Annotated in this window: 48 protein-coding genes and 1 tRNA gene; 22 read left to right on the forward strand and 27 right to left on the reverse strand. The window is 65.2% G+C overall.

The genetic code is table 11. The features are described 5' to 3' along the window. Positions 1-101: 101 nt before the first annotated feature. Positions 102-1628 (forward strand): DHA2 family efflux MFS transporter permease subunit, encoded by a 1527-nt coding sequence (locus ACP5MM_RS02540; RefSeq protein ID WP_427932966.1) that lies wholly within the window; start codon positions 102-104, stop codon positions 1626-1628. 218 nt (positions 1629-1846) lie between these two features. Here the strand turns inward: ACP5MM_RS02540 and ACP5MM_RS02545 are convergent, their stop codons facing one another. Together ACP5MM_RS02545 and ACP5MM_RS02550 are read right to left on the reverse strand one after the other, a co-directional pair. Next, on the reverse strand, positions 1847-2824 hold the full coding sequence (locus ACP5MM_RS02545; RefSeq protein WP_427932964.1) for a D-alanyl-D-alanine carboxypeptidase family protein: 978 nt from the start codon (positions 2822-2824) through the stop codon (positions 1847-1849). 13 nt (positions 2825-2837) lie between these two features. Then, positions 2838-3185, reverse strand: a complete 348-nt coding sequence (locus ACP5MM_RS02550) for a YMGG-like glycine zipper-containing protein (RefSeq protein WP_427932962.1) — start codon at positions 3183-3185, stop codon at positions 2838-2840. Positions 3186-3484: 299 nt separating this feature from the next. Between ACP5MM_RS02550 and ACP5MM_RS02555 the strand changes: the two genes are divergently transcribed. The 8 genes from ACP5MM_RS02555 to ACP5MM_RS02590 all read left to right on the forward strand — a co-directional run bounded on the left by ACP5MM_RS02555 (position 3485) and on the right by ACP5MM_RS02590 (position 12273). Continuing rightward, positions 3485-4246, forward strand: coding sequence for a sulfite exporter TauE/SafE family protein (locus ACP5MM_RS02555; protein WP_427932961.1), 762 nt, complete (start codon positions 3485-3487; stop codon positions 4244-4246). Between the two features lie 10 nt (positions 4247-4256). Then, entirely contained in the window at positions 4257-5264 is a 1008-nt protein-coding gene (locus ACP5MM_RS02560) for a class I SAM-dependent methyltransferase (RefSeq protein ID WP_427934063.1), read from the forward strand. A 231-nt stretch (positions 5265-5495) separates the two neighbouring features. Continuing rightward, positions 5496-6836, forward strand: a complete 1341-nt coding sequence (locus tag ACP5MM_RS02565; RefSeq protein WP_427932958.1) for a TolC family outer membrane protein — start codon at positions 5496-5498, stop codon at positions 6834-6836. A gap of 32 nt (positions 6837-6868) precedes the next feature. Beyond that, entirely contained in the window at positions 6869-7903 is a 1035-nt protein-coding gene (locus tag ACP5MM_RS02570) for an efflux RND transporter periplasmic adaptor subunit (RefSeq protein ID WP_427932956.1), read from the forward strand. Positions 7904-7907: 4 nt separating this feature from the next. Further along, entirely contained in the window at positions 7908-9644 is a 1737-nt protein-coding gene (locus tag ACP5MM_RS02575; RefSeq protein ID WP_427934064.1) for an ATP-binding cassette domain-containing protein, read from the forward strand. Beyond that, positions 9641-10756: an ABC transporter permease gene (locus tag ACP5MM_RS02580; RefSeq protein WP_427932952.1), complete on the forward strand. Its 1116-nt coding sequence runs from the start codon at positions 9641-9643 to the stop codon at positions 10754-10756. The genes ACP5MM_RS02575 and ACP5MM_RS02580 overlap by 4 nt, the downstream gene beginning before the upstream one ends. A gap of 1 nt (position 10757) precedes the next feature. Continuing rightward, positions 10758-11867: an ABC transporter permease gene (locus ACP5MM_RS02585; protein WP_427934065.1), complete on the forward strand. Its 1110-nt coding sequence runs from the start codon at positions 10758-10760 to the stop codon at positions 11865-11867. 73 nt (positions 11868-11940) lie between these two features. Beyond that, positions 11941-12273, forward strand: coding sequence for a hypothetical protein (locus ACP5MM_RS02590; protein WP_427932949.1), 333 nt, complete (start codon positions 11941-11943; stop codon positions 12271-12273). Positions 12274-12472: 199 nt separating this feature from the next. Here the strand turns inward: ACP5MM_RS02590 and ACP5MM_RS02595 are convergent, their stop codons facing one another. Continuing rightward, entirely contained in the window at positions 12473-12754 is a 282-nt protein-coding gene (locus tag ACP5MM_RS02595) for a hypothetical protein (RefSeq protein WP_427934066.1), read from the reverse strand. Positions 12755-12851: 97 nt separating this feature from the next. On the opposite strand from ACP5MM_RS02595, the gene ACP5MM_RS02600 reads away from it, so the two are divergent. From ACP5MM_RS02600 to hemG, 5 genes are all read left to right on the forward strand, one after another. Then, complete coding sequence (locus ACP5MM_RS02600) at positions 12852-13817, forward strand: hypothetical protein (RefSeq protein WP_427931932.1); 966 nt, start codon at positions 12852-12854, stop codon at positions 13815-13817. Between the two features lie 48 nt (positions 13818-13865). After that, the gene (locus ACP5MM_RS02605) at positions 13866-14240 is read left to right on the forward strand and encodes a carboxymuconolactone decarboxylase family protein (RefSeq protein ID WP_427931930.1); all 375 of its coding nucleotides are present in this window, start codon (positions 13866-13868) and stop codon (positions 14238-14240) included. A gap of 133 nt (positions 14241-14373) precedes the next feature. Beyond that, positions 14374-14802 (forward strand): hypothetical protein, encoded by a 429-nt coding sequence (locus ACP5MM_RS02610; protein ID WP_427931928.1) that lies wholly within the window; start codon positions 14374-14376, stop codon positions 14800-14802. 62 nt (positions 14803-14864) lie between these two features. Then, positions 14865-15929, forward strand: a complete 1065-nt coding sequence (locus tag ACP5MM_RS02615; RefSeq protein ID WP_427934067.1) for an AI-2E family transporter — start codon at positions 14865-14867, stop codon at positions 15927-15929. A 74-nt stretch (positions 15930-16003) separates the two neighbouring features. Next, positions 16004-17350 carry a protoporphyrinogen oxidase gene (gene hemG / locus ACP5MM_RS02620; RefSeq protein WP_427934068.1) on the forward strand — a complete coding sequence of 449 codons (1347 nt, stop codon included), beginning with the start codon at positions 16004-16006 and terminating at the stop codon, positions 17348-17350. A gap of 17 nt (positions 17351-17367) precedes the next feature. Here the strand turns inward: hemG and ACP5MM_RS02625 are convergent, their stop codons facing one another. From ACP5MM_RS02625 to ACP5MM_RS02660, 8 genes are all read right to left on the reverse strand, one after another. Next, a complete protein-coding gene (locus ACP5MM_RS02625; protein ID WP_427931924.1) occupies positions 17368-18174 on the reverse strand; it encodes a L,D-transpeptidase family protein in 807 nt (268 codons plus the stop codon). Between the two features lie 180 nt (positions 18175-18354). Beyond that, positions 18355-20424, reverse strand: coding sequence for an ATP-dependent DNA helicase RecG (gene recG / locus ACP5MM_RS02630; RefSeq protein ID WP_427934069.1), 2070 nt, complete (start codon positions 20422-20424; stop codon positions 18355-18357). 27 nt (positions 20425-20451) lie between these two features. Further along, the gene (locus ACP5MM_RS02635; protein WP_427931921.1) at positions 20452-20661 is read right to left on the reverse strand and encodes a DUF1858 domain-containing protein; all 210 of its coding nucleotides are present in this window, start codon (positions 20659-20661) and stop codon (positions 20452-20454) included. Positions 20662-20664: 3 nt separating this feature from the next. Beyond that, on the reverse strand, positions 20665-21054 hold the full coding sequence (locus ACP5MM_RS02640; protein ID WP_427931919.1) for a Rid family detoxifying hydrolase: 390 nt from the start codon (positions 21052-21054) through the stop codon (positions 20665-20667). A 36-nt stretch (positions 21055-21090) separates the two neighbouring features. Further along, positions 21091-23355, reverse strand: coding sequence for a RelA/SpoT family protein (locus ACP5MM_RS02645; protein ID WP_427931936.1), 2265 nt, complete (start codon positions 23353-23355; stop codon positions 21091-21093). 10 nt (positions 23356-23365) lie between these two features. Beyond that, entirely contained in the window at positions 23366-23641 is a 276-nt protein-coding gene (gene rpoZ / locus ACP5MM_RS02650; protein ID WP_427931917.1) for a DNA-directed RNA polymerase subunit omega, read from the reverse strand. Positions 23642-23721: 80 nt separating this feature from the next. Continuing rightward, on the reverse strand, positions 23722-24354 hold the full coding sequence (gene gmk / locus ACP5MM_RS02655; protein ID WP_427931915.1) for a guanylate kinase: 633 nt from the start codon (positions 24352-24354) through the stop codon (positions 23722-23724). 6 nt (positions 24355-24360) lie between these two features. Beyond that, positions 24361-25224 (reverse strand): YicC/YloC family endoribonuclease, encoded by an 864-nt coding sequence (locus tag ACP5MM_RS02660; RefSeq protein ID WP_427931914.1) that lies wholly within the window; start codon positions 25222-25224, stop codon positions 24361-24363. Positions 25225-25470: 246 nt separating this feature from the next. On the opposite strand from ACP5MM_RS02660, the gene ACP5MM_RS02665 reads away from it, so the two are divergent. After that, on the forward strand, positions 25471-25812 hold the full coding sequence (locus tag ACP5MM_RS02665; protein ID WP_427931912.1) for a hypothetical protein: 342 nt from the start codon (positions 25471-25473) through the stop codon (positions 25810-25812). A 124-nt stretch (positions 25813-25936) separates the two neighbouring features. Here ACP5MM_RS02665 and ACP5MM_RS02670 read toward each other — a convergent pair whose 3' ends face one another. The 5 genes from ACP5MM_RS02670 to ACP5MM_RS02690 form a co-directional block, all read right to left on the reverse strand. Next, positions 25937-26467: a TlpA family protein disulfide reductase gene (locus ACP5MM_RS02670; protein WP_427931911.1), complete on the reverse strand. Its 531-nt coding sequence runs from the start codon at positions 26465-26467 to the stop codon at positions 25937-25939. 1 nt (position 26468) lies between these two features. Continuing rightward, on the reverse strand, positions 26469-28787 hold the full coding sequence (locus tag ACP5MM_RS02675) for a nitric oxide reductase activation protein NorD (RefSeq protein WP_427931909.1): 2319 nt from the start codon (positions 28785-28787) through the stop codon (positions 26469-26471). A 91-nt stretch (positions 28788-28878) separates the two neighbouring features. After that, positions 28879-29682, reverse strand: coding sequence for a CbbQ/NirQ/NorQ/GpvN family protein (locus ACP5MM_RS02680; RefSeq protein WP_427931906.1), 804 nt, complete (start codon positions 29680-29682; stop codon positions 28879-28881). A gap of 76 nt (positions 29683-29758) precedes the next feature. After that, positions 29759-30115: a ribulose bisphosphate carboxylase small subunit gene (locus tag ACP5MM_RS02685; RefSeq protein WP_427931904.1), complete on the reverse strand. Its 357-nt coding sequence runs from the start codon at positions 30113-30115 to the stop codon at positions 29759-29761. Between the two features lie 91 nt (positions 30116-30206). Further along, complete coding sequence (locus tag ACP5MM_RS02690) at positions 30207-31628, reverse strand: form I ribulose bisphosphate carboxylase large subunit (RefSeq protein ID WP_427931903.1); 1422 nt, start codon at positions 31626-31628, stop codon at positions 30207-30209. A 177-nt stretch (positions 31629-31805) separates the two neighbouring features. Between ACP5MM_RS02690 and ACP5MM_RS02695 the strand changes: the two genes are divergently transcribed. Next, positions 31806-32708 (forward strand): LysR family transcriptional regulator, encoded by a 903-nt coding sequence (locus ACP5MM_RS02695; RefSeq protein ID WP_427934070.1) that lies wholly within the window; start codon positions 31806-31808, stop codon positions 32706-32708. Here the strand turns inward: ACP5MM_RS02695 and ACP5MM_RS02700 are convergent. Genes ACP5MM_RS02700 through ACP5MM_RS02730 form a run of 7 tightly spaced genes read right to left on the reverse strand, consistent with a single transcriptional unit; the run spans position 32662 to position 40388 of the window. After that, complete coding sequence (locus ACP5MM_RS02700) at positions 32662-33174, reverse strand: NADH-quinone oxidoreductase subunit B family protein (RefSeq protein ID WP_427931899.1); 513 nt, start codon at positions 33172-33174, stop codon at positions 32662-32664. The genes ACP5MM_RS02695 and ACP5MM_RS02700 overlap by 47 nt on opposite strands. Before the next feature lie 47 nt (positions 33175-33221). Continuing rightward, positions 33222-34772: an NADH-quinone oxidoreductase subunit C gene (locus tag ACP5MM_RS02705; protein WP_427931898.1), complete on the reverse strand. Its 1551-nt coding sequence runs from the start codon at positions 34770-34772 to the stop codon at positions 33222-33224. A gap of 14 nt (positions 34773-34786) precedes the next feature. Further along, positions 34787-36241, reverse strand: coding sequence for a hydrogenase 4 subunit F (locus ACP5MM_RS02710; protein ID WP_427931896.1), 1455 nt, complete (start codon positions 36239-36241; stop codon positions 34787-34789). Further along, complete coding sequence (locus ACP5MM_RS02715; RefSeq protein ID WP_427931894.1) at positions 36238-36915, reverse strand: formate hydrogenlyase; 678 nt, start codon at positions 36913-36915, stop codon at positions 36238-36240. The genes ACP5MM_RS02710 and ACP5MM_RS02715 overlap by 4 nt, the downstream gene beginning before the upstream one ends. Before the next feature lies 1 nt (position 36916). Continuing rightward, on the reverse strand, positions 36917-37861 hold the full coding sequence (locus ACP5MM_RS02720) for a respiratory chain complex I subunit 1 family protein (protein ID WP_427931892.1): 945 nt from the start codon (positions 37859-37861) through the stop codon (positions 36917-36919). After that, entirely contained in the window at positions 37858-39846 is a 1989-nt protein-coding gene (gene hyfB, locus ACP5MM_RS02725; protein ID WP_427934071.1) for a hydrogenase 4 subunit B, read from the reverse strand. Before hyfB ends, ACP5MM_RS02720 begins: the two co-directional genes overlap by 4 nt. Further along, the gene (locus ACP5MM_RS02730; protein ID WP_427934072.1) at positions 39843-40388 is read right to left on the reverse strand and encodes a helix-turn-helix domain-containing protein; all 546 of its coding nucleotides are present in this window, start codon (positions 40386-40388) and stop codon (positions 39843-39845) included. The genes hyfB and ACP5MM_RS02730 overlap by 4 nt, the downstream gene beginning before the upstream one ends. Positions 40389-40565: 177 nt before the next feature. Here ACP5MM_RS02730 and murJ point away from each other — a divergent pair, with 177 nt between their 5' ends. The 4 genes from murJ to ACP5MM_RS02750 all read left to right on the forward strand — a co-directional run bounded on the left by murJ (position 40566) and on the right by ACP5MM_RS02750 (position 43773). Next, positions 40566-42119, forward strand: a complete 1554-nt coding sequence (gene murJ / locus ACP5MM_RS02735; protein WP_427934073.1) for a murein biosynthesis integral membrane protein MurJ — start codon at positions 40566-40568, stop codon at positions 42117-42119. After that, a complete protein-coding gene (locus tag ACP5MM_RS02740; RefSeq protein ID WP_427931887.1) occupies positions 42109-42555 on the forward strand; it encodes a DUF2203 domain-containing protein in 447 nt (148 codons plus the stop codon). Before murJ ends, ACP5MM_RS02740 begins: the two co-directional genes overlap by 11 nt. A gap of 95 nt (positions 42556-42650) precedes the next feature. Next, entirely contained in the window at positions 42651-43652 is a 1002-nt protein-coding gene (locus tag ACP5MM_RS02745) for a sodium:calcium antiporter (RefSeq protein WP_427934074.1), read from the forward strand. Positions 43653-43697: 45 nt separating this feature from the next. After that, positions 43698-43773: transfer RNA gene (locus tag ACP5MM_RS02750), tRNA-Arg, on the forward strand. 110 nt (positions 43774-43883) lie between these two features. On the opposite strand, the gene vapC is transcribed toward ACP5MM_RS02750, so the two are convergent. Both vapC and vapB read right to left on the reverse strand, forming a co-directional pair. Further along, positions 43884-44285 carry a type II toxin-antitoxin system tRNA(fMet)-specific endonuclease VapC gene (gene vapC / locus ACP5MM_RS02755; RefSeq protein ID WP_427931884.1) on the reverse strand — a complete coding sequence of 134 codons (402 nt, stop codon included), beginning with the start codon at positions 44283-44285 and terminating at the stop codon, positions 43884-43886. Beyond that, positions 44282-44512 carry a type II toxin-antitoxin system VapB family antitoxin gene (gene vapB, locus ACP5MM_RS02760; protein WP_427931882.1) on the reverse strand — a complete coding sequence of 77 codons (231 nt, stop codon included), beginning with the start codon at positions 44510-44512 and terminating at the stop codon, positions 44282-44284. Before vapB ends, vapC begins: the two co-directional genes overlap by 4 nt. Positions 44513-44696: 184 nt before the next feature. Here vapB and ACP5MM_RS02765 point away from each other — a divergent pair, with 184 nt between their 5' ends. Beyond that, positions 44697-46118: a cryptochrome/photolyase family protein gene (locus tag ACP5MM_RS02765; RefSeq protein WP_427931880.1), complete on the forward strand. Its 1422-nt coding sequence runs from the start codon at positions 44697-44699 to the stop codon at positions 46116-46118. 552 nt (positions 46119-46670) lie between these two features. Next, positions 46671-47258: a cytochrome P460 family protein gene (locus ACP5MM_RS02770; RefSeq protein WP_427934075.1), complete on the forward strand. Its 588-nt coding sequence runs from the start codon at positions 46671-46673 to the stop codon at positions 47256-47258. Between the two features lie 192 nt (positions 47259-47450). On the opposite strand, the gene ACP5MM_RS02775 is transcribed toward ACP5MM_RS02770, so the two are convergent. Both ACP5MM_RS02775 and ACP5MM_RS02780 read right to left on the reverse strand, forming a co-directional pair. Further along, positions 47451-48032 (reverse strand): phosphate-starvation-inducible PsiE family protein, encoded by a 582-nt coding sequence (locus tag ACP5MM_RS02775; RefSeq protein WP_427933506.1) that lies wholly within the window; start codon positions 48030-48032, stop codon positions 47451-47453. Between the two features lie 364 nt (positions 48033-48396). Next, a partial coding sequence (locus ACP5MM_RS02780) for a zinc ribbon domain-containing protein (protein WP_427934076.1) occupies positions 48397-48774 on the reverse strand: 378 nt, incomplete at its 5' end.

The following is a 48774-nucleotide window of genomic DNA, read 5'->3' on the forward strand; positions in this document are numbered from 1 at the left end:
CCATCTCCCGGCCAATGCGTATACTGACCGGACGGTCAGTATAGATTCATTGAGAGTTCCGCCCTCCGGGAGTCCTGCGCCGTTGTCCAAGGAGATTGTCCGTGCCCCCTGAGAACACCGCCTCCCGGGCGCTCATTACCGCAGCGGTCATGCTTGCCGTGGTCATGCAGGTGCTGGATCTCACCATCGTCAATGTGGCCCTGCCGCACATGATGGGCTCCCTGCATGCCAACAGCGATCAGATCACCTGGGCTCTGACCAGCTATATGGTGGCCAATGTCATCATCCTGCCGCTCACCGGGCTGCTCGTCGAGCGCTATGGGCAACGCAAGCTCATGTTGTGGAGCGTGGTGGGCTTTGTCATCGCCTCGGCCCTGTGCGGCCAATCCCACACCCTTGCCGAAATCGTGCTCTGGCGCTTCATCCAGGGCATCTTCGGGGCAGCCCTGGCCCCCGTGGGGCAGACCATCATGCTCGGGGCCTACCCGCCGGAAAAGCGTGGTCAGGCCATGGCCATCCTGGGCATCGGCATCATGCTCGGCCCCATCCTGGGGCCCACCCTGGGCGGCTATCTCACCGACACCCTGAGCTGGCGCTGGGTCTTCTATGTCAACATTCCTTTCGGAATCATGGCGTTCCTGCTCATGCAGATGGTGCCGGACAGCGGCAAGAGCGCCCATCCCCGCCCGGTAGACTGGCTGGGCTTCACCCTCATGGCGGTGGGATTCGGCGCCCTCACAGCGGTCCTGAGCCTGGGGGATCAGGAGGACTGGTTCAGCTCCCGGACCATCATCATCCTCAGCTTGCTGACCTTCCTCGGACTTTTCTTTTTTGTCTGGCGATCCCTGACCGTAGCCCATCCGGTGGTGGATCTGCGCCTCCTGCGCGACCGCAATCTCAGCATCGGCAGCCTGGGCATCGGCATCTTCGGCCTCGCCCTCTTCGGCACCATGGTCATCCTGCCCATCATGCTGGAAAATCTGATCCACTACGAAGCCTTCACCGCCGGGCTGGTCATGGCGCCCCAGGGCTTCGGCGCCATGCTCGCCATGATGTTGGCCGGCCGTCTGCTCGGCAGGGGCGTCAATCCCCGCAACATCGTCATCGCCGGGATCGTCCTTGGCGCTTATGGCTCCTGGCTCACCACCCAGTACAACCTCGATATCAGTCCTGGATGGGTCATCTGGCCGGGCTTCATCCGCGGAATCGGTTTTGGCCTCATCACCATTCCGCTCTTTACCCTGGCCTTTTCCACCCTGAGCAAGGCACAGCAGGCCGAGGGCTCGGGGATCTTCAACCTCATGCGCACCTTGGGGGGATCCATCGGCATCGCGGTGGTCTCCACGGTCATGACGCAGGAAACCCAGGTGGGCTGGAGTCAAATGGGGGGGCACATCAATGCCTTCAACCCGAACCTGCAAAATTACCTCGATGCCGCCGGCCTGACCCCCAACGCCACCACCTGGCAGATCATGGGCAACCTCCTGCTCAACAGCCAAGCCAGCATGCGCGGCATCCTCGATGCCTTCATGCTGGTGCTGTGGGGTTTCCTGGCCATGCTGCCCCTGATCCTGCTCCTCAAAAAGCCCCAGCCCGTGCTCGCGCCGGACGGTGCCCCGGGCCACTGAAATCCGGAAGCGCGGCCGTTGGCGCGGGTGTTTCTTGCTCCGGCGGTCCTTGCCTGTTGTTCTACGGCTCATCCCGCTGACAGGCGAAAACTCGCCCTGCGGGCTCAAACAGTTCGCCTGTCGGGCGCGGGCTTTCACCTAGAACGACGACGGCGCGGACCGAAGTCGCGGCGGAACACCCCCGCCAACGGCCGCGCAAACAGGTTGAACGAGAAGGATCAGTGGGCGGCGGTGCGCTCCAGTTCCGGCATGGCCGGCAGCCACAGGGTCTTGGCAAAACCCCAGTCCAGCAACTTCAGGCTTTGCCAGGAGGCCTTCCAGAAACCCCGGCCTTCATCGCGAAAGGACGGCACACCGAGGACCACGGCGATGAGGCTCACGCCGTTCTGGGTACCCGTGGCCACCAGGCAGTGGCCGGCGGCATCGGTATAGCCGCTCTTCATGCCGGTGATGAACGGCACGCGGCCCACCAGGAGGTTGGGGTTGGGACTGGTAATGCCGGCGTAGGTGAAATGCTCATGATCGAAAAAAGGCATGAATTGCGGGAACTGGGTCATGATGGCGCGGCTGAGGATGGCGATGTCATAGGGGCTGGCGGTATTGTTGGGATGGGGCAGGCCGTCGGGATCGTAAAAGGTGGTGGAGAGCATGCCCAATTGCCGGGCCGTCTGGTTCATTTCCTGCACGAAGCGCGGCACGCTGCCCGCCACCAGTCCAGCCGCTTCCACTGCCGCATCATTGCCCGAAGGCACCGTCATCCCCAGGATCATCTGTTCCACGCTGAAAGCCAAACCGGGGTGCATGAACATGCTGGAGCCGCCGGTGTGCAAGGCCGTAAAGCTCGGCCGAAAGCGCTGCTGCAATTGCAGATGTCCGGACTGGATCGCCTGGAAGAGCAGATAGAGGGTCATGAGCTTGGTGATGCTGGCGATGGGATAGGGACTGTAGGCGTTTTTGGCGGCGATGATCTCGCCGGTGTTGGCATTCATGAGGATGTAGGCCCGGGCGTCGATGGGGGGCAGGCCCGATGATTGGGCCAGGGCCGGCGGGGCCAGCAGCGCCGCCAGGAGGAGACCGAGAAGGAGCAGCAGACCCTGCGCCCATGCCCCATGGCCGGCCCGGCCATGGCTTGGCCCGCCGCCCCCCTGCATCCGGCAAAGGCCATTCTGCTCCGTATCGTTGCTGAGCGTCGTCATGATCTGGTCAACCTCACTGGGCATTGGGGACGCAGGTGTAACCCGCCGGACAGGCAGGCGCGGGCGTACTGGGATAACAGGTGTAACCGGGCGGGCAGGAGGGTGGATAAGGAGCACTGGGCGGGCCAGGAGGGGCCAGGGCGGCTCCCGCCACGCCGCCGATACCGGCGCCGATGGCCGCGCCGGCCAAGGGGCTGCCCGTCTGGTTGCCGATGACCGCCCCCGCCAGCCCACCAAGGAGTGCGCCGCCGGCGGTACTGGTGGCCGTACTCGAGGAAATGCCCGAGGGAGAACTGGCGCAGCCATTCAGGCAGGCCAGACAAGCAAACAGCAGGATGCCGAATCTTCCCCGATGGATCATGGTATTCACCTGCGATGATCGTGAATGAGCAATGCCCACAGTAACCCTCCCAAACCGGCGACCGAAGCCAGCAGCGCTGGGCCGGCGGCTGCCGAGCCTCCCCCATAACTGGAAACGGGGCTTGGGATCCCGCCGCGCGCCTTGGCCAAGGGCAAAGCGAGCCATCCCCATGGGACGGCGGTTTTGCCGGAATACCCATGCTGGATATTAGGTGATTTTTCCTTTTTGTGCATGCCTTCATCGTTTATCCTTTGCCCTTCGCCTGGAAAGCCCTTCCTAAAACATATAGACTGGTCGGTATGGTCCCATCTCCCTCCTTGTCCCTCACCGCCCTGCTGGAGCATCCGTTCCTGCTCCTGCTGGCCATGGTTATCGTCTTTGCCGCATTTTATGTGCGCGCCACCATCGGCTTTGGTTCCGGTCTGATCGCGGTGGCCCTGCTCACCCTGCTCTTTCCCATCAAGGAAGTCGTGCCCGTGGTCCTGCTGCTGGACCTCCTCGGATCGGTACTGCTCGGCGCCTACGACTTCCATGAAATTCGCTGGCCGGAATTGCGTTGGCTGGTGCCCGGCAGCATGGCAGGCCTGGCCATCGGCTCCTTCATCCTCGCCGCTACGGACGCCCAGAACCTCACCCGTTTTCTCGGCGTCTTCATCCTCGCCTATGTGGTCTATGCGCTGAGCTTGAAGCCCGAAGGCCTGCCCCGGGTCTCCTTGCCCTGGGGCGTGCCGCTGGGGGTCTTCGGCGGCATTGTCGGCAGCCTCTACGGCGGCGGCGGACCGCCCATTGTCGCTTATCTGCAGATGCGCCACCTCGACAAGCGGGCCTTTCGCGCCACCTTCCAGGGAATAGCCCTGACGGACAACGTCCTGCGCGTCTTTATGTATATTGGCCTGGCGTTGCTCACGGTGCCCCTGGCGCTGGGTTTTCTCCTGCTGGTGCCGCCGCTCCTCCTGGGGCTCTGGGCCGGCAACCATCTGCACATGCGCATCAATCAGCGCGTCTTCCTCTATGGGACCTTGCTCGTACTCGCCCTGGTCGGATGCAAATATTTACTCTAAGGAGACTCCCATGACGGTAACCCCGCAAACATTCCGCCAACAGGCGCAAGGCGCCCTTTCCCTCAACATTGCCTTCATTGGCGTGGTCAATGGTCTTTTTACGGCCTTGCATGAGTTGGGCGAAGCCAGCACCACGGCTCTCGCCGCCGCCAGCAAGATGGATGCGGGCTATCTGCAGCGCTGGTGCGAGGCGGCCTTTGCCTTTGCCTGGCTGGACGAGCGCGACGGCCGCTGGTCCCTGACGGAAAGCGGTGCCGCCATGCGCCCGGAGGCTCCCGACACCCTCATGGCGCTGGCGGTGGGCTCGGTACTCTCGGCCCACATGGCCGAGCGGGCGGCGGGTCTCATGCGCAGCGGCGAGCGTCCCGGCGAAAAGGTCCTGGGGGAACGGGAGACCATCCTCCCCTGGTTCGGTGCCATGCTGGAGGCCAATTTCCGCAAGACCTTCGAGGAAACGATCTGCCCGGCCGTACCCATCTTTGCCGAGGTGGATGCCCGTGGCGGGCTGGCCGTGGACCTGGGCTGCGGCAATGGCTGGTACCTGCGCGCCCTGACCCAGCGCTGCAGCCACCTGCGCGGCCTGGGTCTGGACGGCTTTGACGAAAACGTCACCCAGGCGCGGGCCAAGGCCGCAGCGGCGGGTCTGGGCGAGCGCCTGCGCTTTGCCCAGGGCGACATCAAGACCTTCCACCTCGACGAAGCCGCCGACCTCATCGCCATGAACCGTGCCCTGCACCACGTCTGGGACGAAAAGGAAACGGTATTCCGCATCCTGCACGATCAGCTCAAGCCGGGCGGCGCCGCGGTCATCTGGGAGCCCGCCTGGCCCGACGATGTCCACACCCTGCGCGACCCCGCCCTGCGCGGCATGGCCTTCCAGAATCTCACGGAATACGTCCAGGGCAATCATTTCCTCAAGCCGGAGGAGATTGCCGCACAGTTTGCGGCGGCAGGCATGGGCAGCGAGATTTACCGCTTTGGCAATGACGCCGTCATCGTCGGGCGGCGTCCGGTCTGACGCCTGCGCCATTCTGAGGGACATTTTTTTGGCTACACTGAAAATGCTGCACAAAATGGCGGGGAGGCTGTTGTGATGGGAAAGCGCTGGGACGGCCGTCCTTAGATGATGCGGGGCAGTGAGTTTCAGCAGGCGCGAAGTCGCGCAAGCATGAGGTCCGGGCCGCTCCCTCATTGACGCCCGACCAATCGGTCGATACTATATTCATCATTCGTTATATAGGAAGCAAGCATGCCTGCCCCATCATTGCGCCGCTCCTGCCATCGCCTTTGCCTGCTCTTGCCCCTGGCCGCCCTCCTCGCCGGCCCGGCCATGGCAGACAATCTGCTCGAAGCCTATCAGCAGGCCTTCGCCACCGATCCCGCCCTGGCCCAGGCGCGGGCCCAGTTGCAGGCCGAAATGCAGGGCAAGCCCCTGGCGCGCTCCGCCTTGCTGCCCCATCTCGGTGCGGCCGCCAGCGTGGGCGACAACACGGCGCGCATCACCGGCTTCGGCGCACCCATTTCCACCGGCTATCTCTCCAACAGCTATAGCGTCAGCCTCACCCAGGCGGTCTTCAACGGCCAGGCCTTCACCGCCCTCAAGCAAGCCGACAGCCGCATCCAGGCCAGCGAGGCGGCCCTGGCCTATACCGAACAGCAGCTCGCCCTCCAGGTGACCACCGCCTATTTCAACGTCCTCCAGGCCCAGGCCCAGGATCGGGTGGCGGAAAAGCAGGAAAAACTCCTGGACAGCATTTACCGGCAGACGCAGGCCAACCTCCAGGTCGGCACCGGCGACATCATCGCCGTGCGCGAGGCCCAGGCCCGCCTGGATGCCGCCAAGGCGGATGTCATCAAGGCCCGCAATGCCGTGGCCGTGGCCCAACGCAGCCTGCAGCGCCTCACCCATCACCCGGTCGGCATCCTGGAGGATCTCGGCCGTTTCGAGGCCATGGGCCCCCAGCCGGACCAGACCCAGCCTTGGGTGGACATGGCCCTCAAGAGCCAGCCCCTGCTCCATCAGGCCGAGGCGCAACTGCGTACCGCCCAGGAGCAGGTGGAATACAACCGCCGGGAGCGTTGGCCCAAGATCAACCTGCAAGGCATCGCCAGCCATACCCTGGGATCCCCCTTCCCCGGGGTCGATTTCAATCAGATCGGCGCCAGCCTCAATCTCTCCATGCCCCTCTATGAGGGCGGCAGCATCTCCGCTGCGGTGCAGCAATCCCAGGCCCAGGCCCAGGCCAGCGTGGATAATCTCGCCAACCTGCGCGACGAGGTCACCCTCAATACCCAGACCGCCTTTCTGAACCTCCAGGACAGCGTCGCCCAGCTCCATGCCGCCAAGGAAACGGTGGCCTCGGCCAAGGTCTCCCTGGAAGGCACCCGCAAGGGCTACGAAGTGGGCACGCGCTCCATCATCGACCTCCTCAACACGGCCACGGACTATATCCGCGCCGAGCAGGACTACAACGTCGCCCTATACAACCAGGTGGTGGCCCGGGTGCAGCTCAAGGCCGCAGCGGGCGTGCTGACGGCGGCGGATCTGGAGTCCATCAATGCCTTGCTGAGCAAGGACGGGCGATCCTGAAAGCCCCGCCATATCCATCGGAGAGCAGAGACATGGCCATTTCCAAGAAAAAACGCGCGGCGGCGGCGGTCCTGGTGCTGGCCATCGGCGCCGGGGCTGCCTACTGGTTCACCCGGCCGCACGCCCCCAGCAATGTCGTCACCATCTATGGCAATATCGACATCCGCCAGGTGCAGGCCGCCTTTGACGACAACGGCCGCATCCTGGACCTCAAGGTGCAGGAGGGCGACCGGGTGAAAAAGGGCCAGCTCCTGGCCGAACTGGATCCCGTACGCTTCCAGGACGCCGTGGCCAAGGACCAGGGGCAGGTGGCGGCCCAGGAGCAGGTCCTGGCCCGCCTGCTGGCGGGTTCCCGCCCCGAGGAGATCGCCGAGGCCCGGGCCGAGGCCGCGGCCGCCCAGGCCACCTTGGCCAATGCCGAGATCACCTGGCAACGCCAGCAGTCCCTGGCCGCCGAGCAATACGTGCCCAAGCAGAGCCTCGACAACGCCGCCGCCGCCCTGAAGACCGCCCGCGCCAATCTCGATCACGCCCAGCAGGCCCTCATCCTGGCCATCAAGGGGCCGCGCAAGGAAGACATCGCCGCCGCCCGCCATCAACTGCAGGCCGACCAAGCGGCCCTCTCCCTGGCCCAGCGGGAGCTCGTCGACAGCAAGCTCTACGCCCCCGAAGAGGGCGTCGTGCAGGACCGCATCCTCGAACCGGGCGACATGGTCAACCCGCAAACCCCCGTTTTCACCCTGGCCTTGGATAACCCGGTCTGGGTACGCGCCTATCTGCCGGAAAAGGCCCTGGGACAGGTGCGCCTGGGGATGAAGGCCTGGATCGAGAGCGATTCCTTTCCGGGCAAGCGCTTCCCGGGCTGGGTGGGCTTCATCTCGCCCACCGCAGAATTCACCCCCAAGACCGTGGAAACCACGGAACTGCGTACGGAACTGAGCTATCGCGTGCGGGTCTACGCCTGCAATCCCGAGCATCGCCTGCGCCTGGGGATGCCCGTCACCGTAGAGATCCCGTTACGGGACAACATGCCCCAATCCCTTCCCGCCCATCCCTGCGCTCAATGATGCCATGAGCGACGCCGCCCTGGTCCTGGAGGACGTGCACAAGGGCTTCCGCCGGGGTGACACGACGGTCCAGGCCCTGCAAGGGGTCAGCCTCCGGGTGCAGGCCGGCCGGATCACCGGCCTCCTGGGCCCCGACGGCGCCGGCAAGACCACCCTCATGCGCCTGGCCGCCGCGCTCTTGCTCCCCGATGCCGGCCGGGTCCTGGTCCTGGGGGAAGACACCCGCCGCGCCGCCGCCCGGATTCAGGAGAGCATCGGCTACATGCCCCAGCGCTTCGGCCTCTACGAGGACCTGACGGTTCAGGAAAACCTCGATCTTTACGGCGACCTCCAAGGCCTGTCGGCGGCGGACAAGACCGCCCGCCATGAGGAACTCCTGCGTCTGACGGCCCTCGGCCCCTTCGGCAGACGGCGGGCCGGGGATCTCTCCGGCGGGATGAAACAAAAACTCGGGCTGGCCTGCGCCCTGCTGCGCGCCCCCCGGGTCCTGCTCCTGGACGAGCCCACCGTCGGCGTGGACCCCATCTCCCGCCGGGAACTCTGGAGCATCATCCAGGGCTTGCGGGAAAAGGGGACGAGCATCCTCATCAGCACCGCCTACCTGGACGAGGCGGAGCGCTGCGATGACATCCTGCTCTTCCATGAGGGTAAGCTCCTGGCGCAAAAGAGTCCGGCGGATTTCCATGCCCCCATGGCGGGGCACTGCTACCTCGTCCAGCACGAGGGCCTCACCCGCCGCCAGCTCCAGGCCCGCCTGGCGCAACGGCCGGGGGTCGTGGATGCCACCATCCAGGCCGAGGGGGTACGGGTGGTCTGCCGGGAGAGCGCGGCCCTCTCCGCGGATGGGGAACATTGGCAAGGGGTGCCTCCCCGCTTTGAAGACGCCTTCGTTACCCTCCTGCGCTCCGGCTCCGCGGCGGCGCCCACGCCGGCCGGCGATCATCTGGAGGCTACGGCGGACGCCCAGGATCCGGATGGGGAGAGCGTTATCGAGGTGCGCGAACTGCGCCGTTTCTTCGGCCGTTTCGAGGCCGTCAAGGGCATCAGCTTCACCGTCAAGGCCGGTGAAATCTTCGGCCTCCTCGGCGCCAACGGCGCCGGCAAGACCACCACCTTCCGCATGCTCTGCGGCCTGTTGCCCGCCTCCTCCGGGACCTTGCGGGTGGCTGGCGCAGACCTGCTCCGGGCCGGCGCCGCCGCCCGCGCCCGCATCGGCTACGTCGCCCAGAAATTCGCCCTCTACGGCAATCTCAGCGTGAGCCAGAACCTGCGTTTTTTCGCCAGCGCCTATGGCCTGCGCGGCGCGCAATGGCGGCGGCGCATCGACTGGGCCATGGCGGAATTCGACCTCTCTGCCTACACCGACGTCAACGGCGACGATCTGCCCCTGGGTTTCAAACAGCGTCTGGCCCTGGCCTGCGCCCTCATGCACGAACCCCCCATCCTCTTCCTCGATGAGCCCACCTCCGGCGTCGACCCTCTGGCGCGGCGGGAATTCTGGAGCCGCATCAATACGCTGGCCGAGGGAGGGGTGACCGTGATGATCACCACCCATTTCATGGACGAAGCCGAATACTGCGACCACCTGGTGCTCATGTCCCTGGGGGAGATCCTGGCCCTGGGCAGCCCCCAGGAGATACGCGCCCAGGCCCGCCGTCCCGATCTGCCGAATCCAACGATGGAGGATGCCTTCGTGGAACTCATCCAGAACCACGAGGCCGGGATCCGGAGGGCCTCGTGAACGCCCAACGCCTGCGCGGCCTGATCCGCAAGGAGTTTCTGCAGATCCTGCGGGATCCATCGGCCATCGCCATCGCCTTCGTCATGCCGGTGCTGTTGCTCTTTCTTTTCGGCTACGGGGTCTCCCTGGATGCCCGCCATGTCCCCGTCGCCGTCGTCGTCGATCAGCCCACCGGGGAAACCAGCGCCTTCATCGGCGGTCTGCAGCAATCCCCCTACTTCACCCCCACCCTCTATCCCGACATCGCCGCCGCCCGCCGCGCCGTCATGGCCCGGCAGGCCGACGGCATCCTCTGGCTGCGCAGCGATTTCAGCCGGCAGATCCTCAATGAGCAAACGGCCTCCGCCGGCGTCCTGGTCAACGGGGTGGACGCCAACAACGCCCGCATCCTGGAGGGTTATCTCCAGGGAGTTTGGCAGACCTGGCTGCAGTTGCGCGCCCAGGAGGCAGGCACGGCGCTGGTCATCCCGGTCATCCCCCAGGATCGCATCTGGTTCAACCCCGCCCTGCGCAGCCGCGATTATCTGGTGCCTGGGCTCATCGCCGTCATCATGACCCTCATCGGGGCCCTGCTCACCGCCCTGGTGGTGGCCCGGGAATGGGAGCGGGGCACCATGGAGGCCCTCATGGCCAGCCCCGTGACCATGGGCGAGATCCTCCTGGGCAAGCTCATTCCTTATTTCCTCATGGGCATGGGCGGCATGGCCCTGTCGGTGGCCATGGCGGTCTGGCTCTTCGCCGTACCGCTGGAAGGGAGCCTCTGGGCCCTCACCCTGGCCTCGGCCCTCTTCCTCCTGGTAGCCCTGGGCATGGGGCTGCTCATTTCCACCCTGGCCAAGAATCAGTTCGTGGCCGCGCAGGTGGCCATCATCGTCACCTTCCTCCCCGCCTTCATCCTCTCGGGCTTCATCTTCGACATCCAGTCCATGCCCCAGGCCATCCAGGTCATCACCCACATCGTTGCCGCCCGCTATTTCGTGTCCATCCTCCAGACCATTTTCCTTGCCGGCGACGTCTGGCCGGTCATTCTTGGCAATGCCGGCGCCCTGCTCATCATGGCCGTCCTGTTCCTGGGCATCACCTGGCGCAAGTCGCGCAAGAGGCTGGACTGACATGCTCGCGCGCATCTGGGCATTGGTCATCAAAGAGTTTTTGGCGCTGCTGCGGGACAAAAAGAGCCGCCTCGTCCTCATCGGCCCGCCGCTGATCCAGCTCGTGGTCTTCGGCTATGCCGCCACCTTCGACCTCAACCACATTCCGTACGCCGTCTACAATGAAGACCCCGGCTTCGCCTCCCGCGAACTCCTGGGACGCTTCACCGGTTCGCAAGCCTTCCAGCAGGTGGCCGTCATCCAGAACGAGGGGCAGATCGCGCCCCTCATCAATCAAGAAAAGGCCCTGCTCGTTCTGCACATCGGTCCCCATTTCACCCGCGACCTGCTCCTGCGTCACCCCGCCCGGGTGCAGGTCATCATCGATGGACGCAACTCCAATACCGCCACCCTCGCCCTCAATTACGTCAACAGCGTCCTCATCGCCTTCGACCAGCACTGGGCGGCGGAGCATGGCTGGGGCAAACCGCCGGCACAACTGGATATTCGCGCCTGGTTCAACCCCAATCTCCTGTCGCGCTGGTTCATCGTCCCCGGCATCGTCGCCCTTCTTACCCTGGTGGTCACCCTGCTGGTGACGGGACTCTCGGTGGCCCGGGAACGGGAGATGGGCACCTTCGACCAACTCCTCGTCACCCCCATGCGCCCCGGCGAGATCCTCCTCGGCAAGTCCCTGCCGGGCTTCATCATCGGCGGACTGGAGGGCAGCTTCATCGCCCTGGTGGCGGTGCTCTGGTTTCGCGTCCCCTTTGTGGGCAGCATCGCCGCCCTGGCCCTTGGCCTCTTTTTCTTTCTCCTCGCCGCCATCGGCATCGGGCTCATGATCTCCTCCCTCGCCGTGACCCAGCAGCAAGGGCTACTGGGAGTCTTCCTTTTCCTCGTGCCGGCCATTATCCTTTCTGGTTTTGCCACGCCCATCGCCAATATGCCCGCCCTGGTGCAGGACCTCACCTACCTCAATCCCATGCGCTATTTCCTGGTTATCGTACGCGGGGTCTTCCTGGAGGGTGACGGCATCCATGATCTCTGGTCCCAATACTGGCCCCTGGCGGTCATCGGCGTATCGAGCATGGCGGCGGCTACCTGGCTCTTCCGGCACCGGATGCAATGAAGCGGCATCCGGCCAGATCAAGATACCCGCTTCCTCTCCATCCCCCCATCTTCCCTCCGGAGGAAATCCGCCCATGATCCGCCTGCTGATCATCGAATGCCTGTTCAGCGCCCTGCTGGGGGCCATTGCCTTTCGCCTGGCTTATGCCTTTCTCGGCCAGCGCCGCCACGCCTGGGTGGTTACCCTGGTGACGGCGGTGATCCTCGGAGCGGCCGTCTCGGGCTACATCGATCCCCATCTCCTCCACGACTTCGCCGTTCGCCATCCGGAGGCTCTGACCATCCCCCCATGGCTCCTCCAGGCCCTGCGGGCCGGCACCTACATCCTCGGCGCCGCCATCGCCGCCGCCGTCATCAAGAAACGCGAGGCATTGGGCTTCGACCACCAGCCCCCCTACGACCCGTGATTCCGGACGGATCAGCCGGGATGCGCCAGACACCACTCCCCCTCCAGGGCCAGCAGCAGGAGGGGAGCAAGACGGGCAAGAACCGCAGAAAACGCTCGCCATAGCGCTCTATCCAATCTCGTGTCGCCATGCTCTCCCCCGAACGGCCTATGGCAAGGGATCAAAAAGGTGCAAGACCGGAAGCAACCCCGGCCTTGGCTCACAATGCCTTGGTGGAACGCCCTATGGCCTCCTCAATTTCCTCTTCGCTGACGGTACCACGGATCCTGATGGTCGTACCCTCCGCACCCTGGCTCACTTCCATGGCCGACACCTTGGCCTTGACCTCCGCGCTCAGGCAGTCGCAGCGCCCGGTCTGGCAACTTTCGACCATCGCGAAGACCTTTTGGGGGTCCACCGATTGGTCCACATGCACCGCGACGCCTTCGGCGGTCTTTTCCAGCTTTGCCGCATCCTGGATGGTACGATCGCAACAAGTCATGGCTACTCCTTTCCATAAGAATGAACTAATATGCTTGACAACATACGGAATTTGTAATATATTCTAAAACGTATATTTTAACAAGGGAGCATGCACCATGAAACGACGCCGTTTTCTCATCGCCGGTGCCACTGCCACGGTGGCGGCCCTGGGCGCTCCTCTGCTCCGCAGCGCCCAGGCCGCCACCGCAGGGAATCCCTATGGGGGCTTTCCCGTGAGCTATGTGGCGGAGTTCCGGGCCACGGCTCCCCATAAGGAGGCCGTGACGCGAGCGGTCCAGGGCCTCGCCACCCGCCTCAAGGGCACACCGGGTTTCCTCGGCATCACCCTCAAGCAAATGGTCGGTACCTCCACCATGGTCAAGAATTACCCGCCCCAGTACAAAGGCATCCTGGCCGACGCCAATGAACAGGCGGTGCAGGAAGGACGCTTGCCCTATTCTTTCCTCCTCCTGGTCCGTTTTGCCGACCCTGCGGCCTTGCAGGGGGCGAAGCTCGCCGACTGGCTGCACAGCGCCCTCGCTCCGGCCCTGGCCTTTACCCCGCCCGGCACCAGCGAACACACCCAACTCCTACCCCTGGCCGGCATTTACGCCAGCCTCATCGCCGGGGACCGCAAGGAAATCTTCAGCACCGGGGCGGCCATCGCCCGCTTTCTGGCCCATCAGGACGATACCCCTGAGCGCAAGCTGGTCACCGTGGTCAACCATGTGATGGTGCCCGACAAGGACCATGCCCTCGTCGAGGCCAAGGTGGGGCCGCTCCTGAAGGTCGCCCAGAACACCTTCGAGCCCAAGGATGACGCCAACGGCATCGGCCAGCCGGGGGACAGGGACAACCGCGACTACCGCAAGGCGATGAGCACGGAGATCCTGGCCAATACCGAGACTTGCGGATCCTTGCGCAGCTACCTCATGCACGGCGTCTGGGAGTCGGTCTGGGATCACGAGAACTCCCACCTCGACCCCCGCTTCCAGCATGCCTTCCTGCAGTTGGCGCCCTACATCGTCGTCGGACCGGTGGAACCCTTCTACCAAACGTGGTTTTTGGAAAACCGTGCCTAATCCCGGGCGCCCCAAGGGGCGCCCCTGTGCATTTCGAGGAGATCACCCATGTCGAACAAAGCATCGCCCACCGCCGAACAGATCCTTGCCGGCATGCGCCAGGCCATGGGCCGGGCCCCGTCGGCCATCGAAAAGTCCGTAACCGCAGACCCGGCCCTCATCCACGAGCACATGCGTTCCCGCGCCTTCGCCATGCCGGCGGAAGGCGTCCTGGACGAGGAAACCCGCACCCTGATCTACCTCGCCGCCGCCCTGGCTGGTTCCAGCCATGCCTGTGTCCAGGCCATGTCCGACAAGATCGTCCAGCAAGGCATCGCCCCGGCCAAGGTCGTCGAAACCATCCGTATCACCCGCTATGCCATGGCCACCAAGGTCGTCGGCGATGCCGAACCCGTCTTTGCCGCCCTGAACGGCAAGGCTTAGATGCGCAAAGGCAGGAGCTCAGCCCTTGGTGGCCTCCCGCCTTTCTTGCGCCAGCGTATTTGTAAACAATAATCGTTTGCATTTATAAAGGTGATGGCGTTATCCTTATCCTCGTCTTCAGGAGGATTGGACCATGCAACTTTATATCGACGCCCGCCTTGAACAGCCCCGACCTTTCCTGCGCATCCTGAGCCGGGATGGCGGCATCCGTCTGCACCTCGCTGGCCATGCCCTGGAGCGCTTGGTGGAAGCCGGCGATCTGGACCTCTGCGCCCTGTGGCAGCATGATCGGGCGCGGGAGCAGCAATGCATTGCCGAGCTCATGGCGGCCACCCTGCACCATTTCCCCGCCCTCGCCTCCCGTCCCCGGCCAGCGCCGGCCCTGGCCGGAGAACGAAGCACGATACTGCGGGCCGTACCCATTCCCCATGGACCATGGCTCATCATGGGGGCAACGCAGGCGCAAGGCAGGCCACAGCGAAGGAACGCTTCGCCCTTGAACACGGCTCCAGGGGCCTCCGTCCCGGCGGAGCGCGATGCTTTTGCCGCAAGCTTCGGCTAAGCTAGAGGCCTACGCAGCCTCCCCTGTCGGCGGTTAGAAAAATGGTACAGAAAGGATCCCCCATGAACCGGTTTGTGGCCCTGGCGACCTTGCTCCTGCTGGGCTGGCTGCTGTACCGGCTTTCTCCCATTCTGACCCCCTTCTTCGTCGCCGCCATACTCGCCTATCTGGGCAACCCGCTGGTGTCCCGTCTGCAGAAACTGGGCCTCGGGCGCGGCTTCGCCACCACGGCGGTATTCGTGTTCGCCACCCTCCTGGGTATCGGCATCGTCCTGGCCTTGCTGCCGGTGATCCAGAGCCAGTTCCTCCTTTTCCTGGACTCGGTCAGCAAGTACCTGACCTTGCTCCAGCAAAACATCCTGCCGCGGCTGTCGGCCCGCTTGGGCATTCCCATGGATACCGGCACGCTAACGGGCTATGCTGCCCGGAACACCCAAAAACTCGGGGAATGGGCGGGGCGCGGCCTGCAATTGGCCCTGCATTCGGGGTCGAGCCTGATCACGGCCCTGCTGAATGTGATCCTCATCCCGGTGCTCACCTTTTATCTGCTGCGCGACTGGCCGCGGCTGCTGGCGCGGATCCGCCAACTCGTCCCCTTGCGCTACCTGCCGCTGGTGAGCCTCCTGGCCCGGGATTCCGATGCCATGCTCACGGCCTTCCTGCGCGGCCAGATCTCGGTCATGCTGGCCCTGGGGGTGACTTACGCCATTGGCCTGAGCATCATCGGCCTCAAAACGGCCATCCTCATCGGCCTGCTGGCGGGGATCCTGAGCTTCGTGCCCTATCTGGGGGTCATCAGCGGCGTGACCATGGCCACCCTGGCCATTTACGTGCAGACCGGCCAGTTCCTCCCCATCCTCGGGGTGCTGGTGGTCTTTACCGTGGGGCAAGTCCTGGAAAGCATGGTCTTTACCCCGTATCTCGTCGGAGATCGCATCGGCCTGCATCCCGTGGCGGTGATCTTTGCCGTGCTGGCGGGGGGCGAGCTCTTCGGCTTCATCGGCCTGCTCCTGGCACTGCCGGTGACCGCCGTGCTCATCGCGCTCCTGCGCCACGCCCACCACTGGTATCTCCGCAGCGCCTGCTATCAGGGCACCCCGCCACCGCCGGATAGGGCGGAACCCTGAGGCGGGTGCCGCCGCCGGTAGGCGGGTTGCGCCGAAGGGCGTATCCTGCACGACAGAACGCAGGAGGAAAAATCATGCACGAGGTCATCATCATTGGCGGTGGCATATCCGGCCTGGCAAGCGCCTGGTTTCTCCGGGAGAAGGGCTGGCGGCCCATGGTCCTGGAGGCGGGCGATCCCGCGGGAGGGAGCATTCGCAGCCGCCAGGAAGCCGGTTTCCTCATGGACACCGGCGCCAATTCCATGATGCTCAAAGGCGAAATCGTCCCGGCCTGGTTCCGCCGCATCGGCATGGACGGCGAGATGATCGAGGCCAACCCCCTGGCCAAACGCCGCTATGTCCTCAAGGGGGGAATACCCCTGGCCCTTCCCAACGGGCCCCTGACCTTTTTACGCAGCCCGATTTTGAGCGCCTCGGCCAAGGTGCGGCTGCTAGGCGAGCCCTTTCGCCCCCGTGGCGACGACCCGGACGAAAGCATTGCCGCCTTTGTGCGCCGGCGGCTGGGTCCGGAGGTGCTGGACTGGATGGTGGACCCTTTCGTTTCCGGGGTTTTTGCCGGAGATCCCGAGCGTCTGTCCCTGTGTGCCACCCTGCCCCGCCTGGCCGCCCTGGAAGACGCCGGAGGCTCCCTGCTGCGGGGCGCCTGGCGCATGCGTCGGGCAAAGGGGCCGGGGCGGGCCGCGGCGCGCCTCGTCTCCTTCCGCAACGGCCTGCAGCAACTTCCACTGAAAGTGGCCGAGCTGTTGGGAGATGCCGTGCATGGCGGCTGCGCCGTGGAACGGATCCATCGGGAAGGGGATCTCTGGGTGGCCGAAGGGGCAGGCCGAAGCTGGCGGGCCCCCCGTCTGGTGCTGGCCGTGCCGGCTTATGTTGCCGCCCAGCTCCTGACCCCCCTCCATGGCGAACTGGCCGCCGAACTCCTTGCCATCCCCTACCCGTCCGTCGTGACCATGGCCCTCGGCTTCGCCCAGGCGCAGGTGACCCACGCACTGGATGGCTTTGGCATGCTCATCCCCCGCAAACTCGGCCTGGAGACCCTCGGCGTACTCTTTTCCTCCACGATCTTTCCCGGGCGGGCGCCAGCGGGTCAGGTCCTGCTCACGGCCTTCATCGGCGGTGCGCAAAACGATATCGGCGCCCGCCCGGATGCGGCCCTGCTCAGCACCGTCATGCAGGAAATCGGCCCGGCATTGGGCATCGGCGACGCCCCCGGCTTTGTCCATATCCAGCGCTGGCAGCGGGCCATTCCCCAGTATGAGCGAGGCCATCTGGACCGTATCCGGCGGATTGACGCGGCCCTGGCCACCTTGCCGGGATTGGCGCTGCGCGCCAACTGGCGGGATGGCGTCGCCCTGGGCGACTGCATCGAAAACGCCGCCGCCCTGAGCGAGGGGGAAGCCTGGCGCTACCCGCCGGGCTGAAGCTTGGGCCGCGCCCGTCAGGGAGCGGCGGGCGCCGACAGGGAAGATCTCACGGCAGACGACAAGGAGGCGTCATCGGACTTGGCATCCGCCTTGGCCGTCGGCTGGGCGTAGCTGAGTTCGATGGTATGGCGGTAGCCCGGCGCCTCGCCGACGATTTCCACCGGTGTCCCCACCTTCACCAACGCTGCCAACTGCTGCACATCCCAGTTGGACAAGGCCACGCATCCCGCCGTCCAGCGCCCCGGAAAGACCTTGCTGTCCGGGTCATCCCCAAACTGCGGGCCCATGCCGTGAATCCCGATGGCGCCGCCGAGGGGCGTGTTTTGCGGCGGGGTCCGGCCGCTATCGATGGCGCTGACGATGGCATCGTACTGGGCCCGGGAGATGACCCCCTCACGCAGGCCCCAGGCGGCATCCGCCCGATTGGGATAGGTCAGGCCCATGAAGGTGCCATAACGGGTGCCGTAGTTGATCCAGCCCACCCGGTAATGGCCCACCGGGGTGATGTCGTCCCCCCGCGCCCGGCGCGGGGCGGCGCCATTAAAGCCGATGGCCACGGGGAAGGTGGCCAGCACCGCATTCCCCTGATAGACCGTCAGGCGCCGGTCCACGGCAGAAACGACAATCCGCACCTGCCGGGAGACGGGCGTCGCTGGCGTCGCCGCAGCGGTCGATGCCACGGGAGCCACCGGAGGCGGGGGGATTCGCGCCGCGTAATACGCCACCGAATGGGGCTCCGGCGGCATGTGGAAGGCGCAGCCCCCCAGGCCCAAGATCAACCCCAGCGAGACCCAAACGCTCCAGCGTCCAACACGATGCATGCCAATCATCCCCAAAGGTTCAAGACGCTCCCCCTTGCCCAGGCAAGGATGGACTCGAAAAATTCTGAACTAATCCGCGAAACCTACTGATAACTATAGAGATGAAGGGCGCACAGCGCAAGCACCAAAGGGCCTGCCACAGCGTTGCGAAGATCCCAATCATGACCGGATCCCGACGGATCAGGCGACCTGACCATAACCCAGGCGCCCCCCCAGCCAACGGTGCAACAGCCCCTCCACGGCAGCGGGGTCCTGCGCCAGCAAACGCTCGGCCAGATCGGGAATGCCCGCCAGGAGGGCTTCATCGCGCAGGAGGTCGGCCACCCGCAGCTGCGCCAGGCCGGTCTGCCGCGTGCCGAGAAACTCTCCCGGCCCGCGCAGTTCCATGTCCTTGCGCGCGATCACAAAGCCGTCCTGGCTGCTGCGCATCACCCGCAGGCGCTCCCTGGCCTTGCCCGCCAGGGGCGGATGATAGAGTAGAATGCAGGTGCTTTTGGCCGCCCCCCTGCCCACCCGCCCACGCAACTGATGCAACTGCGCCAAGCCCAGGCGTTCGGCGTGCTCGATCACCATGAGACTGGCATTGGGCACGTCCACGCCCACTTCAATGACCGTGGTGGCCACCAGCACCTGCATGGCCCCGGACTGAAAGGCCGCCATCACGGCGGCCTTTTCCGCCCCCTTGAGGCGGCCATGCACCAAGCCCACGCGGGCGTTGGGCAGTGCCGCCGAAAGCTCCGCAAAGCTTTCCTCCGCCGCCCGCAGTTGCAAGATCTCCGATTCCTCGATGAGGGGACAGACCCAATAGATCTGCCGCCCTGCCCCCACCAGATCGCGCATCCGTTCCACCAGTTCCGCACGGCGGCTGTCGGGCATCACCACCGTCTCCACGGGCGTGCGGCCGGGCGGGAGCTCGTCGATCACCGACAGGTCCAAGTCCGCGTGGATGGTCATGGCCAGAGTGCGCGGAATGGGGGTGGCCGTCATCACCAGGAGGTGCGGCATACTGCCCTTTTCCTGCAATTGCCGGCGCTGTTCCACGCCGAAGCGATGCTGCTCATCGATGATCACCAGCCCCAGGCGGGCAAAGGCCACCCCTTCCTGAAACAGGGCCTGGGTGCCGGTGACCACCGCCAGGCGGCCCTCCTCCAGATCCCGCAGGATGCCGCGGCGCTCACCGCTGCGATTGCGCCCCGCCAGATGGCCGACGCCGATCCCCAGGGGGGCAAACCACCGGGCGAAGCGATCGCGCAACTGCTCGGCGAGGATCTCCGTAGGCGCCATGAACGCCGCCTGATACCCCGCCTCCAGGGCCGTCAGCGTCGCCGCCGCGGCCACCAGGGTCTTGCCCGAACCCACGTCGCCCTGGAGCAAACGGCGCATGGGGCGGGAGCGGCCCAGATCCCCGCGGATCTCGCTGATGACCCGCTCCTGCGCCCGGGTCGGGGCAAAGGGCAATTGCTGCAAAAATTGCCGCCACAATGCCCCCGGGCCCTGGAGACTGGGCGCCGCCGCCCCGCCCTCGGCCGCCCCGGCGCTACGCACGGCCAGGTGGTGGGCCAGGAGCTCTTCCAGGGCCAGCCGCTGCCGGGCCGGATGGGCCGGAGCAGGGGCGCCGCCCTCCCCTTGATGCAAAAAACGCAGGCCATCGCCCATGCTGGGCAGCGGCGGCGGCAGGAGGCCCCGCAGATAGTCGGGGAGCTGATCGGCCAGGGGCAAGGCTTGGGCGATCCAGCGGCGCCAGTGCAATTGGGTAATCCCCTCGGTGCTGGGGTAGAAAGGCGTGAGGTGCTGCGGCGCCTGAAAATCCGCGGTGTCCGCCATGGCCCATTCGGGATGCACCATTTCCAGGCCATGAAATCCCGTGCGCAATTCACCGAAGCACCACAGGCGGCGGCCGCGCTGCCATTGCCCGCGCATGGCGCCATGGAGATGAAAGAGCCGCAGTTGCATCTGGCCGCTGCCGTCGGCCAAGCGCACCAGCCATTGCTCGCGGCGGCCCCGCAGGTGCTCCACGTCCAGGATCTCGCCCTCCACCGCGGCCTCCATACCGGGCCGCAGCCCCGCCATGGGATGAATATGGCGGCGATCCTGGTAACGGCTGGGGAGATGGAAGAGGAGGTCCTGCACCCGGTGCAGGCCCATGCGCTCCAGGCGCTCGGCCAGAGCCGGACCCACCCCGCGCAGGGCGCTGACGGGGCTATCGGGGGTGAGGGGCGCACCCGCCTTCACGGCATTTCGTCCTCCCATGGATCCGGCTCCGCGCCGGACAGGGCCCTAGTCGGGCAGGGATTCACGCTGCGCCCACTCGTCGAGAAGGGCGTCGAGATTGAGATGGTGCATGACGGCCACCTGCGCCAGCGTCTCCCGCTCGGCAATGAAGCATTCGCCGCAGTGCACTCCATGCTCCTCCAGGAGCCGCATCAGGGACGGATGCTCGCTGAGGAGCACACGCACCGGGGTCCGCAGCAAGGCCTCGCGATCCATGCCCTAGCCCTCTTTCCCGAGGGCGACGACGCCGTCGATCTCCACCAGGGCCCCCCGGGGCAAACCCGCCACCTGGACCACCGCCCGGGCCGGATAGGGCGGTTCGAAAAATGCCTCCATGGCCTGATTGACCGCCGCAAAGTCCTGCAGATCCATGACGTAGACCTGCAACTTGACGGCGTTTTGCAGGCTGCCGCCCGCCGCCGCGCACACCGCCTGGAGGTTGTCCAGGACACGCCGGATCTGCAGCGCAAAATCACCGCTCACCATTTGCCCCGTTGCCGGATCCAGGGGGATCTGACCCGACAGATAGAGGATATCGTCATGCACCATGCCCTGGCTGTAGGCGCCGATGGCCTGGGGCGCGTGACTGGTATGCACCGGAACTGACATGATGGCTCCTGTTCTTTGCAAAAAGGGACGGCTGCCCTAGCCCTTGACCCGCTGTACCCGCGACACCATGGGCAAACTGCGCAAACTGCGCATGATCCGGGCGAGATGATCGCGATCATGGACATCAATGGTAAAGGTGATACCCGTATAAAGTCCATCCTGGGGCTCGATATCCACATGGTCGATATTGGAGCCATCCTCGGAGATATAGGTGGCAATGCGCGCCAGCACCCCCCGGGCGCTTTCGGCCACCACGCGGATATTCACCGGAAATTCGCCCTGGGCCGACGGATCCCATTGCACATCCACCCAACGATCCCGGCGTTTGCGCCACTCGCGGATATTGTGGCAATCATGGGTGTGGACCACGACCCCCTTGCCGGCGCTGATGAACCCCAGGATGGGGTCGCCGGGAATGGGCCGGCAGCAGCGGGCCAGGGTCACCGGCATGCCTTCGGTGCCGCGGATGAGCAGCGGCTTTTTGGCCGTCTCCTCGCGCATCAGGCGCGCCGGCAAAAACTGGCTCACGGCCTGCCCCAGACGGCGGGCCGTTTGCACGAGACGGCCGCGGTCCTCGCCCTCGGGGAGCAGCTTGTGGGCCACTACCAGGGGAAACACTTCTCCCATCCCGATGGCGGCGAGGAGATTGCTTTCGCTCCCCGCCTGAAAGAGCTTGAGGATGCGCTGAAAATCCGCCGGCCCCACGGTCTCCAGGTTGCCCCCCAGGCTATGCAGGGCCTTGGCCAGCAGGCTGCGCCCCAAGGTCTCGGCATCACTATGCTGCATGGTCTTGAGATAGGCGCGCACATTGGCGCGGGCCTTGGCCGTCACCACGAAATCCAGCCAACCCGGCTGGGGATGGGCCGAGGCGGCGGTGATGACCTCCACCCGGTCGCCGTTGTTGAGCAAGGAGCGCAACGGCACATAGACGTCGTTGATCTTGGCCGCCACCGCCTGATCGCCAATGTCCGTGTGCACCGCGTAGGCAAAATCCACCGCGCTGGCCCCCCGCGGCAGGTTCATGATCTTGCCCTTGGGGGTGAACACGTACACTTCGTCGGGAAAGAGGTCGAGCTTGACGCTCTCCAGGAACTCCTGGGAATCCCCCCCCTGGGTTTGCAGTTCCAGGAGACGCTGCAGCCAGGCGCGGGCCTGCACCTCGGCATTGAGATTCGCGCCGCCGCTCTTGTACAGCCAATGGGCCGCCACCCCCGCCTCCGCCACCCGGTGCATGTCCTCGGTGCGGATCTGCACCTCCACCGGATGGCCGAAGGGCCCCAGCAGGACCGTGTGCAGGGATTGATAGCCGTTGGACTTGGGGATGGCGATATAGTCCTTGAAGCGCCCGGGAATGGGGCGATACAGGCTATGGATGATGCCCAGCACCCGATAACAGGTATCCACGTCCGCCACGATCACCCGAAAGGCGTGCAGATCGTGAACCGCGCTGAAGGGCAGGCCCTTTTTCTGCATCTTGTGATAAATACTGTAGACATGCTTTTCGCGACCGCTGACCTGCGCCTCGATCCCTTCCCGGCGCAGCCGCTCCTCCAGGGCCTGCTGGATCTTGACCACCACTTCCTTGCGGTTGCCCCGGGCCGTTTTGATGGCCTCGCTCAGGGCATGCCAACGCTTGGGATAGAGGTGGGAAAAGGCCAACTCCTCCAGCTCGATGCGAATGGCATGAATGCCCAGGCGCTGGGCGATGGGGGCGTAGATGTCCAGGGTCTCGCGGGAAATGCGCCGGCGCTTGTCCGCCGTCATCACCCCCATGGTGCGCATGTTGTGCAGCCGATCCGCCAGCTTGATCAAGACCACGCGGATATCCCGGGACATGGCCAGAAACATCTTGCGGAAGTTCTCGGCCTGGGCCTCTTCCCGCGTCTCGAAACGCACCTGGCCGAGCTTGCTGACCCCGTCCACCAACTCCGCCACTTCCGCCCCGAAACGCTCGGCCAGGGCTTCCTTGCTGACGTTGCAATCCTCGATGACATCGTGCAGCAAGGCCGCCTGGATCGTGAACAGGTCCAGTTGCAGCTCCGCCAGGATGCAGGCCACGGCGACGGGATGATGGATATAGGGCTCACCGCTGCGACGGAACTGATCGTGATGGCCGTCCGCGGCGAACTGATACGCCTCCCGCACCCGCTCCACCTCTTCCGGACCGAGATAGCGAAGCAGCAAGGCGCGCAAGGGGGCGCAGGGATCCTCCAGGGCCGGAGCGACGGGGGGCAGGCGCAAGATCACGCCCACCCCATGCTCCTCCCCCTGCTCCCCAGCCATCCCGGCCGGGGAGCGCATCACCGCGCCCTCAGGTAACTGGTCCATCCTCTGCACCCACCTCCTCACGGCCCACCGCGCCGGGGAAACTCGCCAGCGGCGGCGGTACCTGCTGGTCCAGGATCTCCCTGCCCACCTTGCCCGCCGCCACCTCGCGCAGGGCCACGACGGTGGGCTTGTCCCGACCCGGCTCCACCTGCGCCGCCGCCCCCGAGGCCAACTGCCGGGCGCGCCGGGCCGCCACCAGGGTGAGTTCAAAACGATTATCGACATGCTCCAAACAATCTTCTACCGTTACACGTGCCATTCTAGCCTGCTCCTCAAAGATAACTGTTCACCTTACCCCAAGCCCCGGCTGCTGCGCTAGGGGGGCCGTTCCGCAACGCCCTAAAGCCCGAGCAAGGCGCGCAGCCGCCCTTGCAACGCCTGACACTGATGCACCGCGCGCAGATGCTCGGCGTGGATGACGGCCTTCAGGTCCGCCAGCGCACGGTCGAAATGGTCGTTGACGACGAGATAGTCGTATTCGTCGTAGTGCAGCAACTCATCCCTGGCCGCCGCCAGCCGGCGCTGGATGACGGCGTCGCTGTCCTGGCCGCGGCCCCGCAGTCGCGCCTCCAGGGCCGCCAAAGAGGGGGGGAGGATGAAGATGCTCACCGCCTGCCCCGGGAGCCGTTCGCGCACCTGCCGTGCCCCCTGCCAATCGATCTCCAGCAGGCAGTCGATGCCTGCCAGGAGCTGGGCCTTGACCCATTGCTCGCTCGTGCCGTAATCGTTGCCGTGGACCCGCGCATGCTCCAGAAAATCACCGCTGCCCGCCATCTCGGCAAAGGTGGCGGGGCTGACGAAGTGATAATCCGCCCCGTCCACCTCTCCGGGCCGCGGCAGGCGCGTGGTATAGGATACCGAGTCCCGCAAATGGGGCGTGGCCGCCACCAGGGCCCGCGCCAGGCTGGTCTTGCCCGCGCCGCTGGGCGCCGAGAGGATCCACAGGATACCATGGCTGCTCTGGTCCATCATGGGCGCTCATTCCACATTCTGCACCTGTTCGCGCATCTGTTCGATGAGCACCTTGAGCTCCACCGCGCCCAGGCTCATGGCCGCGTCGCCGGCCTTGGAAGCCAGGGTATTGGCTTCCCGATTGAGCTCCTGAATGAGGAAATCCAGGCGCCGGCCCACGGCTTCCCGCTGCGCCAGGGTGCGCCGCACTTCCAGCAAGTGGGTGTCGAGACGGTCCAGTTCCTCCGCCACATCCTGGCGCTGGAGATAAAAAACGAGTTCCTGCTCCCAGCGGCTCTGCTCCACCTGCAGCGCCAGGTCCGCCAGACGCGCCTGCAGGCGGGCGCGCAGGGCGGCCTCCAGTTCCGGCAGGTGCTCGCGCAGGGTGCGGGTCAGGACCCCTATGGCGTCCAGGCGCTCGGTCAGGATGCGCCCCAGACTCTCCCCTTCCCGCGCCCGGGCGGCCTGCAGTTCGCCCAGGGCGATGTCCAGCAAATCCAGGGTTTCCTGCTCCAATGCCTCGGGATCGGTGCCGGCTGCGCTGACCATGCCCGGCCAGCGCAGCGCCTCAAAGGACGAAAAACGGGCATCGGGCTGCTCCCAGATCTCGGCCAGTTCGGCGCCGATACCGTGCAGTTCCAGCGCCAGGGCGCTATTGAGGCGCAGCCCCTCCCCCGCCGCCGGCTGATAACGCAGCCAGGCATCCACCCGGCCACGCGCCAGCTTCGCCTGGATACGCGTGCGGATGGGGCCTTCCAGGACGCCCAAACCATCGGGCAAGCGTAAACTCAGGTCCAGGAAGCGATGATTCACCGTCCGCAATTCCCAGCTCAGGACACCCCACGACCCACTGCTTTCGCGGCGCGCAAAGCCCGTCATACTCCGGATCATGACTCTCTCCAAAATGGACATCATAGCGCGTTGGCATCCGGCAAAGAACCACCCTGCCGCCGGGGTCGCCGCCGGCCGATGCGTCATGGCGCCAACGCCGGTTGCCGCGGTTCACCTTGACAGGAAAGCATTCGTGTACTAGAGCTTAAAAAGATAACCTTCGTGAATATGCATACCCGCTCCATCATGCCATGCCCCCGCGCCGATCGAGGGATGGCCGGGATGCGGGAACAGGGGGAATGGCAGATGACGATGAACGATCAAGACATGCTGTTTGAATGGGATTCCTGGAAATCACACGCCCTGGACCTGGGGGTTGCCGGAGATCTGGCCGAACTGGGGAGGAGCATCATGCGGGATGCGTACCTGGAGCGCTGGCCGGAGGAAATCCTGGGGGAATGCGGCTGGTGGGATGATGGCTTCGGCATGCTGGCGCAGGCGCAAAAAAATCCTCAGGAAACCAGAAAACGCTGGACGGCCCTGCTGAAGCGCTATGGCCGCCGGCGCACCGCCACTCCCTTGGCGGCACGGTCCCGGGCGCTGCAACTACGGTCACGGCTTGCCGGGGAGGAACAGCGGATCGCATGATCCAGGCGTCTTCGGTCAAGGGGAGGGGGCATGCCCGTCGCCCACTCCTTCCCCCAAACGGCCGCCGGATCGCGGCCATGGGCCGCTCCTGCGCAATGCTCTGCGGGCAGTTGGCGGGACAGGATCAGAGGCGCAGGAGCAGCAGGCGCCAGAGGACTACGGGCAGGGAGATGGCGCCCACATAACGGCCCACCACCCGGCCGTGGCCGTTCACGAGGATGGATGTGGGCGTCAGCACGACGCCGCCCAGGGTTTGGGCGGCCTTTCCCGAGCCATCCAGCAAGAGGGGGTAATGGATCCCGTAGCGGAGCGCTGCCTGGCGCAGCGCGGGCGGTGTGGTGCCGGCCACCGCCACCCCGAGCACGGTGAAGTGACGGCCGGCCAGGGTTTCCTGCAGCCAGTTCAATGCCGGTATCTCGGCGATGCAGGGTGGGCAGTCGGGCGACCAGAAGTTGATGAGCTGTACCTGGGCAGGGGGCGAGGTGTATTGCAAGGCAGCGCCCGCAGGAGTCTCCAGGGCCAGCACCGGCAAGGTCCGGGGCGAGGGGCCGGGGGCGGCGCCGCGCCATTGGGTGAAGGCGTAGACCCCCAGCAACAGCACCAGCAGCACGCCCAGGTCCCGGCCCCAGCGCCATTTTCCGCGTCCCTGCGCCATCTCAGCGCGTGAGGCCCATGTAGAGCATGGGGAGCTTTTCCGGCAGCCGCTCCACATGGTCGATGACCTGATAGTTCCTGGGCCCGAAGATCCGCGCCACATATTCATCGGCGTGGGGGTCCAGGCTCAGGCAGTAGGTGGTGATCCCGTTGCGCTCCAGTTCTTCCACCGCTCGTTTGGCGTCGTAACGGAGGTATTGGGGATCGCGCACGTCGATGTCGGCAGGCTCCCCGTCGGTAACGACCAGCAGCAGCTTCTTGCTCTGCCGCTGCTGCTGAAGGTAATGGCCGGCGTGACGCAGGGCCGTGCCCATGCGGGTGGAGAGCTTGCCCGTCATTCCCGCCAGACGCCCCATGGCCTGCTCGTCATAGGCGCTGCCGAAGTCCTTGAAACGGTAATAGCTCACATCGTGGCGCCCGTCGGAGTGAAAGCCGTGAATGGCAAAGGGATCGCCGATCCGGGACATGGCATCGGCCAGCAGGGCCGTGGCTTCGCGGGTGAGCTGCAGGATGCTGTCGGTGGATCCATAGACGCGGTCGTTGGTGGATTCGGAGAGATCCATGAGCACCAGCACCGACAGGTCCCGCACCTTGCGGATGTTGCGGATGTTGATGCGGGTATCGGGCTGGTGGCCCATGCGGATATCGATCAGCGCCCGGATGGCCGCTTCCAGATCGATCTCGTCGCCATCCTCCTGTTTGCGCAAACGCTGCACGCCCTGGGGCTGCAGGGCCTCGATGAGGTACTTGAGGCGGCTGGACACCGGCTTGTACTTGTCCAGCACCTCCCGCACCAGGGCCGGATCGCCGGCCTGGGGGCGCCGTTCCAGCACCGTCACCCAGTGCGGGCGGTTGACCTGGATCTGGTAATCCCATTCGGGGTAGTGGAAGGGATCGGAGACGGGCTCCCTGCCCTCCATCTGATTGTAGCTGACCCCCATGTCTTCATAAGGAAAGAGCTCCGACTGCAGGACCCAGACTTCCTGGGCGTCGTCGCCCGCCGTTTCCGTGTCGATCTCGTTGACCATCTCCATGACGTTGACGTAGCGCCGCACCTGGCTGCCGGGGAGAAGCGTGGCCTCCCGCTCCCAGTCGATCTCGGCAAACTCCCAGATGTAGCGATTGTCGTCGCGGTAGGGGATATCCGGGATGTCCGTGCGGGCATGATAGGGGATCTGCTCCCGCAGCAGGCTGTGGGCCAGGCGCACCCCCAGTTCCCAGGAGAGCCGGCTGTCCCGGAGACGGTCGAGCTGCTCGGCGAAGGCGCTCCGCCCCTCCCGTACCCAGGGATGGTCGTCAACGTAGCCGGGGTCCATCAGCGCGCGAGCCAGCCGGGCGAAGAGATCGGCCAGACTGTTGACCGGGCCGGGAATGGCCCGGTGAAAGGGCCGCCAGATCTCGCGCAGGCCGGGGAACTCCGCCATGGCCAGGGCCTCGACGCGGGCGTCCTCCATAAGCCCGATCACCGCCATCTGCAAGGGGGTCAGGGCCTCGGCGGAAATGGCCGTATGCATGTAGGCGACATGGGCGGCGGCATGGGCGGCGGCCGCGCGATAGCGCTGCAGGCCCGTTTGCTCCTCCCAGTCATCGTAGGCATCGGGGAGGTGGATGAAGATCCCCTCGATGAAAGGGCGATAACCCTCGCGGTTCTCATAATCGCCGCTGGTGGGGCGCAGAAAGAAATCCCGTCCCCAGAGAGCGCGCAGGTACATGCGCAGGCGGCGCTGGATGTCGACGAAGAGCGTCCCCTTGCGCTCCTGCTGGAGCATGGCCAAGGCCTCGGGGCTCTGCAGGGAGAAGTAGGCGGCCTGGGCCGCGAAATCCGTGCGCAAGGCATGGGCCCCCCACAGGGCCCAGCGCCGCAATCCCCCCAGGGTCAACTGGGCAAAGAGTTGATCGAGGTTGCCCAACATGGGCCGCAGGGCGCGTGGCGCCTGGGCCAGCAGGCGATCGAGGAGGCCCAGATAGCTCTTGAAGAGTTCCAGGTCGGCCAGGCGGTTGGCGGCGGTGGGGCTGGTGGCAAGGACGGCCTCCAGCACCGCGCCGCTGGTCTTGGAGGACATCTTCATGATGGCGTTGACCATCTCCCAGACGGCATCCTCGCCCACCTCCCGGGCCACATGGGGGGCGGCGTCCAGATAGGCGCTCACCAGGGCGCTGCCCTTGCCCAGAGAGCGCAGGCCCATGGCCCCGTCCAGATATTGATCCAGGCCATGCGGACTGAAGACCCGCGCCGCCTCCTGCCAGTTGGCGCGCAACACGGCCTGGCTGTCCTCGCCGAAGGCCTCCACGAGTTCTGCATAATCTTCCAAACGCTTCATGCCATTTCCCCTGTGCTTGCGGAAAGCCGCCAATACTGTCGGCGCTACCCCCTCCCCCCGGGGGAGGGAATCCTCCGGCCGCTGCCCTGGCTCAGAAGTAGGTGGTCACGGCCGCATCCAGGGCGTCGCGCATGTCCGGATCATCGGTGATGGGCCTGACCAGGGCTACCCGGCAGGCCGCCAGGGGTTCTACGCCCTTGGCGATGAGGGAGCCCGCATAGACCAGCATGCGCGTGGAAATCCCTTCATCCAGACCATGTCCCTTGAGATTGCGGGCGCGTTCGGCGATGGAGACGAGTTTTCCGGCCACCTCGCTGTTCACGCCCGTTTCATGGGCGACGATCTCCGTTTCCGTGACATGCTCGGGATAGTTGAAATCCAGCGCGCCAAAACGCTGCTTGGTGGACTGCTTGAGATCCTTCATCAAGCTCTGATAACCCGGGTTGTAGGAAATCACCAACTGGAAATCGGGGTGGGCATGGACCAGTTCGCCCTTCTTTTCCAGGGGCAGCATCCGCCGGTTGTCGGTGAGGGGATGGATGACCACGGTGGTGTCCTGCCGCGCCTCCACCACTTCGTCGAGGTAGCAGATGGCGCCATGGCGGGCGGCCAGGGTCAGGGGGCCGTCCTGCCAGCGGGTACCCTGAGCGTCGAGCAAAAAGCGCCCGACCAGATCCGAGGCGGTCATGTCTTCGTTGCAGGCGACGGTAATCAGGGGCCGCCCCAGCTTCCATGCCATGTATTCCACGAAGCGCGTCTTCCCGCAACCGGTGGGGCCCTTGAGCATCATCGGCATGCGCACGCTGTAGGCGGCTTCGTAGAGGGCCACTTCGTCACCGGTGGAACGGTAATAGGGCTCTTGGTGAATGCGGTACTGCTCCATCTTCTCGCTCATGGAATCTCCTTAGGCCATAAAAAACCCCACGCAAACCCTGCCGTGGGGAGATTTGCTTCCAGCCACGGCAAAGCGCTTAAACCGTCTTGCCCCGATAGATCACCAACGCGGTGCCCTGGGACTGCTTGTAGTTGTCGTACCCCACCAGCCGCACATGGTTGTCGGGGTTGGCCTTGTGGCAGGCTTCGGCCTCGGCCAGCACCTTGTCCACGTCGGTCTCGCCGAACATGGGCAGTTTCCACATATACCAGTAGTGGTCAAAGGCGTTCTCCGGCTCGGTGTGCTCGATGGCCGGACTCCAGCCCTTTTTCACCAGGTACTCCACCTGTTCGCGGATCTTTTCCTTGGTCAGGGGGGGGAGATAGGAGAAAGTCTCGAATTTCCGGCTGGCGGGGTCGGAGAGACGGGATTTGTAATCGTGTACTTGACTCATAAAAACTCCTTGGCGTCCGTATCGTTGCCCTGGCGGGGCATGCCGGGCATGCCCCGCAGCGTTGTGCAGATCAGTTGCGTCCCGACGACCCTTACTTGTGGGCCACGTCGAGCTTGTCGACGGTGTCGAACTCGAACTTGATCTCTTTCCAGGTCTCCATGGCGATCTTCAGTTCGGGCGAGTGCTTGGCGGCCTCGCTCAAGATGGCCTTGCCTTCCTTCTCGATGGCCACGCCACGATTGCGGGCCTCGACGCAGGCCTCCAGGGCGACCCGGTTGGCGGCGGCGCCGGCGGCATTGCCCCAGGGGTGACCCAGCGTGCCGCCGCCGAACTGCAGGACCGAGTCATCACCAAAGATGTTGACCAGGGCGGGCATGTGCCAGACATGGATGCCGCCGGAGGCCACCGGGAAGACGCCGGGCATGGAGCCCCAGTCCTGATCGAAGAAGATGCCGCGGCTGCGGTCCTCCTTGACAAAGCGCTCGCGCATGATGTCGATCCAGCCCAGGGTCGCCTCGCGGTCGCCTTCGAGCTTGCCCACCACCGTACCGGAATGCAGGTGATCGCCGCCCGACAGGCGCAGGATCTTGGTCAGCACGCGGAAGTGGATGCCATGGTGGGGGTTGCGGTCCAGCACGGCATGCATGGCGCGGTGGATGTGCAGGAGCAGGCCGTTGTCCCGGCACCAGTTGGCCAGGCCCGTGTTGGCGCAGAAACCGCCGGTGATGTAGTCGTGCATGATGATGGGTGCGCCGATCTCCTTGGCGTACTCGGCACGCTTGTACATCTCTTCGGGGGTGGGGGCGGTGACGTTCAGGTAGTGACCCTTGCGCTCTCCCGTCTCCCGCTCGGCCTTGTCGATGGCCTCCATGACGAAATCGAAACGCTGCTTCCAGCGCATGAAGGGCTGGCTGTTGACGTTCTCGTCATCCTTGGTGAAGTCCAGACCACCGCGCAGCACTTCATAAACGGCGCGGCCGTAGTTCTTGGCCGAGAGGCCGAGCTTGGGCTTGATGGTGCAGCCCAGCAGCGGACGACCGTACTTGTTCATGATGTCGCGTTCCACCTGGATGCCGTGGGGCGGGCCGCCGCAGGTCTTGACGTAGGCGATGGGGAAGCGCACATCTTCCAGGCGCAGGGCGCGCACGGCCTTGAAGCCGAAGACGTTGCCCACCAGCGAGGTGAAGACGTTGACCACCGAACCCTCTTCGAAGAGGTCGATGGGATAGGCGATGAAGGCGTAGAAACAGGTGTCGTCGCCGGGCACGTCCTCGATCTTGTAGGCGCGGCCCTTGTAATAGTCGAGGTCGGTGAGCAGATCGGTCCACACCGTGGTCCAGGTGCCCGTGGAGGACTCGGCGGCCACCGCGGCGGCGGCCTCTTCACGGTCCACCCCCGCCTGGGGGGTAATCTTGAACACGGCCAGGAGATCGGTATCCTTGACCGCGTAATCGGGTTCCCAATAGGTGTTCCGGTAATCCTTCACACCTGCGTTGTAAGTCTTGACGGCCATCGTTGCACCTCCATGCAGTTGCCCGCGCCCGGGGACCCCGGTGCGATCGCCCATTCCCGGAGCGATGGAGGAACTATAGTCCGCCCCAATCATAAACTCTAATCAGTCTTTATGATTTTTGTGATAAGCTATTGCTGATGAACCAAAGGCTGGGGACGCCCACCCCAGGGAGGGGCCATGCATCTTACCTTTCGCCAGATCCAGGTCTTTGCCGCCGTGGCGCGGCATCAGAGCTTTACCCGCGCCGGCCAGGAGCTGCACCTGAGCCAGCCCGCGGTATCCATGCAGATCAAGCAAATGGAGGAACAGGTGGGCCTGCCCCTCTTCGAGCAGGTCGGACGGAAGATCTACCTCACCGAGGCCGGCCGCGAACTGGCCCGCTACAGCACCGCCATCGCCCAGCAACTGGATGAGGCCGCCCAGGTCATCAACGACCTCAAAGGCCTGGCGGGCGGCCACCTGCATATCGCCGTGGCGACCACCGGCGCCTACATCGCCCCCTATCTGCTCGCCGCCTTCGCGCGCCTGCATCCGCAGCTCAAGGTGAGCATGGACGTCACCAACCGCGAAGCCCTGCTGCATCAGTTGGGCGACAACGAAGTGGATCTGGCCATCATGGGTCGGCCACCCGAAGAACTGGCGCTGGAGGCCACCGCCTTTCTGGACAACCCCCTGGTGGTCATCGCTCCGCCCGGCCATCCGCTGGCCCAGCGTTCCCGGATCCCCCTCCGGGATCTGGCGGAATATCCCTTCATCGTCCGCGAAGCGGGCTCGGGGACGCGCAGCGCCGCGGAACGCTTTTTCAGCAAGGCCGGCGTGTCCCTCCAGACCAGCATGGAAATGAGCAGCCATGAGGCCATCAAGCATGCCGTGCGCGCCGGCATGGGCCTGGGCATCGCCTCCCTGCACACCATCCGCGAGGAACTGACCGCCGGGCACCTGGTCATCCTCGCCGTGCAAGGACTGCCCATTCAGCGCCACTGGTACCTGGTTCACCGTCAGGGCAAGCGCCTTTCCGCCGCCGCCCAGGCTTTCAGGGATTTTCTTCTGCAGCAAGAGGTGGCTCGCCTGCTGCCGTGAGCAGGCCGCGCAGGAGCGCCGCGGGATTGGGCGGGCAGCCGGGGATGCGCACAGCCACGGGAAGGACCGCCTCCACCCCATCCAGCACCGCGTAACTGCCGGCAAAGACCCCGCCGCAGCAGGCGCAATCGCCCATCGCCACCACCCGTTTGGGATGGGGCATGGCGTCGTAGGTGCTGCGCAGGGCCTCGGCCATGTGGCGGGTCACCGGACCGGTCACCAGGAGCACGTCGGCATGGCGAGGAGAGGCGGTGAAGCGAAAGCCGGCATTCTCCAGGCCATAGTGGGGGCCGTTCAGGGCATTGATCTCCAGCTCGCAACCGTTGCAGGAGCCGGCATCCACCTGCCGGATCGCCAGGCTGTGGCGGAAATAGCCGGGCACCCCGTCGGCGCCGGCAGGACCAGGCTTGGGCGGCGGATCGCCGACCCGGCCGAGGCGGATGATTTCTCGCAAGATACGGTACATGGGCGTTTCCTCCCGAAAACGATCGCACCCAGGGCCGGCCCTCGGGCCTAGAGGTCGTGGCCGCTGTAGTTCAGATTGAAGGATTTGTTGATCAGGGGGAAGTCGGCGACGATGTCGCGCAACGCCGCCTGCTCCACGGCCGGCCAGAGGGTCCAGGACGGGTCCTGGGGATGGCAACGGGTGATGCGCCCCTGCTCCATGCGCAGCCAGAGCAGGATCTCTCCCCGCCAGCTCTCCACCCACGCCGCTCCCACCCCATCGGCGGGAAGGCCCGCCACGGGGAGCATGGTCTCTCCCGCGGGGAGCGCGTCGAGAATCCGGTCCTGCAGGCGCAAGGATTCCGTGATCTCGGCGAAGCGCACGGCCATGCGCGCCGCCACATCGCCGTCGCTCTCCAGGGCCATGCGCACCTCCAGCGCATCATAGGGCGGCTGCGGAAACTGCACCCGCAGATCCCAGGCCTGGCCGCTGGCCCGGCCGGCCATGCCCATCATGCCCAGATCAGCGGCCAGGGAAGGGGAAATGCGGCCCAGGGTCACCACCCGGTCGCGCAAACCGCCGTGCTCGGCGAGGATCTCCTGCAGGCGGGCCACCGCCACACCCAAGGTCCGGCCAGCCTCCCGCAGGGCCCCACACTGCCCGGCATCCAGATCAAAGGCCACGCCGCCGGGCGCAATCCGGTCCATGAGATAACGGTGGCCGAAGTAGCGCTCCTGATCCCGCAGGAAGTCTTCCTTGAGGCGGGAAAACTGGGTGAGGGCAAAGGCCAGTCCGGCGTCATTGCCCAGCGCCCCCAGATCCCCCAGGTGGTTGGCCAGGCGCTCCCGCTCCAGGCACAGGGCACGCAGCCAGCGGGCCCGGGGGGGCGGGGTCAGGGCGAGGATCTGCTCCACGGCCTGGGCATAGGCCCAGGCGTAGGCCACCGTGCTGTCTCCGCTCACCCGCCCGGCCAGGCGCGCCCCGCCGGCGATGTCTTGGCCCTGGAAGAGACGCTCCGTCCCTTTATGGGTATAACCCAGGTGCGCCTCCAGGCGCAGGACTTCCTCGCCCAGGACTTGAAAGCGGAAATGGCCGGGTTCAATGATGCCGGCATGGACGGGACCCGCGAAGATCTCATGTACGCCTTCACCGGCCACGGGCACGAAGGCATAGCGACCATCCCCCGCCCTGCCGAGATCGCTGCCCGCAAAGTCCGCGCGGAGGGGAAACTGATCCTCCGGCCAGGCCTGGTGGCGCAGCCAGGGGCGTTGGTCCGCCAAACCCCGGGCGCGGATCCCCAGGAGGTCGTACAGGGTCCGCTCCATGCGGTTGGCGGCGGGGAAAATGGCGGCCAGGGAGGGGGTTTCCGGGCTGACCGCGCCGACCTCCTGCTCGGCGAGAAGGAGCCCCTGCTCAAAGAGGAAGGCGCCATGCACCAGAAAGCATCCTTCCGCGGCACGGCGATCCTCCCCCCACAACCCCATGAGGCGGCCGCCCTGACCATGAATGGCCTGACCCAGGGACGACCACAGGGGAGCGGCGACTCGGCCGGACCACACCGGCGCTGGCCCGGCCCAGCGCCGGAAAGACCCCAATGCCCGCAGTTGTGGACTTGGCATGATCGGCTCCTTGCTCAGTTCAGGAATGCAGCGGCGTGCTGCATCCATTGCACCAGGATGACGGGGATGAAGACCCCCAGCAGTCCCACCAGCGCCAATTGCACGAAAACGGGCAGCATGGTGACCGGTGCCGGGCCGGCATGGGTCCAGGGGGAACGACCGAAGACCATTCCCTGCAGACGCGGGAAAATGGCGGCAAAGGCTACGCCCAGGCCCAGCAGCAACAGGGGAGTGGCCCAGGCCTGGGCATGCATGGTGCTGGTGATGATGAGAAATTCGCTGAGGAAGAGTCCGCTGGGGGGCATCCCGAGGATGGCGAGGACCGCCAGCATCATGGCCCAGCCCAGGACCGGGCTATGCTCCAGCAGTCCGTGGATCCGCTGGATCTCGCGGCTGCCCGCCGTCTGCACCGCCTGGCCGACGGAGAAAAAGACCGCCGACTTGGTGAGGCTGTGACTGAGCATGTGGAGAATGCCGGCGAAGCTGGCCACGGGGCCGCCCACCCCGAAGGCAAAGGTGGCCAGCCCCATGTGCTCCACCGAGGAGTAGGCAAAGAGCCGCTTCACGTCGCGTTGGCGCAGCATGGAAAAGGCCGCCACCAGCAACGAGAGCAGGCCGAAGCCCATGAGCAGATGCGCCGCGAAATCGGGACCCACGGCACCGTCCACCAGGACCTTGGTGCGCAGGACGGCATAGAGGGCCACATTGAGCAGCAGCCCCGAGAGCACCGCCGAAACCGAACTGGGACCGCTGGCATGGGCATCGGGAAGCCAGTTGTGCAAGGGGGCCAGCCCCACCTTGGTGCCGTAGCCCACCAGCACGAAGACGAAGGCGATGGCCATGACGTGGGGCTGCAACTGCCCCCGTACCGCGTCGAGATGGGTCCAGAGCAGGGCCTGACTGCCGCTGCCCAGGACCCGCTGCGCCGCGAAGTACAGCAGAATGGTGCCGAATAGGGCCATGGCCAAGCCCACGCCGCAGAGAATGAAATATTTCCACGCGGCCTCCAGGCCCTCGGCGGTACGAAAGAGGCTGACCAGGAGCACCGTCGCCAGGGTCGCCCCTTCCATGGCCACCCAGAGGATGCCCATGCTGTTGGTCAGCAAGGCCAGCAGCATGGTGAAGAGAAAGGTCTGGAACATGACGTGATAGAGGCGCATGCGCCCCCGGGAAAGCTGCCAATGCGCCGCTTCCCTGGCCATGTAGCCGCGCGAGAAAAGGGCCGTGCTGAAACCCACCACCCCGTCGACAAGGACCAGCAGCATGCTGAAGTCGTCCACCACGAACTGCTCATGGGCCGCCGTGAAGCCACCCGTCAGGGCCACCTGCCCGGCCAGCGCCAGGGTGGCGAGCAGGGTGAGGCCGTTCACCGCCACGAAGATCCAGCCGCCCGGCCGCCCGTATCCCCACAGCCCGAGCAGGGGGATGCCGACAAATGCGCAAGCCAATACCAGTAGAATCAGCATCATTCCTCGCGAATGCGTTCGAGATGGGAGAGATCCATGCTGTCGAAGGTCTCGCGCATCTGGAAAAAAAAGATCCCGAGGATGACAAAGCCGATGAGCGCATCCAGGGCCACGCCCAGTTCGACGATCATGGGCATCCCCAGGGTGGCGCTGGTGGCCGCGAAGAAGAGCCCATTATCCATGGCCAGGAAGCCCACCACCTGGGAAATGGCCTTGCGGCGGGTGATCATCATCAGGAAGGACAGGAGTACCGCCGCCAGGGCGATGCCCACCATGCCGCGGGTGATGGTGCCCGTCAGGGCGCTGATGGGGGCGGCCAGACTGAAGGCAAAGATCACCAGCACGATACCCAGCAGGAGCGTGGTGGGGATATTGATCACCGCTTCCACGTCGCCACGAACCTTGAGGCGGCGCAGGAGGCGATGCAGGACGGCAGGAATCAGCAGCGCCTTGAGGCCCAGGGTCAGGGCGGCCGAATACCACAGTTCCGTCTGGCCGGTGAGGAGGGCCACCAGGGCCGTCCCCAGGGCGAGGACGAAGCCTTGCCAGGCAAGCAGATGGATGAGGGTCAGGAGGCGCCGCTGCGCCAGCATGGCAAAGCCGATGAGCAGCAGCAGGGCGGCGAGCAGCTTCAGCAGCGACGTCCCCCAAACGGCGATATGCGCGCTCACCAGCATCTCAGGCCCCCAACATGAAATAACTCAGAAGCCCGATCACCCCCAAGAGGAAGGCCGTGGCCATGAACTCCGGAGCGCGGAAGAGGCGCAGCTTGGCGAGCAGGGTTTCGATGACGGCCAGGACCGCCCCGGCGGCGAGGAGCTTGAGCGCCAGCCACAGGCAGGCCGCCGGCAAGGCCGCGGGATCGCCCGCCGGGGCGATCCCCCAGGGCAGGAAAAGGGCAATGCCGATCCCCACATAGAGCAGCAGCTTGATCTGCGCCGCCCACTCCACCAGGGCCAGGTGGCGACCCGAGTATTCGAGGATCATGGCCTCGTGGATCATGGTCAGCTCCAGGTGGGTGGCGGGATTGTCCACGGGGATGCGGGCGTTCTCCGCCAGCAGCACCATGAAAAAGGCGGCGGCGGCAAAGACCATGCTGGGATGCAGGGCAAAGCGCAGGCTCTCCAGATGATCGACGATGCTGCTCAGGGATGTGGAGTGGGACAGCAGCGAGGCGGTAAAGAGGGCGGCCAGCAAGGCCGGCTCCGCCATGGCCGCCACCAGCATCTCCCGGCGCGCCCCCAAGGTGCCGAAGGCGGTGCCGGTATCCATGGCCGCCAGGACCTGGAAGACCCGCGCGAGGGCGAAGAGGCCCACCAGGGCGATGACATCGGCCGCCGGCGCCAGGGGGAGGGCGGTGGCCAGGATGGGGACGATCCCCGCCGCCAGCCACATGGCCGCAAAAAGGAGATAGGGCGTGGCGCGGAAGAGCCAGGACGTCCCCTCGGCGATGATGGATTCCTTGTGGAAGAGGCGCAGGAGATCCCGGTACGGCTGCAGGATCCCGGCCGGCCGGCGGTTTTGCAGCAGGGCGCGGGCATTCTGCAGATAGCCGGCGAAGAGCGGCGCCAGCAGGAGCACCAGCAGGGTTTGCAGGACCTGGAAGAGGTTCGCGGCCATCATCGCAGCAGCGCCAGGAGCAGGAGCAGGGTCAGGAAGCTGTACAGGAGATACACCGTGATGCGCCCCTGCTGCAGGCGCACCATCTGGGCCGACAGCCAGGCCGCGGTGGCGGCCAGGGGGCGATACAGGTACGCGGTGACGGGTTCCCCCAACTGCAGGCTGAGGCGCGGCGCCGCCGTTGACAAGGCTTCCCGGCGCAACTGGAACACGGGGCGGAAAATGCGCAACAAGGGCTCGACAAAACCCAGTGGGCTATCCTGCATGCGTGCCGTGCGCAGCGGAAAGCCGCAGGCCCAGACCCCGGCGCGGCGCAACGGGCGGCCAAAGCGCCACCACACCAGCACAAAGGCGACGCCGAGGGCCAGGGCGATCCCGAAGAGGAAAATGACCGGGCTGTAGCTGGCCCGCTGGGCGGAAACCGGCGTCAGCCACAGCCAGCCCTGCCGCCCGAGGCCTTGCCCCACCATCTCCCGGATCACCGGGTCGAGCAGGCCGATCAGAACACCCGGGAACAGGCCCAGGGCAACGCAGGCCAGGGCGAGAAGGCCCATGGCGCCGCGCTCCCAGCGCCCCGTCTCATGGACCGGCAAATGGGCCCTGGGCTGCCCCAGAAAGGAGATGCCGTAAAACTTGACCATGGCGTAGGCCGCCAAGGCGGCGGACAACACCACTCCGGAGGCCGCCAGGGGCAGGACGGCGCTCAGGGTGCTTTGGGGCAGTGCGGGGGCCAGCAAAAAGGCCTGCAGGAGCAGCCACTCGGAGACGAAGCCGTTGAGGGGGGGCAGCCCGGCAATGGCCAGCACCCCCACCAGCATGAAAAAGGCCGTCTGCGGCATCCGCTGGATGAGGCCGCCCAGGCGGTCCATGGCCACCGTCCCGGCGGCATGCAGCACGCTGCCGCTGCCGAGAAAGAGCAGGCCCTTGAAAAAGGCGTGATTCAGGGCGTGATAGAGGGCCGCGATGAGGGCCAGGGCCGCCAACGCATCGAGGCCGTGGGCGCGGAAGATCAGCGCCAGGCCCATGGCCACCATGATCAGCCCCATGTTTTCAATGGACGAATAAGCCAGGAGCCGCTTCATGTCGGTCTGCGCCGCCGCGAAGAGGACGGCAAAAAGGGCGCTGGCCAGGCCCACCAGCAGGACGAAGGGGCCCCACCAGTCCGCCGCCCGGGGCAAAAAGAGGAAATCCACGCGCAGCATGCCATAGAAGGCCGTCTGCAGCATGGCCCCGCTCATGAGGGCGGAAACCGGTGCGGGGGCGGCCGGATGGGCCTCGGGCAACCAGATATGCAAGGGCAGGAGGCCGGCCTTGGCGCCGAAGCCGAAGAAGGTCAGCAAAAACGCCGCCGACGCCCAGAAAGGACTGAGCTGGGCCTGCATCATGGCGGCAAAACTCCCGCCCTGCAGGATCTGCACTCCCGCCAGCACCGCAAAGCCCAGGAGGATGGCCAGGGCGCCCAGATGGGCGATGAGGAGATACAGGAAGCCGGCCCGTCGGCTGCCCTCCTCCTCATGCTCCGTCACCACCAGAAAATAGGAGGCGATGGCCATGATCTCCCAGGCGACCAGGAAGGTGTAGGCGTTGTCGGCCAGCAGGACCAGCCCCATCCCCAGCAAGAAGCTCTGGTATTGCAGAAAGAGCCGACGCAGGGCGGCCGCCGGCAACGGGCGAAAGTAACCGGTGGCGAAGACCGAGACGGCGGCGGCGAGCAGTCCGAGCAGGATGAGGAAAAAACCCGAGAGGGGATCCAGGCGAAAGGACCAGGGCAGGACGGGGAAGGGCCCGGCAAGCTCCAGGACGTCGGGGGTTGCCGTCAAGGCCCAGAACCCCGCCGCGGCGAGGAGCAGTCCGCCCATGGCGCTCAGGGGAAAAACCACGCGGCAGGCCAGGGCCTGGCGCCCGCCCAGGGCAAAGCCCAGCAACCCCAGGCCCAGCCACGAGAGCAGGGCCGCCATGGCCAGATCCAGAGGCAGGGCCGCCATCATTGCGCCACCACGACGAGCAGGGTCGTGGGACCGCTGCTGGCGTTATGCCAGTTGTGGGGCAGGCGCGGATCGTAGTAGATGGCGTCGCCGGCCCGCAGTTCGCTCACCGTCCCTTGCTGCTCGAAGCGCGCCGCGCCGTGGATGACCATGGCGAACTCCTCTCCTTCGGCGCTGGCGTAGGGATGCTCGCCGCATTCGCCGCCCGCCTCCAGAACCATCAGCAGCGGCTGCATCTTTTTGCGCGCCAGCCCCCGCGCCAGGGGCTCGATGCTGGCATGGGAGCCCGCACTGTAGACCTTGCGCCGTGCGCCGGCGCGCATCACCAGCGGCACCCCCTCCGTATCCCCCTCATCGAAGAGCGTGGCAATGGGGACCCCCAGGGCCGCGCAGATCTTCTCCAGGGTCGCGATGGACGGCGAATTCTGTCCCGCCTCGATCTGCGAAAGGGCGCTGGCGGAAACGTCCGCCCGCTCGGCCAGGGCGCGCAGGGACAAGCCCTGCTCCTCGCGCATCTGCCGAATCCTCTCGCTGACTTTCTGCATGGAGGGCAGTGTACGCAAAAACGGACACGATGCCAACAATTATGATCACCTCCTTGCCGACATCTCCTCCCCAGCCGACCCGGATCCGGCCCACGGCCCCGCTTCCGCCTTGGCGCCCCTCTCCCATCATGTCACAATCCAAACAATGATCTCCCCGCCAGCCACGATGTCTGCAGCATGAGCCGCAGCCCTCTCCACAGCGTCCTGAAGGTAGGAAGCAACACCATGGTGTCGCGCCTGCTGGGTTTCGTGCGCGACGTGATCCTGGCGCGGCTCTTTGGCGCCGGCGAGATGGCCGATGCCTTTTTCGTCGCCTTTCGCGTCCCCAACCTCTTCCGCCGCCTCTTTGGCGAGGGGGCCTTTTCCCAGTCCTTCGTGCCGGTCCTCGGGGAATACCGGACCACCCGCAGCGCGGAGGAAACCCGGGCCTTTGTGGAGGACGTGGCGGGCTGGCTCGCCCTGACCCTGGCCCTGGTGACGGTCGTGGGCATGCTCGCCGCCAGCGCCATCGTCTATGCCATCGCCCCCGGTTTCGCCGACAATCCGGCCAAGTTCGCCCTCACCGTGGAACTGCTGCGCATCACCTTTCCCTATCTTTTCTTCATCTCCCTGGTGGCCCTGGCGGGGGGCATCCTCAATACCTACGGGCATTTCACGGTGCCCGCCTTCACCCCCGTATTCCTCAATCTCAGCATCATCGCCGCCGCCCTGTGGTGGGCCCCCCACCTGGCCCAGCCGGCGGTCGCCGTAGCCTGGGGGGTATTCGCCGGCGGAGTGCTCCAGATCCTCTTTCAGTTGCCCGCCCTGAAACGGGTGGGCCATCTGCACTGGCCGCGCCTGCGCCGCCGCGATCCCGGCGTGCTCAAGGTCCTGCGCCTCATGGGACCGGCCGCCTTTGGCGCCTCGGTGGCGCAGATCAACCTCTTCCTCAACACCATCCTCGCCTCCCTGGTGGGCGCCAACGTCGTTTCCTATCTCTATTACTCGGATCGCCTGGTGGAGTTTCCCCTGGGGGTCTTCGGCGTCGCCCTGGGGACTGTGGTGCTGCCCATGCTCTCCCGCCAGGCGGCGGAACAGTCGCCGCAATTCCGCCACACCCTCGACTGGGCCCTGCGCCTGACCTGGCTCATCGGCCTGCCCGCCACCATCGGCCTGCTGCTCCTCGGCGGGCCGCTGCTCATCAGCCTCTTTCGCTACGGCGCCTACACCGCCCACGACGCCCGGGAGAGCTATCTCAGCCTCCTGGGCTACGGGCTGGGCATCCTCCCCATCATTGCCGCCCGGGTCCTGGCGCCGGCCTTCTACGCGCGGCAGAACACCCGCACGCCGGTCAAGTTCGGCATGATCAGCGTCGCCACCAATATGGTCCTCAGCCTCATCCTCGCCTGGCCCCTGCAGCAGCTCGGCCTGGCCCTGGCCACCAGCTTCGCCGCTCTGGTCAATGCCGTCCTGCTGGGACGGCGCCTCTACCGCGATGAAAGCTACCGGCCCATGCCCGGCTGGGCCCTCTTCCTGGCCAAGTCTTCGGGGCTGGCCCTGCTCATGGGCCTGCTGCTCTATTATTTCCGCGGCGCCGATTCGCTGTGGCTGGCCCTGTCCATGGGTGAACGCTTCCTCCGCCTGGGCGTGCTCATCCTCCTCGCCACCCTGCTCTATCTGGCCGGGGCATGGCTGCTGGGGGTGCAGGAAATCCGGGAACTCTTGCACCGGCGGCTGCCCCATGCCGGATAAGCCCAACCCCGGACCGGACGCCAGGCCCCTGTGCACCATCCGCATGCCCGGCGACGTGCGCGTCTTCACCCTCGCCGAAGCCCGGGTTCTCTTTCCCCTGGTCCAGCGCATCACCGCCGCCGCCTACCAGGAGCTCGACCCCATCGCCGCCAGCCTCCGCGCGGGAGTGGCCCAGCGCAGCGAGCTGGAGCGCCTGGAACAGCGCTACGAAGCCATCATCCACCGTTGGGTAGGCAAGATGGAACGCCTGGGCGTGGTGGTGACCGGCCTATGGCTGGTGGATTTCGACACGGGCGACGGCTACCTGTGCTGGCGCTACCCGGAGGCGGAACTGGGCCATTACCATGGCTATCAGCAAGGTTTCGGCCAACGCCGTCCGGTGCGGGAAGTCATCGCGCAGGAGCACCCTTCCTGGGCCGAAAGCCCGGAGTCCTAGGCGGCTTCGCATGCCATCGAGCGGAGCCTTGCGGCCAAGCGCATCGGTCCCTCCCTCCATGGTTTTTATGAGGCCAGGCATGGCATAATCCGGGCATGGATATGCTGCTGCTCATGCTCGCCCTCGTCGTCATTCTGCTCGGTGCAGAGGCCTTCACCAATGCCCTCGAACACCTCGGCGATCGCATGGGTATTTCCGAAGGGGTTACGGGGTCCATCTTCGCCGCGGTGGGCACCGCGCTGCCCGAAGCCATGGTCCCCATCGTGGCGGTATTCGCAGCCAACCACGGCAATCCGCATCTGGGGGAGGAAGTGGGGGTCGGCGCCATCCTCGGGGCGCCCATGATGCTCTCCACCCTCACCCTCTTCCTCATGGCCCTCTTTGCCGCCCAGGGGCGCGGGGTCAAGGGGGCGCTGCGGCCGGAACCGACGGGCTTGCGGCGCGATCTGGGCTGGTTCCTGGCCGCCTTCAGCCTCTCGGCGCTGGCCCTTTTCGTGCCCCACACCGCCATGCTGGCGCGGGTGGCCATCGGCCTGACCCTGGTCCTGATGTACTTCCTCTACGTCCTGTCCACCCTCCGCGCCTCCGCGGCCCTGGTCGCGGACGGCCACGGCACTGAAGCCGGCCATCCCCTTTACCTCGGCAAAACAGGGCTGCCCACCGCCATGCCCAGCATTCTCGTCCAGCTTGCGCTCGGCCTGGCGGCCATCGTCGGCGGCGCCAAGCTCTTTGTCTCGGGCATAGAAAGCCTCTCGGGCTGGCTGGGCATCTCCGCCCTGGTGCTCTCGCTGCTGGTGGTGCCCATCGCCACCGAGCTGCCGGAAAAGATCAACAGCATCCTGTGGATCCGCCGGCGCAAGGATACCCTCGCCTTTGGCAACATTACCGGTGCCCTGGTCTTCCAGGGCACCCTCCTGCCCGCCATCGGCGTCCTCCTCACCCCCTGGCAACCCTCCCCTCCGGTGCTGCTCGGCATCGGCATCACCCTGCTGGCCAGCGGCTACACCTATCTCCTGGCGCGGCGCGGCGCCATGCGGCCCTACCATTTCGCCTTCAACGGCCTGTGTTACGGGGCCTATTTCTTCATCCTCGCCTGATTTCCCCTCCCCCCGGCGCCCAAATTTTTGTTACAATCGGCGCACGCCCCGGTAGCTCAGTGGATAGAGCAACCGCCTCCTAAGCGGTAGGTCGACCGTTCGATTCGGTTTCGGGGCACCATATAGTCAACGTATTACTTCGGAGGCAGAGCGAACCACCATTGCCAATGTGCTAGAGCGCTACATGCAAGAAGTTCTTCCATCCAAGAGGACGCCCACGCGACCACTGGATCAGTTCACCCAATCCACGACGCGCAATCCGGGAACCCGCTCGAACTCCCGCAGGTTGTTGGTCACGACGATCAAACCGCGGCTTCTGGCGTGGCCCGCGATCATCTGGTCATAAGGCCCGATGGGCTTACCGATCCTGGCCAGTTCGGCGCGGAGCTGCCCGGTATGCTTGGCGGCTTCGCTCCCATATTCGAGGACTTCCAACCTGGCGGCGAATCCTTCGATCTCCGCCAGGTTGCGCTCTGGTGCTTGTGACTTCTCCGCACCATAGATCAGCTCCATCAAGGTGACCGCGCTGATGGCCATTTGTCCGTGATGCCGGCGGAACTGTTCCCGGATCTCCGGCGGCTTGCGCTTGATGGTGAAAATGCAGATGTTGGTATCCAGCAGGTAGTTGATCACAGGGATTCCCGGACCTGATCGGCGGGTTGCTCGCGATGTTCCATGAAATCTGCGCTGACCCCTTCGCCATCGAACCAGCTTTCCCAGGATTCTCCCGCAGGAATCAGCATCCGCGCCCGGCCCATGACGAGCACCTCCACGCGCTTCACATCGGCGGGGAAGGCGATGGCTTTGGGTAGGCGCACCGCCTGGCTGCGGTTGCTTTGAAAAATGGTGGCCTTTTCCATGTTGGGCGACTCCATAGTATATGGCAATGGAATATACATATAATCCGGCAACGCACGGGCGTCAAGAGCGGTCCTTCTTATCGGGTCAACCGCCTCTCCGCCACGCCGGCATCTCGAATATCTTTGATCCTCACCGGGTTGTGCCCGTAAACTGAACGAACCAACGGCAATCAACGCCCTCCCGATGCGTACACGCACCATCGTCCTTTTTCGTCAGGATCTGCGCCTGGCTGATCACCCGGCCCTCTGGGCGGGGGCCCAACGGGGGCCGGTGTTGCCCGTGTTCATCCCCGATCCCCTGGATGAACACGGTGCTGCTTGGCGCTGGTGGCACGACCGAAGTCTCGCTGCGTTTTCTGCGGCTCTCGCCGAACGCGGGTTACCCTTGATCCTGCGCCGCGGCGATCTCTTGGCAACGGTGCGGGAGATGGTCGTCCAGAGCGGCGCCAGTGCCGTGTTCTGGAATCGCCGTTATGATCCGTCCGGTATGGCGCGGGATCGTGCCCTCAAGGCCGCTCTTCTGGCCGATGGTGTGGAGGCCCGTTCCTTTCCTGGCGATCTTTTGGCCGAACCCTGGGAACTCCTGCGGGGCGATCGTCCGTACCGGGTCTTCACCCCCTTCTGGAAAGCCTTTCTGGCGCGGGGCCAAGTGGTCGAGCCTCTGCCCATTCCGGACCACTTGCAGGCTCCGTCCTCCATTCCGAGCAGCGACAACCTGGACAGCTTGGTCTGGCGGCCACGAAAACCAGATTGGTCAGCGCGGCTCGCCACCGCATGGGAGCCCGGCGAGAATGGTGCCTGGCGGCGTTTTCGCGACTTTCTGGAAACCGGACTTTACTGCTACGACGGCGGCCGCAATGAACCGGCCCGTCACTGCGTCTCCCGGCTCTCGCCGCACCTCGCCCATGGCGAACTGAGTCCTCGGCAAATCTGGCAACAGATGCGGGAGACGGCGTCACGACATCCGCAATTAGCCATAAGCGCCGACGCCTTTCTGCGGGAACTGGGCTGGCGGGAGTTTTCCTGGCATCTGCTCTATCACTTTCCGGATCTGCCCCATACCCCACTGCGCCCGGAATTCGCGCGCTTTCCCTGGCGCGAGGATCGCGGGGCGCTGGGCGCCTGGCAGCGGGGACGAACCGGCTATCCGCTGATCGACGCCGGCATGCGCGAACTCTGGCAAACAGGCTGGATGCACAATCGGGTGCGAATGATCGCGGCGAGCTTTCTGGTCAAGGATTTGAGGATCCCCTGGCAAGAAGGCGCCGCCTGGTTCCGGGATACCTTGGTGGATGCGGATCTCGCCAATAACAGCGTCTCCTGGCAGTGGGTGGCCGGTTGCGGTGCCGATGCCGCGCCTTACTTCCGGATATTCAACCCCGTGCTGCAATCGCGAAAATTCGATCCCAATGGGGTTTATCTGCGGCGCTGGCTACCGGAACTGGGCTCCCTCGATGATACCGATATCCATGCCCCCGACAATGCCGACGACTTGGCGCTGGCCCGTGCTGGCATCGTCCTCGGGCGGGACTATCCCTTCCCCATGGTCGATCATGCGATGGCCCGTGAAGCGGCCCTGCAGGCCTTCGCTCAACTCAAGAAATGACATCATCATCCGGCCTCGCGCCACTGCCAGTAGCGGTCCGGGATTCGCTTGGCCGTGGTTCTGGTGACCAGGTGGCCGTATTTGGCAACGAGGGTGTCCGGCAGATGCGCGCCGATGGCGCGATGGCCTCCGGCTTATCGTGAAGGATCTTCGCACGACCAATGCGGATTACAGATGAAACCTTGTCCATGGGACCATCCGGGCGCTCCGAAAAAAAGGCCGACCCGGAGAGAGTCGGCCTTTGCCGGTCGCCTGAAGAGGGCTCAGGCCGCTGCGGGCGTTGGGGTTGCCAGCTTACGCAGATCCACCCCGGTCTGCGGAGCGCGTAATCGGTGGCTCAGCGCCAATGTCGATACCCCCAGATGTTTGGCCGCTCAAGTAAAGCTTCTCTCATGCGCCACCGCAACAAAGGCCAAGAGGTCGCATCAGGTTGGTCATAGATAAATGCATATCGCCGGACGCTCCCGGCACAGCAGCGCCGACATTGAAGATGACCTATCCGGCCGCTACCATGATATTTGGTCTTGTTTGCATGATACGGGAGGGATACCCATGCGCCCACTGACGACAGCCATCACGTTCGCCCTGCTTTTCCCCATGGCGCCCCTTGCCTATGGCAGCCAGGCACCGAGTCCTCAAGCCCTCTGGCGCGAGATCCAGGGTTTACAGCAAGCCCATGCGATCATGCCGGGGAGCAAAACCTTCCAGCCCGGATCCCGGACCGTGGATTATTTCACCACGGATCTTAGCAACAAACCGGCCGATGAAGCTATGGCCAAGGCCGGCGGCATTCTCCGGGTCCATCGCTATCCCAACGGCACCTTGGTGGTCAAGGAGAACTACGCGAAGGACAAGAAGCCGACCGGGGTCACGGCGATGCTCAAGCTCAAGGGATACGATGCGGCGGATCGCGACTGGGTGATGGCGGCCTACGATCCGACGGGGAAGGTGTTGGCGTACGGCAAGGTGGGATCCTGCATCGCCTGCCACGTGATGGTCCGCAAGCAGGATCTGGTTTTTGCCCCGCCGCCGACGCAGCTCCTGCCGATTTCCACCTGGAAGGCATTTTTCCCGAAGCAGGAGATTTCTCCGGTCTACGCCCGCCTCCTGAAAACGCATGCCGCGAATGTCGTGCATTGATCGATAGGCGCCGCGAATAATTCCTTTATGCGGAACGCAAGCTCAAGGAGATCCTCCCGCCGGTAGAAAAGGAATTTAGAACGGCCGAGGAAAACTGCGCACCGGCCGGGAAGCACAGGCCATCCGAGAATACGGCCGCATGGGACGGCGCGCATGCCCTCCCTGGCGAGCAGATCCATCTCCCGGGCGCGTTCAGGAATGGGGTGAATCGCCATCAGGTCGCTGGAAATTTGCGTGACCGCGCCAGCCTGAAGCGGAGTGCGTTTCCTTTGGCCCAAACGGGGCGTGGGCACGGTCGCGCTTGTCCATGAGGTAGTAGACGATCCCCAGGAAGAGCACCGAAACGGCAAAGGCAAGGATTCGCAAGGGCGAGGCCGCCTCCGTCTCCAGGATAATGAACTGGCGGGACACGGCAAGGATGGCGATGAGCACCACCGTCTTGACGCGCACGATCTGGCCGCGGTGGGAGATGGAATGAAAGATGGTATGGTTGAATTCCATGGCGATGAGCAGGCTCAGGACATTGCCGAAGATGACGGTGATGGCGTCCCGGGCAGGACCGGACACCGCACCATGGACGATGAGCCCGTAGACTTCCTGGGCCAGGCCCCGGAGGGCGGAGAGGATGACCAGGATCAGGAAGAAAGACAGCACCAGGGAGACGATCTGCTCGAAGCGCTCATAAAAATCGAGAATGGGCCAGCGCTGGCGCAGGTTGCCGAAGAGCCAGGGATAGGGCCGCGGCCCGGGCTGCTGCTGGGATGGATCCGTCATGTCCTGCCCCCTTGATTTGGGTATGCCGGTGAATCGTACACCGCGCCATCGATCATCTCTACCGTTCCCGCCCGGCCCCAGGAAGCCGCGATGGGCGAATCCGCGTGCTCCTGGGGCAGTTCAAGGATAGAGGCAAACGGCAGCCGCTCTCCGCCAGGCTGATACCACGGAGCTACCGGGCCGGTGAGGCCATCAGCACAGCGTTCTCTTTCCCTCAGCGCGGAAGTGAGTTATTCGACATTCGGTGCAGCCCGTTGTCGTATGAATAAGCGAGTGGCGTGAAGATGGCCCTGATGTCCTATCCAGAATCCGCAAAAGGCGGTCGCAGCTATTACCATGATGAACTCTCCCGCCGCTAAACCGATTACACGGTTGTAGCGGGGGTTTCTTCCCTCACGGAAAGAGGTTCCTGGTTCGCTGTCCCCTGCGTCAGGCTGTTTCCAGCCTCACGGCTTACGATGGACTCCCCAGGCGTAGATTCGGACCGCACCGGCCCTATTACCGCTTCTTCTTTTTGCCGAAATATCCCGCAGCGCTTACTCTCTTTTGGCTGATAGCCTCCAGAAAGCAGCGACCGCACACCGCGCCTGGCAATGACCCGCGCAGCGTTGTGATCGGCATTGTCCTGATGCCCGCAGACTTGGCAGACGAACCGGGATTGCGAAACCCGGTTGTCAGGGTGGATGTGCCCGCACTCGGCACATTCCTGCGAGGTTTGATAAGGGTTGATATTGATGCACAG

Source organism: Acidithiobacillus sp. (assembly GCF_049965315.1).
Classification (GTDB): domain Bacteria; phylum Pseudomonadota; class Gammaproteobacteria; order Acidithiobacillales; family Acidithiobacillaceae; genus Acidithiobacillus_B.

Coding starts and splice junctions, on each gene's coding strand:
- ACP5MM_RS02545 (WP_427932964.1), bottom strand. CDS start 2,824: ATGACGACGCTCAGCAACGATACGGAGCAGAATGGCCTTTGCCGGATG.
- ACP5MM_RS02550 (WP_427932962.1), bottom strand. CDS start 3,185: ATGATCCATCGGGGAAGATTCGGCATCCTGCTGTTTGCTTGTCTGGCC.
- ACP5MM_RS02555 (WP_427932961.1), top strand. CDS start 3,485: ATGGTCCCATCTCCCTCCTTGTCCCTCACCGCCCTGCTGGAGCATCCG.
- ACP5MM_RS02560 (WP_427934063.1), top strand. CDS start 4,257: ATGACGGTAACCCCGCAAACATTCCGCCAACAGGCGCAAGGCGCCCTT.
- ACP5MM_RS02565 (WP_427932958.1), top strand. CDS start 5,496: ATGCCTGCCCCATCATTGCGCCGCTCCTGCCATCGCCTTTGCCTGCTC.
- ACP5MM_RS02570 (WP_427932956.1), top strand. CDS start 6,869: ATGGCCATTTCCAAGAAAAAACGCGCGGCGGCGGCGGTCCTGGTGCTG.
- ACP5MM_RS02575 (WP_427934064.1), top strand. CDS start 7,908: ATGAGCGACGCCGCCCTGGTCCTGGAGGACGTGCACAAGGGCTTCCGC.
- ACP5MM_RS02585 (WP_427934065.1), top strand. CDS start 10,758: ATGCTCGCGCGCATCTGGGCATTGGTCATCAAAGAGTTTTTGGCGCTG.
- ACP5MM_RS02590 (WP_427932949.1), top strand. CDS start 11,941: ATGATCCGCCTGCTGATCATCGAATGCCTGTTCAGCGCCCTGCTGGGG.
- ACP5MM_RS02595 (WP_427934066.1), bottom strand. CDS start 12,754: ATGACTTGTTGCGATCGTACCATCCAGGATGCGGCAAAGCTGGAAAAG.
- ACP5MM_RS02600 (WP_427931932.1), top strand. CDS start 12,852: ATGAAACGACGCCGTTTTCTCATCGCCGGTGCCACTGCCACGGTGGCG.
- ACP5MM_RS02605 (WP_427931930.1), top strand. CDS start 13,866: ATGTCGAACAAAGCATCGCCCACCGCCGAACAGATCCTTGCCGGCATG.
- ACP5MM_RS02610 (WP_427931928.1), top strand. CDS start 14,374: ATGCAACTTTATATCGACGCCCGCCTTGAACAGCCCCGACCTTTCCTG.
- ACP5MM_RS02615 (WP_427934067.1), top strand. CDS start 14,865: ATGAACCGGTTTGTGGCCCTGGCGACCTTGCTCCTGCTGGGCTGGCTG.
- hemG (WP_427934068.1), top strand. CDS start 16,004: ATGCACGAGGTCATCATCATTGGCGGTGGCATATCCGGCCTGGCAAGC.
- ACP5MM_RS02625 (WP_427931924.1), bottom strand. CDS start 18,174: ATGCATCGTGTTGGACGCTGGAGCGTTTGGGTCTCGCTGGGGTTGATC.
- recG (WP_427934069.1), bottom strand. CDS start 20,424: ATGGGAGGACGAAATGCCGTGAAGGCGGGTGCGCCCCTCACCCCCGAT.
- ACP5MM_RS02635 (WP_427931921.1), bottom strand. CDS start 20,661: ATGGATCGCGAGGCCTTGCTGCGGACCCCGGTGCGTGTGCTCCTCAGC.
- ACP5MM_RS02640 (WP_427931919.1), bottom strand. CDS start 21,054: ATGTCAGTTCCGGTGCATACCAGTCACGCGCCCCAGGCCATCGGCGCC.
- ACP5MM_RS02645 (WP_427931936.1), bottom strand. CDS start 23,355: ATGCGCTCCCCGGCCGGGATGGCTGGGGAGCAGGGGGAGGAGCATGGG.
- rpoZ (WP_427931917.1), bottom strand. CDS start 23,641: ATGGCACGTGTAACGGTAGAAGATTGTTTGGAGCATGTCGATAATCGT.
- gmk (WP_427931915.1), bottom strand. CDS start 24,354: ATGATGGACCAGAGCAGCCATGGTATCCTGTGGATCCTCTCGGCGCCC.
- ACP5MM_RS02660 (WP_427931914.1), bottom strand. CDS start 25,224: ATGATCCGGAGTATGACGGGCTTTGCGCGCCGCGAAAGCAGTGGGTCG.
- ACP5MM_RS02665 (WP_427931912.1), top strand. CDS start 25,471: ATGACGATGAACGATCAAGACATGCTGTTTGAATGGGATTCCTGGAAA.
- ACP5MM_RS02670 (WP_427931911.1), bottom strand. CDS start 26,467: ATGGCGCAGGGACGCGGAAAATGGCGCTGGGGCCGGGACCTGGGCGTG.
- ACP5MM_RS02675 (WP_427931909.1), bottom strand. CDS start 28,787: ATGAAGCGTTTGGAAGATTATGCAGAACTCGTGGAGGCCTTCGGCGAG.
- ACP5MM_RS02680 (WP_427931906.1), bottom strand. CDS start 29,682: ATGAGCGAGAAGATGGAGCAGTACCGCATTCACCAAGAGCCCTATTAC.
- ACP5MM_RS02685 (WP_427931904.1), bottom strand. CDS start 30,115: ATGAGTCAAGTACACGATTACAAATCCCGTCTCTCCGACCCCGCCAGC.
- ACP5MM_RS02690 (WP_427931903.1), bottom strand. CDS start 31,628: ATGGCCGTCAAGACTTACAACGCAGGTGTGAAGGATTACCGGAACACC.
- ACP5MM_RS02695 (WP_427934070.1), top strand. CDS start 31,806: ATGCATCTTACCTTTCGCCAGATCCAGGTCTTTGCCGCCGTGGCGCGG.
- ACP5MM_RS02700 (WP_427931899.1), bottom strand. CDS start 33,174: ATGTACCGTATCTTGCGAGAAATCATCCGCCTCGGCCGGGTCGGCGAT.
- ACP5MM_RS02705 (WP_427931898.1), bottom strand. CDS start 34,772: ATGCCAAGTCCACAACTGCGGGCATTGGGGTCTTTCCGGCGCTGGGCC.
- ACP5MM_RS02710 (WP_427931896.1), bottom strand. CDS start 36,241: ATGATGCTGATTCTACTGGTATTGGCTTGCGCATTTGTCGGCATCCCC.
- ACP5MM_RS02715 (WP_427931894.1), bottom strand. CDS start 36,915: ATGCTGGTGAGCGCGCATATCGCCGTTTGGGGGACGTCGCTGCTGAAG.
- ACP5MM_RS02720 (WP_427931892.1), bottom strand. CDS start 37,861: ATGATGGCCGCGAACCTCTTCCAGGTCCTGCAAACCCTGCTGGTGCTC.
- hyfB (WP_427934071.1), bottom strand. CDS start 39,846: ATGATGGCGGCCCTGCCTCTGGATCTGGCCATGGCGGCCCTGCTCTCG.
- ACP5MM_RS02730 (WP_427934072.1), bottom strand. CDS start 40,388: ATGCAGAAAGTCAGCGAGAGGATTCGGCAGATGCGCGAGGAGCAGGGC.
- murJ (WP_427934073.1), top strand. CDS start 40,566: ATGAGCCGCAGCCCTCTCCACAGCGTCCTGAAGGTAGGAAGCAACACC.
- ACP5MM_RS02740 (WP_427931887.1), top strand. CDS start 42,109: ATGCCGGATAAGCCCAACCCCGGACCGGACGCCAGGCCCCTGTGCACC.
- ACP5MM_RS02745 (WP_427934074.1), top strand. CDS start 42,651: ATGGATATGCTGCTGCTCATGCTCGCCCTCGTCGTCATTCTGCTCGGT.
- vapB (WP_427931882.1), bottom strand. CDS start 44,512: ATGGAAAAGGCCACCATTTTTCAAAGCAACCGCAGCCAGGCGGTGCGC.
- ACP5MM_RS02765 (WP_427931880.1), top strand. CDS start 44,697: ATGCGTACACGCACCATCGTCCTTTTTCGTCAGGATCTGCGCCTGGCT.
- ACP5MM_RS02770 (WP_427934075.1), top strand. CDS start 46,671: ATGCGCCCACTGACGACAGCCATCACGTTCGCCCTGCTTTTCCCCATG.
- ACP5MM_RS02775 (WP_427933506.1), bottom strand. CDS start 48,032: ATGACGGATCCATCCCAGCAGCAGCCCGGGCCGCGGCCCTATCCCTGG.